At 70.6% G+C, this 57671-nt stretch carries 47 protein-coding genes and 1 pseudogene (2 of these 48 cut by a window edge); 28 read left to right on the forward strand and 20 right to left on the reverse strand.

The window, feature by feature from the left end; all coding sequences use genetic code 11:
- The 10 genes from ACWCQ6_RS08805 to ACWCQ6_RS08850 all read left to right on the forward strand — a co-directional run.
- Positions 1-483, forward strand: the 3' portion of a protein-coding gene (locus ACWCQ6_RS08805) for a histidine phosphatase family protein (RefSeq protein ID WP_451087064.1). It extends 162 nt beyond the left edge of the window; only the last 483 of its 645 coding nucleotides appear in the window; the start codon falls outside the window, past its left edge; the stop codon is at positions 481-483.
- 647 nt (positions 484-1130) lie between these two features.
- A complete protein-coding gene (gene ngcE, locus ACWCQ6_RS08810) occupies positions 1131-2579 on the forward strand; it encodes an N-acetylglucosamine/diacetylchitobiose ABC transporter substrate-binding protein (RefSeq protein ID WP_451086903.1) in 1449 nt (482 codons plus the stop codon).
- Positions 2580-2629: 50 nt separating this feature from the next.
- Entirely contained in the window at positions 2630-3553 is a 924-nt protein-coding gene (locus ACWCQ6_RS08815) for a carbohydrate ABC transporter permease (protein WP_451086905.1), read from the forward strand.
- 91 nt (positions 3554-3644) lie between these two features.
- Entirely contained in the window at positions 3645-4562 is a 918-nt protein-coding gene (locus ACWCQ6_RS08820) for a carbohydrate ABC transporter permease (protein ID WP_451086907.1), read from the forward strand.
- A 203-nt stretch (positions 4563-4765) separates the two neighbouring features.
- Positions 4766-5965, forward strand: coding sequence for an ROK family transcriptional regulator (locus ACWCQ6_RS08825; RefSeq protein WP_451086909.1), 1200 nt, complete (start codon positions 4766-4768; stop codon positions 5963-5965).
- Between the two features lie 122 nt (positions 5966-6087).
- Positions 6088-7185, forward strand: coding sequence for a sugar ABC transporter substrate-binding protein (locus ACWCQ6_RS08830; RefSeq protein ID WP_451086911.1), 1098 nt, complete (start codon positions 6088-6090; stop codon positions 7183-7185).
- Positions 7186-7450: 265 nt separating this feature from the next.
- Positions 7451-8245, forward strand: a complete 795-nt coding sequence (locus tag ACWCQ6_RS08835; RefSeq protein WP_451086913.1) for an ATP-binding cassette domain-containing protein — start codon at positions 7451-7453, stop codon at positions 8243-8245.
- Positions 8242-9552, forward strand: coding sequence for a sugar ABC transporter permease (locus ACWCQ6_RS08840; protein ID WP_451086915.1), 1311 nt, complete (start codon positions 8242-8244; stop codon positions 9550-9552). The genes ACWCQ6_RS08835 and ACWCQ6_RS08840 overlap by 4 nt, the downstream gene beginning before the upstream one ends.
- 192 nt (positions 9553-9744) lie before the next feature.
- Complete coding sequence (dxs, locus tag ACWCQ6_RS08845) at positions 9745-11673, forward strand: 1-deoxy-D-xylulose-5-phosphate synthase (RefSeq protein WP_451086917.1); 1929 nt, start codon at positions 9745-9747, stop codon at positions 11671-11673.
- A 212-nt stretch (positions 11674-11885) separates the two neighbouring features.
- Complete coding sequence (locus ACWCQ6_RS08850; RefSeq protein ID WP_451086919.1) at positions 11886-13397, forward strand: amino acid permease; 1512 nt, start codon at positions 11886-11888, stop codon at positions 13395-13397.
- A 71-nt stretch (positions 13398-13468) separates the two neighbouring features.
- Here the strand turns inward: ACWCQ6_RS08850 and ACWCQ6_RS08855 are convergent, their stop codons facing one another.
- Positions 13469-14548, reverse strand: a complete 1080-nt coding sequence (locus ACWCQ6_RS08855) for an LCP family protein (RefSeq protein WP_451087067.1) — start codon at positions 14546-14548, stop codon at positions 13469-13471.
- A gap of 210 nt (positions 14549-14758) precedes the next feature.
- Between ACWCQ6_RS08855 and galE the strand changes: the two genes are divergently transcribed.
- The 6 genes from galE (at position 14759) to ACWCQ6_RS08885 (ending at position 24641) form a co-directional block, all read left to right on the forward strand.
- Positions 14759-15769 (forward strand): UDP-glucose 4-epimerase GalE, encoded by a 1011-nt coding sequence (gene galE, locus ACWCQ6_RS08860; RefSeq protein ID WP_451086921.1) that lies wholly within the window; start codon positions 14759-14761, stop codon positions 15767-15769.
- 83 nt (positions 15770-15852) lie between these two features.
- Positions 15853-16959, forward strand: coding sequence for a hypothetical protein (locus ACWCQ6_RS08865; RefSeq protein WP_451086923.1), 1107 nt, complete (start codon positions 15853-15855; stop codon positions 16957-16959).
- The gene (locus ACWCQ6_RS08870) at positions 16956-18482 is read left to right on the forward strand and encodes a hypothetical protein (protein ID WP_451086925.1); all 1527 of its coding nucleotides are present in this window, start codon (positions 16956-16958) and stop codon (positions 18480-18482) included. Before ACWCQ6_RS08865 ends, ACWCQ6_RS08870 begins: the two co-directional genes overlap by 4 nt.
- Before the next feature lie 182 nt (positions 18483-18664).
- A complete protein-coding gene (locus ACWCQ6_RS08875; RefSeq protein WP_451086928.1) occupies positions 18665-19903 on the forward strand; it encodes a CDP-alcohol phosphatidyltransferase family protein in 1239 nt (412 codons plus the stop codon).
- Positions 19900-24489 (forward strand): bifunctional glycosyltransferase/CDP-glycerol:glycerophosphate glycerophosphotransferase, encoded by a 4590-nt coding sequence (locus tag ACWCQ6_RS08880; protein ID WP_451086930.1) that lies wholly within the window; start codon positions 19900-19902, stop codon positions 24487-24489. The genes ACWCQ6_RS08875 and ACWCQ6_RS08880 overlap by 4 nt, the downstream gene beginning before the upstream one ends.
- Entirely contained in the window at positions 24486-24641 is a 156-nt protein-coding gene (locus ACWCQ6_RS08885) for a phosphodiester glycosidase family protein (RefSeq protein ID WP_451086932.1), read from the forward strand. Before ACWCQ6_RS08880 ends, ACWCQ6_RS08885 begins: the two co-directional genes overlap by 4 nt.
- Before the next feature lie 128 nt (positions 24642-24769).
- Here the strand turns inward: ACWCQ6_RS08885 and ACWCQ6_RS08890 are convergent, their stop codons facing one another.
- The 5 genes from ACWCQ6_RS08890 to ACWCQ6_RS08910 form a co-directional block, all read right to left on the reverse strand.
- Entirely contained in the window at positions 24770-26899 is a 2130-nt protein-coding gene (locus ACWCQ6_RS08890) for a 3-hydroxyacyl-CoA dehydrogenase NAD-binding domain-containing protein (RefSeq protein WP_451086934.1), read from the reverse strand.
- A gap of 73 nt (positions 26900-26972) precedes the next feature.
- Entirely contained in the window at positions 26973-28202 is a 1230-nt protein-coding gene (locus ACWCQ6_RS08895) for a thiolase family protein (RefSeq protein ID WP_451086936.1), read from the reverse strand.
- A 304-nt stretch (positions 28203-28506) separates the two neighbouring features.
- Positions 28507-29781, reverse strand: a complete 1275-nt coding sequence (locus tag ACWCQ6_RS08900; protein WP_451086938.1) for an HRDC domain-containing protein — start codon at positions 29779-29781, stop codon at positions 28507-28509.
- 115 nt (positions 29782-29896) lie between these two features.
- The gene (locus ACWCQ6_RS08905) at positions 29897-30559 is read right to left on the reverse strand and encodes a helix-turn-helix transcriptional regulator (RefSeq protein ID WP_024488613.1); all 663 of its coding nucleotides are present in this window, start codon (positions 30557-30559) and stop codon (positions 29897-29899) included.
- Between the two features lie 268 nt (positions 30560-30827).
- Positions 30828-31487: a DUF3000 domain-containing protein gene (locus tag ACWCQ6_RS08910; RefSeq protein ID WP_451086940.1), complete on the reverse strand. Its 660-nt coding sequence runs from the start codon at positions 31485-31487 to the stop codon at positions 30828-30830.
- A gap of 91 nt (positions 31488-31578) precedes the next feature.
- Between ACWCQ6_RS08910 and hemE the strand changes: the two genes are divergently transcribed.
- Complete coding sequence (hemE, locus tag ACWCQ6_RS08915; protein WP_451086942.1) at positions 31579-32652, forward strand: uroporphyrinogen decarboxylase; 1074 nt, start codon at positions 31579-31581, stop codon at positions 32650-32652.
- A 190-nt stretch (positions 32653-32842) separates the two neighbouring features.
- Here the strand turns inward: hemE and ACWCQ6_RS08920 are convergent.
- Together ACWCQ6_RS08920 and ACWCQ6_RS08925 are read right to left on the reverse strand one after the other, a co-directional pair.
- A pseudogene (locus ACWCQ6_RS08920) lies at positions 32843-33189 on the reverse strand (NAD(P)/FAD-dependent oxidoreductase); the annotation flags it as partial.
- A gap of 82 nt (positions 33190-33271) precedes the next feature.
- Positions 33272-34237, reverse strand: coding sequence for a DUF4349 domain-containing protein (locus ACWCQ6_RS08925; protein ID WP_451086944.1), 966 nt, complete (start codon positions 34235-34237; stop codon positions 33272-33274).
- Between the two features lie 125 nt (positions 34238-34362).
- On the opposite strand from ACWCQ6_RS08925, the gene hemG reads away from it, so the two are divergent.
- Together hemG and hemQ are read left to right on the forward strand one after the other, a co-directional pair.
- Complete coding sequence (hemG, locus tag ACWCQ6_RS08930; protein ID WP_451086946.1) at positions 34363-35850, forward strand: protoporphyrinogen oxidase; 1488 nt, start codon at positions 34363-34365, stop codon at positions 35848-35850.
- A gap of 4 nt (positions 35851-35854) precedes the next feature.
- A complete protein-coding gene (hemQ, locus tag ACWCQ6_RS08935; RefSeq protein ID WP_093542266.1) occupies positions 35855-36583 on the forward strand; it encodes a hydrogen peroxide-dependent heme synthase in 729 nt (242 codons plus the stop codon).
- A gap of 162 nt (positions 36584-36745) precedes the next feature.
- On the opposite strand, the gene ACWCQ6_RS08940 is transcribed toward hemQ, so the two are convergent.
- The 4 genes from ACWCQ6_RS08940 to ACWCQ6_RS08955 all read right to left on the reverse strand — a co-directional run bounded on the left by ACWCQ6_RS08940 (position 36746) and on the right by ACWCQ6_RS08955 (position 40871).
- Positions 36746-37546 (reverse strand): TIGR04222 domain-containing membrane protein, encoded by an 801-nt coding sequence (locus ACWCQ6_RS08940; protein WP_451086949.1) that lies wholly within the window; start codon positions 37544-37546, stop codon positions 36746-36748.
- 115 nt (positions 37547-37661) lie between these two features.
- Entirely contained in the window at positions 37662-38702 is a 1041-nt protein-coding gene (locus tag ACWCQ6_RS08945) for a TIGR04222 domain-containing membrane protein (protein WP_451086951.1), read from the reverse strand.
- A gap of 5 nt (positions 38703-38707) precedes the next feature.
- A complete protein-coding gene (locus tag ACWCQ6_RS08950; RefSeq protein ID WP_451086953.1) occupies positions 38708-40006 on the reverse strand; it encodes a DUF692 domain-containing protein in 1299 nt (432 codons plus the stop codon).
- A 163-nt stretch (positions 40007-40169) separates the two neighbouring features.
- On the reverse strand, positions 40170-40871 hold the full coding sequence (locus ACWCQ6_RS08955) for an aminoacyl-tRNA hydrolase (RefSeq protein ID WP_451086955.1): 702 nt from the start codon (positions 40869-40871) through the stop codon (positions 40170-40172).
- Between the two features lie 179 nt (positions 40872-41050).
- On the opposite strand from ACWCQ6_RS08955, the gene ACWCQ6_RS08960 reads away from it, so the two are divergent.
- Positions 41051-41728 carry an AIM24 family protein gene (locus ACWCQ6_RS08960; protein WP_451086957.1) on the forward strand — a complete coding sequence of 226 codons (678 nt, stop codon included), beginning with the start codon at positions 41051-41053 and terminating at the stop codon, positions 41726-41728.
- Positions 41729-41983: 255 nt separating this feature from the next.
- Here the strand turns inward: ACWCQ6_RS08960 and ACWCQ6_RS08965 are convergent, their stop codons facing one another.
- The 3 genes from ACWCQ6_RS08965 to zapE form a co-directional block, all read right to left on the reverse strand.
- Positions 41984-43384 (reverse strand): alkaline phosphatase PhoX, encoded by a 1401-nt coding sequence (locus ACWCQ6_RS08965; RefSeq protein ID WP_451086959.1) that lies wholly within the window; start codon positions 43382-43384, stop codon positions 41984-41986.
- A gap of 125 nt (positions 43385-43509) precedes the next feature.
- Positions 43510-43935, reverse strand: a complete 426-nt coding sequence (locus ACWCQ6_RS08970) for an OsmC family protein (RefSeq protein ID WP_451086961.1) — start codon at positions 43933-43935, stop codon at positions 43510-43512.
- A gap of 83 nt (positions 43936-44018) precedes the next feature.
- Positions 44019-45158: a cell division protein ZapE gene (gene zapE, locus ACWCQ6_RS08975; RefSeq protein WP_451086963.1), complete on the reverse strand. Its 1140-nt coding sequence runs from the start codon at positions 45156-45158 to the stop codon at positions 44019-44021.
- Positions 45159-45195: 37 nt separating this feature from the next.
- Here zapE and ACWCQ6_RS08980 point away from each other — a divergent pair, with 37 nt between their 5' ends.
- From ACWCQ6_RS08980 to msrB, 4 genes are all read left to right on the forward strand, one after another.
- Positions 45196-45960, forward strand: a complete 765-nt coding sequence (locus ACWCQ6_RS08980; RefSeq protein WP_451086965.1) for a pyrimidine reductase family protein — start codon at positions 45196-45198, stop codon at positions 45958-45960.
- Positions 45961-46109: 149 nt separating this feature from the next.
- A complete protein-coding gene (locus ACWCQ6_RS08985) occupies positions 46110-46562 on the forward strand; it encodes an indole-3-glycerol phosphate synthase (RefSeq protein WP_451087070.1) in 453 nt (150 codons plus the stop codon).
- 59 nt (positions 46563-46621) lie between these two features.
- Positions 46622-48016, forward strand: coding sequence for a UDP-N-acetylmuramate--L-alanine ligase (gene murC, locus ACWCQ6_RS08990; RefSeq protein ID WP_451086967.1), 1395 nt, complete (start codon positions 46622-46624; stop codon positions 48014-48016).
- A gap of 9 nt (positions 48017-48025) precedes the next feature.
- Entirely contained in the window at positions 48026-48433 is a 408-nt protein-coding gene (gene msrB / locus ACWCQ6_RS08995; protein ID WP_189544003.1) for a peptide-methionine (R)-S-oxide reductase MsrB, read from the forward strand.
- Positions 48434-48496: 63 nt separating this feature from the next.
- On the opposite strand, the gene ACWCQ6_RS09000 is transcribed toward msrB, so the two are convergent.
- The 3 genes from ACWCQ6_RS09000 to ACWCQ6_RS09010 are packed head-to-tail and all read right to left on the reverse strand — an operon-like array spanning position 48497 to position 50636.
- Entirely contained in the window at positions 48497-49294 is a 798-nt protein-coding gene (locus tag ACWCQ6_RS09000; RefSeq protein ID WP_451086970.1) for an ABC transporter permease, read from the reverse strand.
- Positions 49291-50268: an ABC transporter ATP-binding protein gene (locus ACWCQ6_RS09005; RefSeq protein ID WP_451086972.1), complete on the reverse strand. Its 978-nt coding sequence runs from the start codon at positions 50266-50268 to the stop codon at positions 49291-49293. Before ACWCQ6_RS09005 ends, ACWCQ6_RS09000 begins: the two co-directional genes overlap by 4 nt.
- A complete protein-coding gene (locus tag ACWCQ6_RS09010; RefSeq protein ID WP_451086974.1) occupies positions 50265-50636 on the reverse strand; it encodes a hypothetical protein in 372 nt (123 codons plus the stop codon). The genes ACWCQ6_RS09005 and ACWCQ6_RS09010 overlap by 4 nt, the downstream gene beginning before the upstream one ends.
- 67 nt (positions 50637-50703) lie before the next feature.
- Here ACWCQ6_RS09010 and ACWCQ6_RS09015 point away from each other — a divergent pair, with 67 nt between their 5' ends.
- Positions 50704-51102 (forward strand): GntR family transcriptional regulator, encoded by a 399-nt coding sequence (locus tag ACWCQ6_RS09015; protein WP_451086976.1) that lies wholly within the window; start codon positions 50704-50706, stop codon positions 51100-51102.
- 147 nt (positions 51103-51249) lie between these two features.
- Positions 51250-52371, forward strand: a complete 1122-nt coding sequence (locus ACWCQ6_RS09020; RefSeq protein ID WP_451086978.1) for a DUF5808 domain-containing protein — start codon at positions 51250-51252, stop codon at positions 52369-52371.
- A gap of 196 nt (positions 52372-52567) precedes the next feature.
- Here ACWCQ6_RS09020 and ACWCQ6_RS09025 read toward each other — a convergent pair whose 3' ends face one another.
- Together ACWCQ6_RS09025 and ACWCQ6_RS09030 are read right to left on the reverse strand one after the other, a co-directional pair.
- The gene (locus ACWCQ6_RS09025) at positions 52568-53038 is read right to left on the reverse strand and encodes a hypothetical protein (protein WP_451086980.1); all 471 of its coding nucleotides are present in this window, start codon (positions 53036-53038) and stop codon (positions 52568-52570) included.
- Positions 53039-53229: 191 nt separating this feature from the next.
- A complete protein-coding gene (locus ACWCQ6_RS09030; protein ID WP_451086982.1) occupies positions 53230-55671 on the reverse strand; it encodes a GTPase-associated protein 1-related protein in 2442 nt (813 codons plus the stop codon).
- A 375-nt stretch (positions 55672-56046) separates the two neighbouring features.
- On the opposite strand from ACWCQ6_RS09030, the gene ACWCQ6_RS09035 reads away from it, so the two are divergent.
- Positions 56047-56931 (forward strand): peptidase S1, encoded by an 885-nt coding sequence (locus ACWCQ6_RS09035; RefSeq protein WP_451086984.1) that lies wholly within the window; start codon positions 56047-56049, stop codon positions 56929-56931.
- A gap of 206 nt (positions 56932-57137) precedes the next feature.
- Positions 57138-57671: the 5' portion of a GNAT family N-acetyltransferase gene (locus tag ACWCQ6_RS09040; protein ID WP_451086986.1), read on the forward strand. Its footprint extends 105 nt past the window's final position; only the first 534 of its 639 coding nucleotides appear in the window; the start codon lies at positions 57138-57140; its stop codon lies off the right edge, out of view.

A 57671-nucleotide genomic window follows, 5' to 3' on the forward strand; every position in this document is an offset into this window, starting at 1 on the left:
CCCGCCGTACGCGCCCGGCGCACCGCCGAGCTCGCCGGACTCGCCGCACCACGCATCACGCCCGAGCTGCGTGAATGGGACTACGGCGGCTACGAAGGGGTGACCACCGTCGAGATCCGCCGCACCCGCCCCGAGTGGAACCTCTGGACCGACGGAGTCGCCCCCGGGCCCGAGGCGCACCCCGGTGAAACCCCCGCCGAGGTCGGCGCCCGTGCCGACCGGGTGCTGGCCGAGGTCGCGGCGGCGGCGAGCCGTGACGCGGACGAGGACATCGCGCTCGTCGCACACTCCCACTTCCTGCGCGTGCTCACCGCCCGCTACCTCGGTCTGACCCCGGCCGAGGGCACACTGTTCCAGCTCGCCACGGGCGCCGTCTCCCGGCTCGGCACCGAGCACGGGAAGCCGGTCATCACTGCATGGAATGTGACCTTGCCCGAGAGCCTGTTCCCCCGGGCCGATCCCGAGACCCCCGAACACGACTGAGCGGGAGCCCCGCCGCCCCGTGAACGGACCGACGGCCGGTACCCCGCCCCGGGGCACCGGCCGTCGGCCACGACGCGGGTGGAAGACAGGGTCAGGAGAGCAACTCCAGCTCCGCCAGCGAGAACCATGTCGGGGCTGCACGTCGAGCCGTTCCTCCCAGGGGGAAGTGCATCTGAATAACGTTGTCAGAGCGGGGCGCGAGGTCCAGTCGGGAGTCAAGTGCGGCATGTGTCAAGGGTGTTTGGCGTGAATGGCAAGCCGAATCGACCGTATCGCGGAAATCGCTACGCTTACGCCCGGTCCAGGAGCGTGTGGGGGCCATGTATCCCTTGAGGTCTCAACTCGGGAAAGACTGCTGTTCAACTCGCCTTCGATCTTGCTCAGTTGACCGGGAGTGGACTATACCTGTCGGCGTCTGCACAGCTTTTCGGCGATGCGGGCAAGGGGGACAAGGGGGAATGGCCGAGGACGGCACGACGGGTGTGTCCGATGCCTGATCCCCCTGAGCCCCCAGTGCACATGGCTAGCCTGAAATCAGCACCACCCAAGCGCAACTGACCGCGGTGGCGGGGCCCTTCGCCTGAGGCGAATATCGACGGGCGACCGGTACACACCGCCTGAGTCCTGGAGAAGGCGAGGACTTGAGCATGGGATCCACCTCCGCCCACAAGAACGAGGGCCTTGGCCGTCGCGATGTGATCAAGCGATCGGCCGCACTCGGTCTGATCAGCGTTCCGACGATGGGCTTCCTGTCGGCGTGCGCGAGCGGCGACAGCGGCAGCGACGAGAAGGTCGAGAAGGGCAAGGCCACCAAGGCCAACCCGCTCGGCGTCAATGAGACGGCCCCGCTCGAGGTGGTCATCTTCGACGGCGGCTTCGGCCAGCAGTACGCCATCGACGCGGAGAAGAAGTACAACGCGGCGTTCCCGAAGGCCCCGAAGGTCAAGCACGTCGCGACCCAGAAGATCCAGTCGCAGCTGCAGCCCCGCTTCAACGGCGGCACCCCGCCGGACCTGATCGACAACTCCGGCGCCGAGCAGATGGACATGGGCGTCCTGGTCGGCAAGAAGCAACTCCTCGACCTGACACCGCTGATGGACGCCCCGTCCATCGACGACCCGAGCAAGAAGGTCCGCGACACGCTGCGTCCCGGTGTCCTGGAGATGGGTCAGTTCGACGGCGACCCGGTCTGGATCATGTACTACGCGTACACCGTGTACGGCGTCTGGTACTCGCAGACCGCGCTGGAGAAGCTCGACGCGCAGTACCCCGAGACCTGGGACGACATGCTCGCCCTCTGCGCGAAGGCGAAGAAGCAGGGCGTCGCGGGCTGGACGTACGCCGGTAAGTACCCGTACTACCTGCCGTTCTCGCTCTACCCGTTCATCGCCAAGATCGGTGGCCGGGAGGTTCTCGACAAGATCGACAACCTGGAGCCGAACGCCTGGAAGGACCCCGCGGTCAAGGCGGCGTTCGAGGCGTACTACGAGCTGTACAAGAAGGGGTACATCCTCAAGGGCACCCCCGGTCTGACCCACATCCAGTCGCAGACCGAGTGGACCAAGGGCAAGGCCCTCTTCCTCCCGAACGGTTCGTGGGTGGAGAACGAGGCCGCGCCGACCACGCCCAAGGACTTCAAGATGATGGTCGCGCCGCCGTCCGGCCTGGACGCGTCCGACAAGATGCCGTTCGGCACCATCTGGGCCTCCGGCGGCGAGCCCTTCATCGTCCCGGCCAACGCGAAGAACCCCGAGGGCGGCATGGAGCAGCTGCGCATCATGCTCTCCGAGGAGTCCTCGAAGAACTTCACCAAGCAGGTCAAGTCGCTCAGCGCCTTCAACGGCGGCACCGACGGTCTGACCCTGTCGACCGCCATGCAGTCCGGTGTCGATGTGCTGAAGAAGGCCGGCGACAACGTGGTGAACCCGCGCCTGCAGGACTGGTACGTGAAGCTCCAGAAGGAGCAGATCGGTGTCGCCGGTATCGGCGAGATGATGGCCGGCCGCGCGACCCCGGCGGAAGCCATCAAGAAGATCCAGGCCTTCGCCGACGCGGCGGCCAAGGACCAGTCCATCAAGCACTACAAGCACCAGTGAGCAACCGTCACCAGCGGCGGCACCCGCGAAAAGATCGGGGTCGGTAAACGATGCAGCACGGCAAGTACCGTTTCATCGTGGGATTCCTGACAGTCCCACTCGCGTTGTACGCGGTCTTCGTGATCTGGCCGTTCGTCCAGTCCATCTACTACTCGTTCACGGACTGGACCGGCCTGAGCCCGGACTTCAAGATGGTCGGGATCGACAACTACACGAGGATGCTGAAGGACGACATCTTCTGGAAGTCGTTGCAGCACAGCGTGTTGCTCGTGCTGCTGCTGCCGCTGGTGACGCTGGGCCTGGCGCTCTTCTTCGCCTTCATGCTCAATGTCGGGGGCCGGCGGCGCAAGAACGCCGCGGTCTCCGGCGTGCGGGGTTCGAGTTTCTACAAGATCGCCTATTTCTTCCCGCAGGTGCTCTCGATCGTCATCGTGGCCCTGCTCTTCCAGTTCGCGTTCAACCCCACCAGCGGGATGCTGAATTCGACACTGAAGACGATCGGTCTGGATTCCGTCCAGCCGGACTGGCTGGGCGACCCGAGTCTTGCGCTGATCTGCGTCATGACCGTGCTGGTCTGGTCGACGGTCGGATTCTTCGTCGTGCTGTTCTCGGCCGGGATGGCCTCCATCCCGAAGGACTTCTACGAGGCGGCGCTCCTCGACGGCGCCAACCGCTTCACCACCTTCTTCCGGATCACGCTGCCGCTGCTCTGGGACACGGTGCAGTCGGGCTGGGTCTACATGGGAATCCTGGCCCTCGGCGTGGAGGCGTTCACCGCCGTACAGGTCATGACCGTGGGTCCCGGCGGCCCCGACTACTCGACCACGGTCCTGCCGCTGTACGTGTACCACACGGCCTTCCGCGACGGGCAGGCCGGCTACGCGACGACGATCGGTGTCGGACTGCTCATCGTCACCATGGCCTTCGCCGCCATCGTGATGCGACTGGGCCGGCGCGAGCGGCTGGAGTTCTGATGCTGCGATTCCCGGGAGACGCCCCCCGGACCCCCAGCAGGCACCGCAGGTCGGCCTCCGTGTCCGGCTCGACAGTACGAGGTGAGTACACGTGAAGACGACTGACACTCCCCCCGCGATCCCGGTCGCGGACCCGGCCCCGGTGGCCAAGGCACCCGCACCCGGCGCCGAGGAGAAGAGCAGCGAGGGCCAGGTCCTCAACGTCTTCTCGCACGGTGTGCTGATCATCTGGGCGATCCTGGTCGTCCTGCCGCTGCTCTGGGCGGTGATGTCGTCGTTCAAGACGGACGACTCGATCCTGTCGACGCCGTGGGCGCTGCCCGACAAGCTGCACTTCGAGAACTGGTCGCGCGCCTGGAGCCAGGCGCACATGAGCGACTACTTCTTCAACACCGTCGTGGTGGTGGGCTGTTCGCTCGTCGGCACCCTGCTGCTCGGCTCGATGGCGGCGTACGTACTGGCGCGGTTCGACTTTCCCGGCAACCGCTTCGTCTACTACCTGTTCATCGGCGGGATGAGCTTCCCGATCATCCTGGCGCTGGTCCCGCTGTTCTTCGTCATGAACAACATGGCCCTGCTGAACACGCGGCACGGACTGATCATGGTCTACATCGCGTACTCGCTGCCCTTCACCGTCTTCTTCCTCACCGCGTTCTTCCGTACGCTGCCGACTTCGGTGGCGGAGGCGGCGATGCTCGACGGCGCCTCGCACACCCGGACGTTCTTCCAGGTGATGCTGCCGATGGCGAAGCCCGGCCTGATCAGCGTCGGCATCTTCAACTTCCTGGGGCAGTGGAACCAGTACATGCTGCCGACGGTGCTCAATACCGATCCGAACCAACGGGTGCTCTCCCAGGGCCTGGTCGAACTGGCCACCAGCCAGGGATACAAGGGCGACTGGTCCGGCCTCTTCGCCGGTCTGGTGATGGCGATGCTGCCGGTCCTCGCCGCCTACATCATCTTCCAGCGCCAGGTCGTCGCCGGGCTCACCGCGGGCGCGGTGAAGTAACCGCCCGGCACCGCCACCCCCGTACACACGAACCGCCCGTCGGCCACGCGCCGGCGGGCGGTTCGTGCGTGCAACGAGGCCGTTGTGGTGCGTGCGCCGCGCTCATCCGAGGCTTCGCTTGCTCAAGGTCTTGACGGGGAGTACCGCAAAACGCTCAGCTTAGAGTTCACATGTTGGAGAAAACGGTAGGAGTGAGAGAGTCGATGGAGACTCCGGGGTCGCAGACATCTCTGCATCGCGCCAACCTTGAGCGGGTCGTGCGCGCGGTGCGCATGGCCGGCTCGCTCACCCAGGCGGAGATCGCGCGGAGCACCGGCCTGTCAGCGGCCACCGTCTCCAATATCGTTCGTGAACTGAAGGACGGCGGCACGGTCGAGGTCACCCCCACCTCGGCGGGCGGCCGCCGGGCCCGCAGCGTCTCGCTCAGTGGTGACGCGGGCATTGTGATCGGGGTCGACTTCGGCCATACGCATCTGCGCGTCGCCATCGGCAACCTCGCCCACCAGGTGCTCGCCGAGGAGGCCGAGCCGCTGGACGTCGACGCCTCCTCCGCGCAGGGGTTCGGGCGTGCCGAGCAGCTGGTCAGGCGGCTGATCGAGACGACCGGGATCAGCCCGGACAAGGTGATCGGGGTGGGGCTCGGTGTTCCCGGCCCGATCGACGTGGAGTCCGGCACGCTGGGCTCCACGTCGATACTGCCGGGCTGGACGGGCATCAGCCCCGGCAAGGAGCTCTCGGGCCGGCTCGATGTGCCGGTGTACGTCGACAACGACGCCAACCTCGGCGCGCTCGGCGAGCTGGTGTGGGGGAGCGGCCGGGGGGTCAAGGACCTCGCCTACATCAAGGTCGCCGGCGGTGTCGGCGCCGGTCTGGTGATCGACGGGCGCATCTACCGGGGGCCGGGGGGCACGGCCGGCGAGATCGGGCACATCACGCTCGACGAATCGGGGCCGGTGTGCCGCTGCGGCAACCGCGGGTGCCTGGAGACCTTCACGGCCGCCCGGTACGTACTGCCGCTGCTCCGGCCCAGCCACGGGCCCGACCTCACCATGGAACGGGTGGTCCAGCTGGCCCGCGAGGGCGATCCGGGCTGCCGCCGGGTGATCGGGGACGTGGGGCGGCACATCGGCAGCGGTGTGGCCAGCCTCTGCAATCTGCTCAACCCCAGCCGGGTGGTCCTCGGCGGATCGCTTGCCGAGGCGGGCGAGTTGGTGCTGGCCCCGATCCGCGAATCGGTCTCCCGCTACGCCATTCCGAGCGCGGCCCGGCAGCTGTCGGTGCTGCCCGGGGCGCTGGGCGGCCGCGCCGAGGTCCTGGGCGCCCTGGCCCTCGTGCTCAGCGAGATGGGGGATTCGACCCTTTTGGAAAGTGCCCTGCCGAAGACCAGTCGTGCCTTCACTTAGATAATGAATGGCACCGTTGTCATCTCGTTAAGGATTTACTCCTTGACGCTGACGTCGCAGCCGAGTTGACTGCCAGCCACCTCGGCCGCAGCGTTGCGGCCTCGTCAGGGAGGCAACCCGTAATGAACGCAACGACGCGACGCATCGTCATGGCCACGGCCGCACTCTCCATGGCCTTATCCCTCGCGGCCTGTGGCAAGGCCGGTGACGACAAGGACTCCGGCAGCGGCGGTGACGGCAAGACCATCGGCCTGCTCCTGCCGGAGAACAAGACCACGCGCTACGAGACGTTCGACCGCCCCATCATGGAGGCGAAGATCAAGGCGCTGTGCTCCGACTGCGAGGTCAAGTACAACAACGCCGCCCAGGACATCGAGACCCAGAAGAAGCAGTTCGACGCGCTCGTCACGCAGGGCGTGAAGGTCATCATCCTGGACACCGTCGACTACAAGGCCGCGAAGTCCTGGGTCCAGCAGGCCGCGAAGAAGGACGTCAAGGTCGTCGCGTACGACCGTCTCGCCGAGGGTCCGATCTCCGCCTATGTGTCGTACGACAACGAGAAGATCGGTCAGCTCCAGGGCCAGGCGCTGGTCAAGGCGCTCGGTGCCAAGGCCGAGGAGAGCAACGTTGTCATGATCAACGGCTCGCCGACCGATCCGAACGCCCCCTTCTTCAAGAAGGGCGCGCACAGTGTCCTCGACCAGCAGGTCAAGAAGGTCGTCTACGAGCAGGACATCCCGGACTGGTCGGCGGACGAGGCCAACAAGAAGATGGGCGCGGCCATCGACTCCCTGGGCAAGGACGGCTTCCAGGGCGTCTACTCCGCCAACGACGGCATGGCCGGCGGCATCATCACGGCCCTGAAGAAGCAGGGCGTGAAGGTTCCGGTCGGCGGTCAGGACTCCGAGCTCGCCGGTCTGCAGCGCATCATCACGGGCGAGCAGACCTTCTCGATCTACAAGCAGATCAAGCCGGAGGCCGAGACCACCGCCGAGATCGCTGTCCGGCTGCTCAAGGGCGAGAAGTTCGACGAGCTCGCCCCCGTCAAGGTCGACAGCCTCTCGGGCGAGTTCAAGGGCATCCCGTCGAAGCTGTACGACGCCTCGGTCGTGACCAAGGAGAACATCGCCTCCACGATCGTCGCGGACAAGGTCTACAAGGTCGAGGACATCTGCACCGCCCAGTACAGGGCGGCCTGCGACGCCGCCGGCATCAAGTAGTCACCCGTCGGCAGGCATCACCCAGGTCCGGTCCGGCACCCGCCCCGTCACATGCCCCGCAGCAGGGGCGGGCGCCGGACTCCTCACCGGTTCCGGACTTCTCGCGGACCCCGGACTCCCACGGGTTCCGGTCCGCGGTGTGCGCTCGCCCCCGGGCGACGGCCTCCGAGGGCATCCCCCGAGCCCCGGTCGCCCCGGCGGCCCGGCGACCGGCTCCGCCCCTGTGCTCAGCAGTACCGTCCCCGCCGGTCAGGCGGCGAAGGAGATGATTCACGTGTCCGCTACGCCCGTGCTGGCGTTGCGCGGAATCTCCAAGCGGTTCGGCGCCGTTCAGGCGCTCACCGATGTGGACCTGGAGATTCGCTCCGGCGAAGTGCTCGCCCTGGTCGGCGACAACGGCGCCGGCAAGTCGACCCTGGTCAAGACCATTTCGGGTGTCCACCCGATCGACGAAGGCGTCATCGAGTGGGAGGGCGAAGCGGTACGCATCAACCGGCCGAACGACGCCCAGGAGCTCGGAGTCGCCACCGTCTACCAGGACCTGGCGCTCTGCGACAACCTCGATGTGGTCGCCAACCTCTTCCTCGGCAGCGAACTGCGCAAGGCCTCCGTCCTCGACGAGATCGCCATGGAGAAGCGCGCCAAGGAACTGCTCGACACGCTGTCCATCCGGATACCCAGCGTCCGCATCCCGGTCGCCTCGCTCTCCGGCGGCCAGCGCCAGGTCGTGGCCATCGCCCGCGCCCTGATCGGTGACCCCGAGGTCGTCATCCTCGACGAGCCGACCGCCGCCCTCGGCGTCGAGCAGACCGCCCAGGTCCTCGACCTCGTCGAGCGGCTGCGCGAGCGCGGCCACGGCGTCATCCTCATCAGCCACAACATGGCCGATGTGCGCGCCGTCGCCGACCGGGTGGCGGTGCTGCGGCTGGGCCGCAACAACGGAGTCTTCGACGTGGCGACCACGTCGAACGAGGAGGTCATCTCCGCGATCACCGGTGCCACGGACAACGCCGTCACGCGCCGCCAGGCACGCACAGCCTCGAAGGAGGACGCGCAGTGAGCGACCTCGCCAAGACCCCTGGAACCGCCGATGACAAGCCCGCGGCGACACCTGCGGCCGAGCCGCCGGCGGCCCCGGCCCCCGCGGTCGACCCGCGCCTGCTCGTCCGCGAGGAGGGCTTCAAGGGCTACTGGTCCGAGTTCATCCGCAAGGTGCGCGGCGGCGAGCTCGGCTCACTGCCGGTCCTCGTCGGCCTGATCGTCATCGCGGTCGTCTTCCAGTTCCAGAACAGCAGCTTCCTCTCCGCCGGCTCCCTCGCCAATATCGCCGTCTACAGCTCCGGCCTCGGCATCATGGCGGTCGGCATCGTCTTCGTGCTGCTGCTCGGGGAGATCGACCTGTCCGTCGGCTCGGTCGCGGGTGTCGGCGCGGCCGTCTGGGCCGTGCTCAGCGTCAACCACGGCTGGAACGACTGGTCGGCGGTGATCGTCGCGGTGCTCTGCGGCATGGCGCTCGGCGTGCTGCACGGATTCTTCTTCGCCAGGATCGGGGTGCCGGCCTTCGTCGTCACCCTGGCGGGCTTCCTCGGCTGGAGCGGCCTGCAGGAGTGGATGATGGGCGGTGAGGGCTCGATCAACACACCGTCCGGCAGCATCGTCGAGAACCTCACCAACTACTTCTTCGAGGACAAGGCCGCCGCATACGGTCTCGCCCTGGTCGCCGTCCTCGCCCACGCCGCGTCGCTCCTGATGGACAGCCGACGCCGCGGGGCCGCGGGGCTGCCGGCCCGTCCCACCACCGAGGTCCTGCTCCGCACGGGCATTGTCGCGATCCTGTGCTTCGCCGTCGCGTACGTGCTGAACGAGCCCTCCGGCGCCCGCGGCCTGCCGCTGGCCCTGGTGCTCTTCCTCGCCGTGCTGGTCGTCGCGGACTTCGTGGCCCGCCGCACCACCTTCGGCCGCCAGGTCTTCGCGGTGGGCGGCAACCCGGAGGCCGCGCGCCGTGCCGGTATCGACGTCGACCGGATCCGGATCACCGTCTTCGCGCTCTCCGGAATGCTGGGCGCCTTCGGCGGACTCTTCATCGCCAGCCTCTCCGGCGGCGCCACCAAGGGCGTCGGCGGCGGAAACACGCTGATGCTGGTCATCGCGGCCGCCGTCATCGGCGGCACCAGCCTCTTCGGCGGCCGGGGCAAGGTCTGGTCCGCGCTGCTCGGCATGATCGTGATCCAGTCGATCCAGCAGGGCCTGAACATGATCGGCATGGCCAACGCCATCCAGTACATGATCACCGGCGCGGTGCTGCTGGCCGCCGTGGTCATCGACTCGGTCTCCCGCCGCACCCAGAAGACCGCGGGCCGCGCGTAGGCCGCGGCCCGCGCGCGATCACCACGCCGCACGGGTCCGGCGCCCGGCGCCCCGAACCGGGCGCCGGGCATCTCCGGGCGCCGGGCACGGGGTGGGACAGCACACTCCATGCCCGATGCCCGAGCGGACGAGCGGAACATTAGACTCATCGGATCGGCATGCTCGACCAGCCCAAGACGCAAGGAGGCACGGGTGGCTCTGCTGACCCGCATCGGTGGACCGCGTGACCTGGACCGGCTCACTCCCGAGCAGCTGGACCAGCTCGCCGACGAGATCCGGACCTTCCTCGTCGACGCCGTATCGAAGACCGGCGGCCACCTCGGCCCCAACCTGGGCGTGGTGGAGCTCACCATCGCCCTGCACCGGGTCTTCGAATCGCCGAAGGACAAGGTGCTGTTCGACACCGGTCACCAGAGCTATGTGCACAAGCTCCTCACCGGCCGGCAGGACTTCTCGAAGCTCAAGAGCAAGGGCGGCCTCTCCGGCTACCCCTCCCGTGCCGAGTCCGAGCACGACATCATCGAGAACTCGCACGCTTCCACGGTGCTCGGCTGGGCCGACGGCCTCGCCAAGGCCAACGAGGTGCTGGGCAAGGACGACCACGTCGTCGCGGTCATCGGTGACGGCGCGCTCACCGGCGGCATGGCCTGGGAGGCGCTGAACAACATCGCCGCCGCCAAGGACCGCCCGCTCGTCATCGTCGTCAACGACAACGAGCGCTCCTACGGGCCGACCATCGGCGGCCTCGCCAACCACCTCGCGACGCTGCGCACCACCGACGGCTACGAGCGATTCCTGGCCCGCGGCAAGGACATCCTGGAGCGCACCCCCGTCGTCGGGAAGCCGCTGTACGAGACGCTGCACGGGGCCAAGAAGGGGCTGAAGGACTTCATCGCCCCGCAGGGCATGTTCGAGGACCTCGGCCTGAAGTACGTCGGCCCGATCGACGGTCACGACATCGAGGCCCTGGAGTCCGCTCTCCAGCGCGCCAAGCGCTTCGGCGGCCCCGTCATCGTGCACTGCCTCACCGAGAAGGGCCGCGGCTACACCCCCGCCCTGCTCGACGAGGCCGACCGCTTCCACGCCGTCGGCAAGATCCACCCCGACACCGGCCTCCCGGTCGCCACCTCGGGCCTCGACTGGACCTCCGTCTTCGGCGAGGAGATGGTCAAGCTCGGCAAGGAGCGCGAGGACATCGTCGCAATCACCGCGGCCATGCTCCAGCCGGTCGGCCTGACCAAGTTCGAGAAGGCGTTCCCGGACCGGATCTACGACGTCGGCATCGCCGAGCAGCACGGCGCGGTCTCCGCGGCCGGCCTCGCCACCGGCGGACTGCACCCCGTCTTCGCGGTGTACGCCACCTTCCTCAACCGCGCCTTCGACCAGGTCCTGATGGACGTCGCGCTGCACAAGTGCGGTGTGACGTTCGTCCTGGACCGGGCCGGGATCACCGGCACCGACGGCGCCTCGCACAACGGCATGTGGGACATGTCGATCCTCCAGTGCGTGCCCACGCTCCGGATCGCCGCCCCGCGCGACGCCGACCAGGTCCGCGCCCAGCTCCGCGAGGCCGTCGAGGTCGACGACGCACCGACCGTGGTCCGCTTCTCCAAGGGAGCGGTCGGCCCGGCGGTCCAGGCCGTCGGCCGGGTCGGCGGCATGGACGTGCTGCGCGAGCCCGGCACCACCCGGCCCGACGTCCTCCTGGTCTCCGTCGGTGCGCTCGCCCCGATGTGCCTGGAGATCGCCGAACTGCTGGAGGCCCAGGGCATCTCGACGACCGTCGTGGACCCGCGCTGGGTCAAGCCGGTCGACGAGGCCATGGCCCCGCTCGCCGAGCAGCACCGGGTCGTCGTCACCGTCGAGGACAACAGCCGGGCCGGCGGTGTCGGCTCCGCCGTCTCCCAGGCCCTGCGCGACGCCGGGGTCGACGTACCCCTGCGCGACTTCGGCATCCCGCCGCGCTTCCTCGACCACGCCTCCCGCAAGGAGGTCCTGGCCGAGATCGGGCTGACCGCGCCGGACATCGCCCGCCAGGTCACCGGCCTCGTGGCCAAGCTGGACGGCCGTTTCGGAAGCGCCGCCGACACCCGCTCCGTGATCGAGCCCGCCCGCGACTGACGCGGCCAGGCGGCGGTCCGGCGGATCGGGGCCGGACAGCCCCGGGTGGGAGCCCGCGGGAGCACGCACCGATACGGCCGAGGGGCCGGTCGGGTCACCCTGTACGGGTGGTCCGACCGGCCCATTTGCGTGAAATCGCCCGGTGCGGAGCCCTGCGCCGCCGACGCGGTCCCAAATCATGGCGTACACGACGAGTGCGTGGAGGTACGCCGGTGACTGCCCAGCAGGACACACCACCCAGCAGCGACGGACTGTTCCGGACCAAGACGGTCGAGCAGTCCATCCGCGACACCGAGGAGCCGGAGCACGCGCTCAAGAAGTCCCTCTCCGCACTGGACCTCACGGTTTTCGGGGTGGGCGTCATCATCGGCACCGGTATCTTCGTCCTCACCGGCAAGGTGGCCAAGGAGACTGCGGGACCCGCCACCGCCCTCGCCTTCGTGGTCGCCGGCGCCGTCTGCGCGCTGGCCGCGCTCTGCTACGCCGAGTTCGCCTCCACCGTCCCCGTCGCCGGCTCCGCCTACACGTTCTCGTACGCCTCTCTCGGTGAACTGGTCGCCTGGATCATCGGCTGGGACCTGGTGCTGGAATTCGCCCTGGGCACGGCGGTGGTGGCGGTCGGCTGGTCCGGTTACGTCCGCTCATTGATGGACAACTTCGGCTGGCACATGCCCGAGGTGCTCTCCGGACCGGATGCGGCAAAAGGTTTCGGCTTCGACATCCTGGCCTTCGCCCTGGTGCTCGTGCTGACCGTGGTGCTGGTGCTCGGCATGAAGCTGTCCGCCCGGGTCACGACCGTCGTGGTCGCCATCAAGGTCGCGGTGGTGCTGATCGTGATCATCGCGGGACTGTTCTTCGTGAACGTCGCCAACTACTCGCCGTTCATCCCCGAGGCGCAGCCGCAGCCCTCCGGTTCCGGACTGACCGCGCCGCTGGTCCAGCTGATGTTCGGTTACGCGCCCACCAACTTCGGCGTCATGGGCATCTTCACCGCCGCCTCCATCGTCTTCTTCGCCTTCATCGGCTTCGACGTGGTGGCCACCGCGGCCGAGGAGACGAAGCATCCGCAACGTGACATGCCACGTGGCATCCTCGCCTCGCTCTTCATCTGCACCGTGCTCTATGTCGCCGTGTCTCTGGTGGTCACCGGCATGCAGCACTACTCGGAGCTGTCGGTGGAGGCCCCCCTGGCCGATGCCTTCAAGGCCGTCGGCCATCCCGTCTACGCCGGACTCATCAGCTTCGGTGCCGCGATCGGCCTCACCACCGTCTGCCTGATCCTGCTGCTGGGACAGACCCGGGTCTTCTTCGCGATGAGCCGGGACGGACTGTTGCCGCGGTTCTTCTCCAAGACGCACCCGAAGTTCGGCACCCCGTACCGCCCGACCGTCCTGCTCGGCGTGATCATCGCGATCGTCGCCGGTTTCACCAGCATCAACGAACTGGCGACGCTGGTGAACATCGGCACGCTCTTCGCGTTCGTCGTGGTCGCCCTGGGCGTGTTGGTGCTGCGCCGCACCCGCCCCGAACTCCACCGCGCCTTCCGCACCCCGTGGGTACCGCTGATCCCGATCCTCTCGGTGGCCGCGTCGGTGTGGCTGATGCTCAACCTTCCCGCGGAGACCTGGCTGCGTTTCGGCGTCTGGATGGCCATCGGCGTGGTCGTCTACTTCGCCTACGGACGCGCGCACAGCCGGATCAACGAGGACCTCGGCCGGCCGTAGCTCCGTCCGCGCGCCGCAGCTCCGTCGAAGGACGGCGGAGCTGCGGCGTCCCGGTCGTGCCCTTTGCGCCGTCAGTCCCCGGTGGCGGGGGACTTCTTCGCGGATTCCGGGATCGTGCCGTCCTTGCGGATGGCCTTCCAGAGGTCGTCGGCCTGGGGCTGGGCCGCCACCACACGGTTGGGGTCCTGCTTGTCGTACGCCACCGGCAGCATGACGGTTTCCATGGTGCTCGGGTCCACGCCGTTCATCGACCGGGCGAAGTCCGCGAGCGACGTGAGTGAGGCGAGCCCCGCGTCGGTGGTCAGCGACTTGGTGGCCGAGCTGGCGATCTTGTAGGACTTGGCCGGACTGCCCAGCAGGTCCTGCGACTTGACCTCGCTCAGCAGGGCGAGGAGGAACTGCTGCTGAAGCCCGATCCGGCCGAGGTCGCTGCCGTCCCCGATGCCGTGGCGGGTACGGACGTACGCGAGCGACTCGGTGCCGTCGAGCTTGTGCGGGCCCTTGGTGAGATCGAGGCCGGACGACTTGTCGTGGATGTCCTGTGGCACATCGACCGTGACGCCCCCGATGGCGTCCACCAGATCCTTGAACCCGGCGAAGTTGATCTCCAGATAGTGGTCGATCCGGACCTCGGACATCTTCTCGACGGTCTTGACCACACAGGCCGGACCGACCTGAGAGTAGACGGAGTTGAACATCACACGGTTCGCCGACGGCACCGTGGAGCCGTCGGCCTTGGTGCACTCGGGCCGGGACACCAGGGTGTCCCGGGGTATGGACACGGCGACCGCCCTGGACCGGCCCTCGGGAATGTGCACCACCATCGCGGTGTCGGACCGGGCGCCGCTGACATCGCCGCCGCCGCCCAGCTCCTTGTTCTCGGCACCGGCCCGCGAGTCGGAGCCGAGCACCAGCAGGTTCTGACCACTGGTCGGCAGTTTCTCGGGGCGGTCGTCGCCGAGCGTCTTGTCGATGTCCACGCCCGTGATGTTCCCGTCGAGGCGGCTGTAGAGCCAGTAGACGGTGCCGCCGGCGGCGAGCAGCAGGATGAGCAGGACGCCGAGAGTGATCCTGAGGCCGCGGCGGCGCTTGCGAGGGGCTCCCCGCCGCGTCCGTCCGCCACCACCGGAGGTCGGACGACCGTCGTGCATGCCCTGTGTCATGGCGTCGTGGCTCATCCTGGTCGAGTCCTCAAATCTCATGGCCCGAGGTGGGCTGTGAAGTGCGTGGGGGACTCGGGTGGGGGGTGTGGCCGGTCCGTGTATGCATGACTGAGCGTGCACTATAGAACAGAGGATCGTGCGAATGGGTGTTTTGGCCCCTGGAATCATGATCTGTACTGCTCGAACTACTATTCGTTCATGACTTGGTTGATCACGGGTGGGGCGGGCTTCATCGGGGCGCATGTCGTCCGCGCTATGCGCGAGGCCGGTGAGTCGGTCGTCGTGTACGACGATCTCTCGACGGGCGACCGCTCGCGAGTGCCCGCGGATGTCCCGTTCATCCAGGGATCGACGCTCGACGCGGCCCTGTTGCGGAGCACTCTGACGGAACTGCCGGTGCGGGGCGTGGTCCATCTCGCCGCGAAGAAGCAGGTGGCGGAGTCCGTCGAGCGCCCGCTGTTCTACCACCGGGAGAACGTGCAGGGCCTGCAGACCCTGCTGGAGGCCGTGGCCGACAGCGAGGTGCGGGCGTTCCTCTTCTCCTCCTCGGCGGCCGTCTACGGAATGCCCGACGTACGGGTGGTGACGGAGACGACTCCGTGCGCCCCGATCAACCCCTACGGCGAGACCAAGCTGACGGGCGAGTGGATGGTGCGAGCCGCGGGGAAGGCGCACGGCATCGCCACCGCCTCGATGCGGTACTTCAACGTCGCCGGGGCGGCCACACCGGCCCTCGCCGACACGGGTGTCTTCAACCTGGTGCCCATGGTCTTCGAGAAGCTGACGCAGGGGGCGGCCCCGGTGGTCTTCGGCGACGACTACGACACCGCGGACGGCACCTGCGTACGCGACTTCATCCATGTCGACGACATCGCCTCGGCGCACCTCGCGGCGGCGCGGGCGCTCCTCGACCGGGAGCCCGGCACCGATCTGACCGTCAACATCGGCCGGGGTGAGGGCGTCTCGGTGCGCGAGATGATCGAACTGATCGGTGAGGTGACGGGGTACGGGGCCGATTCGGCTCCGGTCTCGGCGCCGCGCAGAGCGGGCGACCCGGCGAGGGTCGTCGCCTCGGCCGACCGGATCCGTACCGAGCTGGGCTGGTCCGCACGGCACGACGCGCGCGAGATGGTCGCCTCGGCGTGGGAGGGCTGGTGCCTCAGGCACCCCGCGGCACGACGCCCTCCCGCCGCTGCCACCTCGGCCTGAGCATGCCATGGCTTGTTTATGATGGCTTGATTCAGAGCTCGTGACCTGCGCGGGCCTGCTCACAGGGAGGGTGACCGACGGCGATGCGCAGCGCCTCCCCACGTGAAGCGAATCGGCGGAGCGGGCCCGCGGCGGAGGCGTCCGGGCGGCTTTCCCACGTCCTGGGCGGTCCCTGGCTGCTGACCGGGCACGACGGCAGGCTGACCGCGTACGTCCATGTCGCCGGTGCCGTGCTGCGATGGACCGAGTCCGTCCCCGGTGGCCGGCGGTGGGCGGGACCGGACGTCCTGCCCGCGAAGGACATCGACCGGCTCACCGTGGTGCAGGGGCGGAATCGTTACGCCCATCTGCTGGGGCGCAGGGTCCGGCAGCAGGCCGACGGCTGGACGAACGTGGACATCATGTACGCCACGCAGTACCAGACGGGCCGCCCGATGACGCAGTGGCGCTCGCTGGGCAATCCGTTCAAGGAGATCGACAGGGCGGTCGAGATCGGCGCCCCGGCCGCCGCGGTCACGAGCGACGGTGCGCTGTACGTCTGTGTCCCGACCGGACCGGGCGGAGTCGCCCTGCGCCACGAGGACAAAGGGGGCCGGTGGGAGGCGTGGGCGCAGCTCCAGGTCTCCGGCGGCACCGACGGACCGGCGCCCGCGGCTGCCTCGTCCGGCCTGGTGGAGGTCCTGGTCCCCACCCGTACCGCCGCGCTCCAGCTCCGGCAGTCGGAGCCGGGCGGCGCCCTGGTACGCGGATACGACGCGGCCGTGGTTCCCCTGCCCGGATCGGTCACCGCGCTGGAGACGGCCCCGGGCCGGCTGACCTACTACCTGACCGACGCACGGGGCTCCGGTGCCGTCGCGATCCGGGCGGGCAGCCGGCCGCTGCCGCTGGGGGGCAACCCCGGGGACGGCGGCATCGCCGCGGTCCGGACGACGGTGGACGGCTTCGACTGCACGGTGCTCGCGGTCCGCGGGGCCGACGGGACGGTCCACCTGGGGGTCTGTGCGACCGAGGGCGAGCAGTCCGGGTTCTGGTGGACCGGTACCGGGATGAGCTGCACCGGAGATCCCGTTCTGGCGGCCGACGGTTACGGAAGAGCGGTCGTCGCGGCCGTCGGCGCCGACGGCGGGCTGGCCGTCGCACGCCAGGAGGAAGGCCAGGGGCTCACCCTCGGCGACTGGAGCCGGGTATGAGCGCAGCGGGTTCCGCGGAGCGCGTGACGATCGTCGCCGCACGCCATCGCGAGGCGGTGGCACTGGTCGCGGCGGAGGGCGCCGGTGTCGAGCTCACCGTCCTGTGCGTCGAGGAGGACGGCAAGGACGGACGGGCGGCGCTGGACCGCGCCCTCGCGGACGCCGGACGGCGCGGCTGCAAGGTCGCGGGCTCCCCGCGCACCATCGGTACCCAGGACGGTGGCGACGCGCTGCTCCGGGAGCTGCGCGCACTGCGCCCGCAGCGGGTGCGCCTGGCGGACCCCGATCCGGTGCATGTCTCGTACGACGAGGAACGCGATGTCCCCGTGCACGACGAGCCGGCCGAGAACGCCGACGCCGCGCTCGCTGCGCTGACCGCGGCCCGCGAACTCCAGCTGGAGTCGGGGACCCCGGTCCTCGTCGACTGTCACCGCGCCGGTGCGGACGGACGGCCCGGCGCCGCTCCGCAGCTGCGCTACCCGCACCCGGCGCACTGGCTGACCGAGGGATTCGACGGCAGGCTCACCGCCTTCCTGCCCTCCGCGGCGGGCGTCGTGCGGTGGACGCAACGCGAACCGGGGGGTACGGCCTGGCAGGGGCCGGAACTCCTGCCCGGCCCGCGGCTGATGCCCGCCCTCCGGGTGGTCCGGGACGCGCACGGCTTCCCGCATCTCTTCGCGCTCCGCCGGACCCCGCTCAAGGACGGCGGCGACGACGTCGCGGTGGTGCGGGCCGCCCAGTACCGAACCGGCCACCCGCTCACCCCGTGGCACTCGTTGGGCAGCCCGAACTCCGGCAACAGGCACCGCGGCCGGGAGGTCGGCTTCCCGGCGGCCGCGTTCGACGGCGCCGGCGGCCTCTTCGTCTTCGTACGCAACTTCGGGCACAGCGTGAGCCTCCGGCACCAGGGGGCCGACGGCGCCTGGACTCCGTGGCAGCACCTGCGAGGCGTCCGCGTCGCCGACGAACTCGTCGCCGTGACCACGGCCGGCGGGGAGGTCGAACTCTTCGCCCGGGCACGGGACTCCGCCGCGGTACTGCGCTGGCACCGCTCGGGGCCCGACGGAGCATGGGCCGAGGACCGTTCGGTTCCGCTCTCGCCCTGCCCCGGATCGATGGCGGCCGGGCCGGAGCCCGGAACGATTCTCTTCCGGGACCTGAGGACCAACGAACCCTGCGTCTGGTGGCCGGGCGCGACCGGCCCGGTGCCGCTCGGCGGCGCCGAAGGAGAGGGTCCCGTCACCGGCACCCGGGGCGTCGAGGTGGACGGCTGGGCGTACTCCCTGCTGATCCGGTCCGGCCCCGAAGGCGCCTGCGCGGTGGGGATGCATGCCGAGGGCCGGGCGGACGCGGGTGTGTGGTGGAACGAGGTCACCGCGGATTCGACGGTGATGCCCGCAGTTGTCCGGGATCGTGCGGGCGTTGTTACTTTGGCGACGCTCACAGCTGGGTCACAGCTGGCGCTCTCTCACCGAGAGTCACCGTCCGAGGGATTCGGATTCGGTCACTGGTACACAGCGTGACCGATCGCTGGTCTTAGGGATCTTTTTGGCCACGAGGGTGGCCGAAACCTGTTCAGATTTTGATAAAGTCTGTGAATCTTCAATGTGAAGGGTTGGGGGGAGTTTCGTGAACATTCGGATGCCCCTCGACTGTGTATGGATGGACGGGGGCCTGCCGCTGTCGTTCTCGTGACTGAGGGGTTATGGCCAAGCTGTCCTTGCGTGCCGTTCAGAAGCTCACCTGCAAGAAGCGTGACGCGTGGTGGACGGTGATCCTGGTCGACCCCGTGGCCACGCGGATGCTCATCGTGATGGCGCGGTTCAACTTCATCACGCCCAACCGTGTGACCTGGGCGGCCCTGTTCGTCGGGCTCGGTTCCGCCGGGTTCTTCCTCAAGGGCGACACGCAGTCCCTGATCATCGGGGCGGCGCTCTACCACCTGAGCTTCATCCTCGACTGCATCGACGGGAAGCTCGCGAGGCTCAAGGGCAACGGCACCGTCTTCGGTGGCTGGCTCGACTACGTCTTCGACCGCATCCGGGTGCTCTTCTGTGCCCTCGCCCTGATGGGCGGGCAGTACCTGCGCCACGGTGATGAAAGGTTTCTGCTCGCCGCGCTGATGGTCGTGTTCCTCGACATGCTCCGATACGTCGACGCGCTGCAGATCTACAAGATGCGCATGTCGATGCGGACGAAGATCGAGAAGGTCACCCAGGAAAGCCGTGAGGCGGAACGCGCTGCCGCCGGCGAGAACCAGGCGGAGCCCGAGGGACAGCAGATCCGGTTCATGGAGGACCTGCTGCGGGAGAACCCCGAGGCCGAGGCGGAGCTGCTCAAGGAACAGGCGGGCGCGGGCCAGGTGGTCGACCTGCACGCCCAGTTCCGCCACCGCTTCCCCTGGTACCTGAGGGTGCGGCAGGCGCTGCTGCGCAGCCGGATCAGGCCGCACCTCATCAGCGGCATCGAGTTCCAGATGTTCGTCTTCATCGTGGGGCCGCTGATCGGCCAGATCCTCCTGACCACGGTGATCTCCGCGATCCTGCTGGGGATCTTCGAGCTGATCATCATGTACAAGTTCTGGCTCTCCACCCGCGACTTCACCCATGTGATGGCCGAGCTGTCGCAGACCCCGTCCGGCGCGGGCTCCATCGCCCCCCACCTCCGCCGGGGCCGGCACCGCCGCGGTGTGCAGGGCGACCTGCTCGCCGACCCGGCACTCCAGGCACCGCCGCCCTACGAGGTCCCCGGATTCCAGCCGTACCCCGAGCCCTGTCTCTCGTACGAGACGCAGGTTCTGCCGGTTCCGGAGCAGCCGACGCAGATGTACCGGCCGGCGACGCAGGGGCACGACCACCCGGCACAGGGGCAGCATCAGGTCTACGCCCCCTATGCCGTGCCGCCCACCCATGGATACCCGGGCGACAGAGAGAGCTTCGGATGAACCACGAACAGGACACACCCGACGTCTGGGTCACGGTGGTCATCCCCGCTTACAACGCGGCCACGACGATCGGCAAGGCACTCCAGTCCGCCGTCAACCAGACGTACGAGCTGGTCGAGGTCGTCGTCGTCGACGACGCCTCCACGGACGACACCCTCGACGTCGTGAAGAACTTCGCCGGGAACAACCACCGCGTGCGGGTGCTCCGCCGGCCCGCCAACAGCGGCGGCGTCGGCGCGCCCCGCAACCTCGGCATCGCCCAGGCCGCCGGCCGGTACGTGATGTTCCTCGACGCCGACGACGAACTTCCGCCCCGAGCCTGCGAGCTGCTGCTGGCCGGCGCGCTGGAGAGCGGCAGCGACATCACCGCGGGCAAGGCCGTCCGGGTCAACCGGGCCACCGGCGAGAGCGAGGGCTGGGCCCCCGAGGTGTACGCGCTGGCGCGCACCGTGCCCGGTCTGGTGGAGTTCCCGCTGATGCTCGCCGACCCGATCGCGGCGGCCAAGCTGTATCGGGTGGACTTCCTCCGCGCGGGCGGGGTCTGGTTCCCCGAGGGGGTCTTCTACGAGGACACCTACTTCTCCACCGTGGCGGGCTGCCTTGCCGACGGGATCACCATCATCACCGACCCCGTCTACCGGTGGATGTGGGAGCCCGAGGGCGGATCGATCACCGGCCGCACGGGCGAACTGCGCTCCATCAACGACCGGGTCACGGTGCACCGGGCCACGGACGCGTTCCTGCTCGACCGCGGCCTGTGGCAGCTCAAGGTCCGCAAGGACTCGAAATTCCTCGCACACGACCTGCGCCTGTACATGCGGGCGCTGGCGGAGGGCGACCCGGAGTTCCAGCAGGGATTCGCCGAGATCGCGGGCAACTACCTCTTCTCCATCAGCGACGAGGCCTTCGAGCTGTGCGACCCGGTCGACCGGGTCAGGGCCTATCTCGTCATGTACCAGGAGATCGAGGCCGCGCTCACCACGCTCGACTACGTGCAGCGCAAGAGTGTGCTGTCCTCCTTCCTCGTGGAGGAGGACGGACGGGTGTACTGGTCGGGTGATCATCTGCACCTGCCGGACGCCCGGCGCATGCTCGATGTGACGGAGCTCGGCCTCTCGGCGGCCAAGCTCGCCCAGGAACCGCTCTTCGCCCAGCTCGACACGTGGTCCGTGGACGACGGGAAGCTCCGCTTCGAGGGCAGGCTGGTCAACCGCTTCGGGCGGATCGAGCCCGGACACGACCTCAAGCTGACCCTGGCCGTACGCAACCGCCACACGAAGAAGGACGTCACGGTCCCGGTCGACGGCACCGAGGTCGACGAACGGTTCGTCGGCTTCGGGGGAACCGTCGACCTGCCCTCCGTCCTCGGCGGCGAATTCTCCGGAAGCACGGTCTGGAACGTATCGGTCGTCGTCGAGTGGAACCGCGCCAGGTCCCGCTCCCCGCTCAATGTGCGGGACGTGGAACTCTCCGGGCTGACCTTCTTCGCACACGGGGAAGAGCTGGAGGGCTACCGCACGATCAGCGGCAACCTCGCCCTGCGGGCGGCGACGGCGGGCCGCAGGACCTTCGAGTCCGCGCAGAACGACCCCGACGCGCCGTGGATGTGGTGGCGCGACCGGCTCCACCCGCCGATATCCCGCCTCGACCATCCCTTCGAGATGGCCGTCGTCGTGCCCTGTTACAACGTGGCCAAGTATCTGGACGACTGCCTCGGCTCGATCGCGGCCCAGGAGGGCTTCGCCGCCACCCAGGTCATCCTGGTGGACGACGGCGCCACCGACGAGACACCCCGGATCCTCGACGACTTCGCGCAGTACTACGCCAACGTCACGGTCGTCCACCAGACGAACGGCGGACTCGGGAACGCCCGGAACAACGGCCTGGACCGGGTCACCGCACCGTATGTGACCTTCCTCGACTCCGATGACATCCTCGGCGAACGGGCCCTGTCGCACATGCTCCAGGCGGCCTGGCGGGACGGCTCCGAGCTGGTCGTGGGCGACCTGGTGAACTTCCCCGACCGGCCCTACGGTCCCTGGAAGCAGTACTTCGGCCAGGGCGACCGCCTCATCGACGACTTCGCCTCCGTACCCGATCTGATCTTCAGCGGATCCGCGTGCAACAAGCTGTTCAGCACGCAACTGCTGCGAAGGCTCGGGGTGCGCTTCGGCGAAGGAGTCCACTTCGAGGACTCCTGGGTCACGCTGCCGAGCATGCTGCGGGCCGGCGCCATCAGCCTGGTCGACCGTCCGGTGTACTACTACCGCGGGCGCCCCGACGGGTCGTCCATCATGGACTCCCTGTGGAGCAAGCCGGCGAACTACCGGGACCACCTGCGGCTCAACCACTTCCTGCTGGACTACACAGCGACCGAGCGGGCCGACGTCCGGCACATGTTCCAGCGCTATGTGACCCGTACCTACAAGGGCTTCCTGTGCAACGCCCGCAACGTCATGGGCCGCACGCAGCTGGAGGAGATGTTCCCGGACATCTGCCGCCACTACGCGCAGATACCCGACGAGGTCATCCTCGAATACGCCACCAACCCCGCCCAGCAGCTCGACCACTACGCGGCGAAGAGCGGGAACTTCGGGCTCTTCTGCAACCCGGAACCGGCGCTGGAGAACGCCCCGCTGGAGCTGGAGATCGACGACGACGGCTTCCACCGGACCTTCGTGGGAGGCACCCGGAACACCCGGACCGCCCGCGTCAACGACCCCAACGTCGTCGTCGAATCGGTCCGTACCCGAGGCGATGTGCTGGTCGTGGAGGGCTGCCTGGCCTTCCCCGGCATGAACATCAGCGGCCCCATGGAGAACCCGCTGGAGTTCGTCTACCAGACCGCGCACGCCAAGATCGTCGTACCGTTGCGCCAGGTCGCCCGCCGCGACCTGTGGAACACCCGCAACGGCCGGGACCTGTACGCCGGCTGGTACGCGGAGATCCCGGTCGAGGACCTGGCGCGCAGCGGATTCGGGGTCGGCGACTTCCGCCTCCGGGTGCACCGTGTGGATCATTCGCGGCAGCGCAACATCGTCATGAAGGCGCGTCTTCCGCTGCACCGGCTGAAGGGCCCCGGCCGGATCGCCGGCCACCCCTACATGCTGACCATCGGGGGGCAGGACGCGCTGCACCTGCGCCTCGTCGACCGGAGAGCCGGCGCGCGGACGAAGCACCTGCTGTGGCGGATGACCCGTGAGATCCGTATTCTCAAGACCCGTAACCCGGGCTGGCGGATGCGTCTGGCCTACTGGCTCGTCCATCCGTTCCTCAACCGCCGTGAGATCTGGCTCATCGGTGAACGGTCGGACACGGCCCAGGACAACTCGTACCACTTCTTCCAGTGGATGCGGACGCACCGCAAGCGGCGCAAGGCGTACTACGTCATCGACGGGAACTCGCCCGACTACAAGAAGGTCGCCCCCTACGGCAGGGTGATCAAGCTCGGTTCCTTCAAGCACCGGATGTATCTGCTGCATGCGACGAAGCTGATCGGCTCGTACGACTCCGAGTCGTATCTGCTGCCCGCGGGCTACCGGAAGGTGCTCTTCCTGCACCGGTTCGGCGAGCTGCTGAAGTATCAGCGGGTCTTTCTGCAGCACGGAATCATCTACAACGACGTGACATCGGGTGTGGACCAGCGGGTCACCGGTTACGACATGATCGTGACCACGGGCCGCCAGGAGCACGCCTACCTGGCGCGCGAGGCCGGCTTCGGCGACCGCGCGGTGCTGGCCGGCCTGCCCAGGTTCGACGCGCTGCGGCGCGAGCCGAGGAAGCGTCCGCGCATCCTGCTCATGCCGACCTGGCGGCAGTGGATCGTCACGGCCTCCTACAAGAAGTCCGCGGGTCCGGCCAAGACCGCCTTCACCCAGTCCGAGTACTTCCGGTTCTACCGGTCGCTGCTCTCCGACCGGCGGCTCACCGCGGCCCTGGAACACTTCGGCGTCGACCTGGAGTTCTTCCCGCACTACGAGATCCGGCCCTACCTGCACAACTTCCGGATCGATTCCCCCGCGATCGAGGTCGCCGACCCCGGGACGCGCAATGTCCAGGAAGCCATGAAGGAGTGCTCCCTCATGGTCACGGACTACTCGTCCGTCTTCTTCGACGTGGCCTACATGGGGATCCCGCTCGTCCATGTGCCCTTCGACGAGGAGGACTTCTACGGACGCCACTACAAGCGGGGCTATTTCGATCTGACGGAGCACGGCTTCGGCCCGGTCTGCCGTACGGTCGACCAGGCCGTCGACGAGATCATCGCCTCGATGGCCCGGAACTTCACCGTCGAGAGCCCCTACCGCGAGCGCGCGGAACAGTTCTTCGCGCACCGCGGCGCGGGCAACTGCGAGCGTGTCCACGAGGCGATCGACGCCCTCGGGACGGCGAGCGCCGCCGATCTCGGCCCCTCGGGCCCCGTCGCCGCGCTGCCCGCCGCCCGCGTGCACCCGGCTCCCCGCGTCACCGCGCCGGAGGAGTGGCTCCGCACCGAGGCGTACGGCGACTTCGGCCGGGTGACGGTCCATGTCGGAGACCTCGGCGCGACACCCGGAGCGCTCGGAGGCCGGGCGCAGGGAACGTGAGGCCTTACCGGGGACGCGTCATCAACCTCGACGGCACAGGCTCCACCACGATGGTGGTGAACGGACGGCTCCGCAACCGGCCCAGGAACGCGCAGGGAGCGCCGGTACGGGAACGCGCGGTGGCCGATGCGCTGGTCGTCGTGGCGCGCTGACGCGCACATGTGGCATGACACATCACGGCCGTACGCGGACCCGTCCGCGCACCGGCCTCGCCCCATGCGGAACGGGCCGTACGGAGAGGTCTCCGTACGGCCCGTTCGGTGCTGCCCGGCCGCGGGTGTTACGCCGGAACGCTCGCCACGCCCCGGGCGAGGAACTTCTTGCCGTTCACCCGCTCCGAGACGCCCTCACGGTCCAGGTACGGCGTGATGCCGCCCAGGTGGAAGGGCCAGCCCGCGCCGGTGATCAGGCACAGGTCGATGTCCTGAGCCTCGGCGACGACGCCCTCGTCCAGCATCAGACCGATCTCCTGCGCCACCGCGTCCAGGACCCGGTCGCGGACCTGCTCCTCGGACAGGACGACATCGCCCTGCTTGAGGAGGGCGGCGACCTCCGGGTCCAGCTCCGGCTTGCCGGAATCGTAGACGTAGAAGCCGCGCTTGCCGGCCTTGACGACCGCCGCGAGGTTCTCGGAGACGGTGAACCGGTCCGGGAAGGCGCGGTTCAGGGTCTCGGAGACATGCAGACCGATGGCCGGGCCGACCAGCTCCAGCAGCACCAGCGGGGACATCGGCAGGCCGAGCGGCTCGATGGCCTTCTCGGCGACCTCGACCGGGGTGCCCTCGTCGATGACGTTCTGGATCTCGCCCATGAAGCGGGTCAGGATGCGGTTGACGACGAACGCCGGGGCGTCCTTCACCAGCACCGCGGTCTTCTTCAGCTTCCGCGCCACACCGAACGCCGTGGCCAGCGAGGCGTCGTCGGTCTGCTCGCCGCGGACGATCTCCAGCAGCGGCAGGATCGCGACCGGGTTGAAGAAGTGGAAGCCGACGACCCGCTCGGGGTGCTTCAGCTTCGACGCCATCTCGGTGATCGAGAGGGACGAGGTGTTGGTGGCGAGGATCGCGTGCGCCGGGACGACCGCCTCGACCTCGGCGAACACCTGCTGCTTGACGCCGATCTCCTCGAAGACGGCCTCGATGACGAAGTCGGCGTCACAGAAGCCCTCCGCCTTGTCCAGCACACCGGAGACCAGGGCCTTCAGGCGGTTGGCCTTGTCCTGGTTGATCCGGCCCTTGCCGAGCAGCTTCTCGATCTCGGCGTGGACGTAGCCCACACCCTTGTCGACGCGCTCCTGGTCGATGTCGGTCAGCACGACCGGCACCTCGAGGCGGCGCAGGAACAGCAGCGCCAGCTGGGAGGCCATCAGGCCGGCACCGACGACGCCGACCTTGGTGACCGGACGGGCCAGGCCCTTGTCCGGGGCGCCGGCCGGGCGCTTGGCGCGCTTCTGGACCAGGTTGAAGGAGTAGATCCCGGAGCGCAGCTCGCCGCCCATGATCAGGTCCGCGAGGGCCTCGTCCTCGGCGTCGAAACCGGCGCCCAGGTCGCCGTTCTTCACCGCGGCGATGATCTCCAGCGCGCGGTACGCGGCCGGGGCGGCGCCGTGCACCTTGGAGTCGGCGATGGCCTTGCCCCGCGCGACGGCCTGGTCCCAGGCCTCACCGCGGTCGACCTCCGGACGCTCCACCACGACCGTGCCGTTCAGCACGTTCGCGGTCCAGATCAGCGACTGCTCCAGGAAGTCCGCGCCGTCGAAGAGCGCGTCGGCGATCCCGAGCTCGAAGACCTGCTTGCCCTTGAGCTGGCGGTTCTGGTTCAGCGAGTTCTCGATGATGACCGAGACCGCGCGGTCGGCGCCGATCAGGTTGGGAAGCAGCGCGCAGCCGCCCCAGCCCGGGACCAGACCGAGGAAGACCTCGGGCAGCGAGAAGGCGGGCAGCGCCTTGGAGACGGTGCGGTACGAGCAGTGCAGGCCGACCTCGACACCGCCGCCCATCGCCGCGCCGTTGTAGTACGCGAACGTCGGGACCGCGAGGCCGGAGAGGCGACGGAAGACGTCGTGGCCGCCCTTGCCGATGGCCAGCGCGTCGTCGTGGCTCTTCAGCAGCTCGACGCCCTTGAGGTCGGCGCCGACCGCGAAGATGAACGGCTTGCCGGTGATGCCGACACCGGTGATCGCACCCTCGGCGGCCTCCTTCTCGACCTGGTCGACGGCGGTGTTGAGGTTCGCCAGCGACTGCGGTCCGAAGGTGGTCGGCTTGGTGTGGTCCAGGCCGTTGTCCAGCGTGATGAGGGCGAAGCGGCCCGCGCCTGCCGGAAGGTCCAGGTGGCGTACGTGCGCCCGGGTGACGACCTCGTCGGGGAACAGCTCGGCCGCACCCTTCAGAAGCTCAGTGGTGGAGCTCATGCCTGACCCTCGCTTCGCTCGGCCCAGCATTCGCTCAGGCTGCACCTCTTGTCTGTTCGCTCGCTGCGCTCGCTCACTTGCTGCCTCCGTCTGCCTTGTCGAAGTGCGGGTTCTCCCAGACGACCGTCGCGCCCATGCCGAAGCCGACGCACATCGTCGTCAGGCCGTAACGGACCTCCGGCTGCTCCTCGAACTGGCGGGCCAGCTGCGTCATCAGACGCACACCGGAGGAGGCCAGCGGGTGACCGTAGGCGATGGCGCCACCGTACTGGTTGACGCGCGCGTCGTCGTCGGCGATGCCGTAGTGGTCGAGGAAGGCGAGCACCTGGACGGCGAACGCCTCGTTGATCTCGAACAGACCGATGTCGTCGATGGTCAGCCCGGCCTTGGCCAGGGCCTTCTCGGTCGACGGGATCGGGCCGTAGCCCATGACCTCCGGCTCGACGCCCGCGAAGGCGTACGAGACCAGGCGCATCCTGACCGGGAGGCCCAGCTCGCGGGCGACGTCCTCGGCGGCGAGCAGCGAGGCGGTGGCGCCGTCGTTGAGACCGGCGGCGTTACCGGCGGTGACCCGGCCGTGGGCACGGAACGGGGTCTTCAGACCGGCGAGCGACTCCAGGGTCGTACCCGGGCGCATCGGCTCGTCGGCGGTGACCAGGCCCCAGCCGGTCTCGCCGGCCTCGGCGTTGGTGCGGCGCACCGAGATCGGCACCAGGTCCTGCTGGATCTTGCCGTTGGCGTACGCCTTGGCGGCCTTCTCCTGCGAGCGGACCGCGTACTCGTCGGCGCGGAGCTTGGTGATCTGCGGGTACCGGTCGTGCAGGTTCTCCGCGGTCATGCCCATGAACAGGGCGGACTCGTCGACCAGCTTCTCCGACACGAAGCGCGGGTTCGGGTCCACGCCCTCGCCCATCGGGTGGCGGCCCATGTGCTCGACACCACCGGCGACGACGACGTCGTACGCGCCGAAGGCGATGGAGCCGGCCGTCGAGGTGACGGCGGTCAGGGCGCCCGCGCACATGCGGTCGATGGAGTAACCGGGGACGGACTGCGGCAGCCCGGCCAGGATCCCGGCGGTACGGCCCAGCGTCAGGCCCTGGTCGCCGATTTGCGTGGTCGCGGCGATGGCGACCTCGTCGATCCGCGCGGGGTCGAGGTCCGGGTTGCGGCGCAGCAGCTCCCGGATGGCCTTCACGACGAGATCGTCGGCGCGGGTCTCGTGGTAGATGCCCTTCGGGCCCGCTTTGCCGAACGGGGTGCGGACGCCGTCGACGAAGACGACGTCCCGGATGGTACGAGGCACGGTGGCTCTCCTCCAGGGGGCGGGATGGCACTGCTGCGCGGCACGCCCGGAAGCGCGGCCGCCACCATCATGCTACTTGCGGGTAACCAGACTGCCCACCCCCCACGACGGGAGCGGCGAAGGTCACACCCGGGCGGGGCCGGGTGCGCGGACCCTCTCCGTCCCGGACCGCGGCGGCGGTGAGCTCGGACCGGTCCGAGAACACCGATCGCCGGACGGGCTGGAATCAGCCTGTCCGGCGATCAGTGACACCACACGGCCGGCGGCCGCGCAACCTGGCGCGATCGTGCCCCGTCGAAGTCCCTCAGGCCGCCGGCGTCAGCGCGCGGAGCAGCAGCGGGGCCACCTGCTCGATCTGCCAGCGGCGCGCCCCGTATCCGGCGAGCGCGGTTTCCACCGTGTCCGGGGTCGGGTTCTTGGGCGGCTCCCAGCAGACCCGGCGCACGGTGTCCGGGGTGATCAGGTTCTCCTGCGGCATGTGCAGCCGCTCGGCGAGCTCCGACACTGCGGCGCGGGCGGCCGAGAGCCGGGCCGCCGCGGCGGGGTCCTTGTCCGCCCAGGCGCGGGGCGGCGGCGGACCGGCGAGGGTCTGGCCGGGCTGGGGGAGCTCGACGTCCGGCAGCGCCTTGGCCCGGTCGACTGCCGCCTGCCACTGCTCCAGCTGGCGTCGCCCCATGCGGTGGCCGAACCCGGGCAGCGTGGTCAGCGCCTGGACGCTGGCCGGGAGCGCGAGCGCCGCCTCGACGATCGCGGCGTCGCCCAGCACCTTGCCCGGCGAGATGTCACGACGCCGCGCGACCTGGTCGCGCGCCGTCCACAGCTCCCGTACCACCGCCATCTGGCGGCGACGGCGGACCTTGTGCATGCCGGATGTGCGGCGCCAGGGGTCCTTGCGCGGGGGAGCGGGCGGCGCCGAGGCGATCGCGTCGAACTCCTCGTGGGCCCACCCCAGCTTGCCCTGCCGGTCGAGCTCGTCCTCCAGGGCGTTGCGCAGGTCGATCAGCAGCTCGACGTCGAGCGCCGCATAGCGCAGCCAGGGATCGGGCAGCGGGCGGGTGGACCAGTCGACGGCGGAGTGGCCCTTCTCCAGTGAGTAGCCGAGCACGTTCTCGACCATGGCGCCGAGGCCGACGCGCGGGAAACCGGCGAGCCGCCCGGCCAGCTCCGTGTCGAAGAGCCCGGTGGGAGTCATCCCTATTTCGCGTAGACAGGGCAGGTCCTGCGTGGCGGCGTGCAGGATCCACTCACTGCCGGTCAGGGCCTCGCCGAGGCCCGACAGGTCGGGGCAGCCGACGGGGTCGATCAGCGCGCTGCCCGCGCCGTCACGGCGCAGCTGCACGAGATAGGCGCGCTGGCCGTAGCGGTAGCCGGAGGCCCGCTCGGCGTCGACGGCCACCGGGCCGGAGCCCGCGGCGAAGGCGGCGATCACCCGGGCGAGGGCGTCGTCGGACGCCACCACCGGGGGAATGCCCTCGCGAGGTTCGAGCAAGGGGATCGGCGCCGGGGCGACGTCGTCCGGGGGGGCGCCCCCGGTGGTTCGCAGTGAAGTGTCTGCTGCGGTCTCTTGGGCGTCGGTCACGTGTAAAGGGTATCTGTGTATGTACGGCGCCCGTCGACGGAACGTTCCGCCGACGGGCGCCGATGCATGCAAACCAGCCGGTCCGTGCCTGCGCGGACCCGCCGGAGCACGGGCGTCAGTGGATGATTCCCGTGCGCAGGGCGACAGCTACCATTCCCGCGCGGTCCCCGGTGCCGAGCTTGCGGGCGATACGGGCGAGGTGGCTCTTGACGGTCAGGGCGGACAGGCCCATGGAGACACCGATGGCCTTGTTGGACTGGCCCTCGGCGACCAGCCGGAGGACCTCGACCTCACGGCCGGACAGTTCGCGGTAGCCGCCCGGGTGGCTCGGGGTGCCGGGCGGCCGGCGGTGCATACGGGCGGCATTGGCGCCGATGGGGGCGACGCCGGGACGGGTGGGGTGGCCGATATTGGTACGTGTGCCGGTGACGACGTAACCCTTCACACCGCCCGCGAGGGCGTTGCGTACGGCGCCGATGTCATCGGCGGCGGACAGGGCGAGGCCGTTCGGCCAGCCGGCTGCTCGGGTTTCGGACAACAGGGTCAGCCCGGAACCGTCGGGCAGGTGGACGTCGGCTACGCAGATGTCGCGCGGATTGCCGACGCGGGGACGAGCCTCCGCGATGGACGATGCCTCGATGACGTCACGTACTCCGAGGGCCCACAGATGGCGGGTGACGGTGGAACGGACGCGCGGGTCGGCCACGACGACCATGGCCGTCGGCTTGTTCGGGCGGTAGGCGACCAGGCTTGCGGGCTGCTCTAGGAGAACGGACACCAGGCCTCCTGGGGAGTGGCGGGACGGGCCGGCTCGGGGATGAAGCCGGGGCGAACCGTGCTTGAAGGGTCATTGACCTCTTCGGCAGCAGACCCGTGCTCCTTTAGGGGAAGATCACGATTTCATGCGTAACAATTCGGGCAAATCGGACATGCGATCGATTGTACGAAAAGAACGCCGGTAACTGGGTGACGTATGTGACGCACGGTTACGGGTGGGGGGTGATTTCGGCCAGAGATGAAGTCCGGCGAAGAACGCGGCGAGAAGGTCAGGAAACCTGCGGGCCGCGCCGTTGCGGGAGGGTCACCACCGCCGCGTCGGCGGGGCCCGACGGCGGCAGGCCGGCGATCTGGCACAGCAGGTCGCCCCACGCCATCAGATGCGCGGCTGCGTCCGGCACCCCGCCGCGGCCCTCGCGCGGCGTCCACGACGCCCGGATCTCGATCTGGGTCGCCGGGCGCCTGGTGCCCAGCACGCCGAAGTAGTGCGAGCCCGCCCGCGTCACCGTGCCGCCCGCCTCCCCGTACGACAGGCCGCGCGCCTCCAGCGCGCCGGTCAGCCAGGACCAGCACACCTCCGGCAGCAGCGGATCGGAGGCCATCTCCGGCTCCAGCTCGGCCCGCACCAGCGTCACCAGGCGGAAGGTGCCCTGCCAGGCGTCGTGCCCGGCCGGGTCGTGGAGCAGTACGAGGCGGCCGTCGGCGAGATCGTCCTCGCCGTCGACGACCGCGGCCTCCAGGGCGTACGCGTACGGAGCCAGCCGCTTGGGCGGCCTCGTCGGCTCCACCTCCAGCTCGGGCCGGAGCCGCGCCGAATGCAACGCGTCCACCGCCGACCGGAACGCGGGCGGGACGGAACCGCCTTCCTCGCCGTCCTTGCTGTCAGCGCCATCGGTTTGATCGGAGAACTGTCCCTGAGCCGGAGCCATGCGGGGAAGAGTAGGCGGAACCGGCGCTTCGCGCAGGGAGGGACACCCGGGCGGGACCGGCTGCATACGGCTTCGTGCGAAGATTCCTGGTGTGAGTGCCAACGATCGCCCCATGGGCCAGCAGACGAAGACCTCCGCCACCCATGAGTCGGCGTTCCTGAAGGCGTGCCGCCGCGAGCCCGTGCCGCACACGCCGGTCTGGTTCATGCGCCAGGCCGGGCGTTCGCTGCCGGAGTACCTGAAGGTCCGCGAAGGCATCCCGATGCTCGACTCCTGCATGATGCCGGAGCTGGTCGCGGAGATCACGATGCAGCCGGTGCGCCGGCACAAGGTCGACGCCGCGATCTACTTCAGCGACATCGTCGTACCGCTCAAGGCCATCGGGATCGAGCTCGACATCAAGCCCGGCGTCGGCCCGGTCATCGCCGACCCGATCCGTACCCGCGCCGACCTGGCCCGGCTGCGCGACCTCACGCCCGAGGACGTCGGCTACGTCACCGAGGCCATCGGCCTGCTCACCGCAGAGCTGGGCGCCACGCCCCTGATCGGCTTCGCCGGGGCGCCCTTCACCCTCGCCAGCTACCTCGTGGAGGGCGGCCCGTCCCGCAACCACGAGCACACCAAGGCCCTGATGTACGGCGACCCGCAGCTCTGGGCGGATCTGCTGGACCGGCTCGCCGAGATCACCGGCACCTTCCTCAAGGTACAGATCGAGGCGGGCGCCTCGGCCGTCCAGCTCTTCGACTCCTGGGTGGGCGCGCTGGCCCCCGCCGACTACCGGCGCTCGGTGCTGCCCGCTTCGGCGAAGGTCTTCGAGGCCGTCGCCCCCTACGGCGTCCCGCGCATCCACTTCGGTGTCGGCACCGGTGAGCTCCTCGGTCCGATGGGGGAGGCGGGCGCGGACGTCGTCGGCGTCGACTGGCGCGTCCCGCTGGACGAGGCCGCGCGCCGGGTCGGGCCCGGCAAGGCGCTCCAGGGCAACCTCGACCCCGCGGTGCTGTTCGCGCCGACGGCGACGGTGGAGGAGAAGACCCAGGAGGTGCTGGACGCGGCCGCCGGCCTCGAAGGCCATGTCTTCAACCTGGGCCACGGCGTGATGCCGACGATGGACCCGGACGCGCTGACCCGGCTCGTCGAGTACGTGCACACCAGCACCGAGCGCTGATCCGTCGGAGCCGGGCACCGCGCACCGAGTGCCCGTCCGGCGGATCGGGCCGGACGGGCCCTGTGCCGGACGGACCCTGTGCGGTGTCCGCCCGGCGCACCGCGGTCACCGCCTTGCGGGCCGCCACCAGGACGGGGTCCCGGACGGGGGAGAACGGCGGGGCGCAGCCCAGGTCCAGGGCGGTCGTCTGCGGCGCGTCCATGCCGGGCGGCGCCGGGCGCACCGGGCGGGCGCCAGTGGCGATCACCAGCTTGTCGAAGCCCGTCCGGTGCGCCTCACCGGTGCCCAGGTCCACGGCCCGCACCCGCTGCACGGCGACATCGATCTCCGTGACCTCGGTGCGCATCCTGAGGTCGATGTCGCGGGCCCGGTGCTCCTTCGGCGTGCGTGCGATGAGCTCTTCCGGTCCGTGATGTCGCCGCCGACCCAGTACGGGATGCCGCAGGCGGAGTACGAGGTGAAAGGGGACCGCGCGAAGGCGACGATCTCCAGCTCGTCGGGGCCCTTGAGTCTGCGGGCCTGGGACGCGGCGGACATGCCCGCCGCGTAACCGCCGATGATCACCAGTCACTCCGTCGTCATCCCCGGTCCCTTCGACACCGAGTCCGAAAGGACCGCGCTACGACGCCGGGGGAGCGGGCGAGGACCCGGCGGCCCCGGGCGTCCGCTGCCTCCGGCGTCCGGGCAGCCGCCGGCGCAGCAGCCGCCACAGCAGCACGAGCACCGCGAGCGCGGCCAGGAAGGGGGCCGCGGCGCCCACCGCCATCGCGAGCCACAACAGCATCGTCACGAAGGCGTGCCAGCCGCCGGCGAGCGCGTCCAGGAAACCGGGGTCGTCGCCGTCCTTCGCCGCCGTCTCCGGCTCCGAGAGGTCGAGGGTGATCGTGGCGAGCGAGGTGCGGTCCTTCAGCGACGCCTGCTGGGCCAGCAGTGACTCCAAGGACGCCTGGCGGCTGCTCAGTTCGCCCTCCAGCGTGACCACGTCGCTGAGCCTTTCGGCCTGCTCCATCAGCTTCCGTACGCGCGCCACACTCGCCCGCTGGGTGGCGATCCGGCTCTCCACGTCGACCACCTGATCGGTGACGTCCTTCGCCGACGAGGTGCGCGACAGCAGCTTTCCGGTGCCCGCGAGTTGTTTCAGCACCGCGTCGTACTCGCCCTGCGGAACGCGCAGCACGAGGTGTGACATGTCATGGGTGTCGTCGACCCGCTCGGTCTCCTCGTTGGCCACCAGACCGCCCGAACCCTCCGCGACCGAACGGGCGACGGCGGCTGCCTCAGGAACGTTCTTCACCTCCACCGAGAGTGTGGCGGTACGGATGACATGGCTGGCCGAGGGCAGGGCGTCGGACTTCTTCTGCTGCGAGGGCGCACCGCCCGCCCCCTGCTCCGCCTTTCCGGACGCGGCGTCGGCGGCGCCCCGCTCGGCCGCGCCGAACGCTCTCTTGCTGTCGCCGGAACTCGCGTCGCTCGCACTGTCCGACGCACCGCAGCCGCTCAGCGCGACCAGGCCGGCGACCAGGCCGGCCACCAGAAGTGTGCGCGGACGACGGGACGAACGGCCGGGATGCCGGTAGGTCTGCATGACTGCCCCCCAAGGCGGGTCGTTGACGATGCCGGTTCGACGTGCGGGCCCGGACGCAGGTTGCCGAATGACGGTTTCGAAGCAGTCACGTTCAGGACTCGGAAGGGGTTTGAGAGAGTGGGGGCATGCAGCGTTCACACAACCGCGCGGTCCCGGGCACCGGACATGTCGTCGTCATCGGCGGAGGCATCGCCGGCCTCGCCGCCGCCCACCGGCTCCTGGGGGCCGGCCTGCGCGTCACCCTGCTCGAAGCCACCGAGCGGCTCGGGGGCAAGCTCATGACCGGTGAGATCGCCGGGACCCGGGTCGACCTGGGCGCCGAGTCGATGCTCGCCCGGCGCCCGGAGGCGGTCGGCCTGGCGCGCGATGTCGGGCTCGGCGACCGACTGCAGCCACCCGCCACGACCACCGCCTCGGTCTGGACGCGCGACGCCCTGCGGCCCATGCCCAAGGGCCACGTGATGGGTGTGCCCGGCGACCCGGCGGCGCTCGGCGATCTGCTCTCCCCGGAGGGCCTCGCCCGCATCGCGCAGGAGCGCGACCTCACCCCGACCACCGTCGGCGACGATGTCGCCGTCGGCGCTTACGTCGCCGACCGCCTGGGCCGCGAGGTCGTCGACCGGCTCGTGGAGCCGCTGCTCGGCGGTGTGTACGCAGGCGACGCCTACCGGATCTCGATGCGCGCCGCCGTACCTCAGCTCTTCGAGGCGGCGCGGGAGGGCGGCTCGCTGCTCGACGGGGTCCGGCGCATCCAGGAGCGGGCCGCGGCCCGGCAGCAGACCGGACCGGTCTTCCAGGGCATCGACGGCGGCATCGGTACCCTGCCCGGCGCGGTCGCCGACGCCGTACGCGCGGCGGGCGGGGAGATCCTGACCGCCACCCCCGTCCTCGGTCTGAGCCGTACCGCCGAAGGCTGGGACGTCCGCACGGACACCCGGGTGATCACCGCCGACGGCATCGTGCTCGCTGCCCCGGCCTGGTCCGCCTCCACCCTGCTCGCCGCCGAGTCCCCCGCGGCCTCCGCCGAGCTCGCCGGTGTCGAGTACGCGTCGATGGCGCTTGTCACCATGGCGTTCCGCCGCTTGGACGTCGCCGCCACGAGCGCACTCGACGGCCGCTCCGGCTTCCTCGTCCCCCCGGTCGACGGCCGCACCATCAAGGCGTCCACCTTCTCCACCCACAAGTGGAACTGGGTCGCCGAATCCGCCCCGGACCTCTTCGTGCTGCGTACCTCCGTCGGCCGCTACGGCGAGGAGGACCACATCCACCGCGAGGACCACGAGCTCGTCGACGTGTCGCTGCGCGACCTCGCCGAGGCGACCGGCCTGGCCGCGAAGCCCGTGGACACCGAAGTCACCCGGTGGACGGGCGGACTGCCCCAGTACCCCGTGGGCCATCTCTCCCGGGTCGCCCGGATCCGCGACGAGGTCGCCAAGCTGCCCGCGCTGCGGGTCTGCGGAGCGGTCTACGACGGCGTCGGCATCCCGGCGTGCATCGCGAGCGCCCACCGCGCCGCGGACGAAATCGCGGCCGAGCTCGGCGGCGGTTCCGGGGAAGAGATCATCGCCACGTCGACCCTGGTTACGGGCACACGGAGCGAGGCGGGACAATAGCCGTATGAGTGCGCCTGAGACTGTGAAATCAAGCAAGGGCCCCAACGCGGGTAAGAAGGCCAAGGACCTCAACGAGGTCATCCGCTACACACTGTGGTCCGTCTTCAAGCTGCGCGACGTCCTGCCCGCGGACCGTGCCGGTTACGCCGACGAGGTCCAGGAGCTGTTCGACCAGCTCGCGGCCAAGGACATCACCGTCCGCGGCACCTACGACGTCTCCGGCCTGCGCGCCGACGCCGACGTCATGATCTGGTGGCACGCCGAGACGGCGGACGAGCTGCAGGAGGCGTACAACCTCTTCCGGCGTACCCGGCTCGGCCTGGCACTGGAGCCGGTCTGGTCGAACATGGCGCTGCACCGCCCCGCCGAGTTCAACAAGTCGCACATCCCGGCGTTCCTGGCCGACGAGACGCCGCGCAACTACATCAGCGTCTACCCGTTCGTGCGCTCCTACGACTGGTACCTGCTGCCCGACGAGGACCGTCGCCGCATGCTCGCGGACCACGGCAAGATGGCCCGCGGCTACCCCGACGTCCGGGCCAACACCGTCGCCTCCTTCTCGCTCGGCGACTACGAGTGGATCCTCGCCTTCGAGGCCGACGAGCTCTACCGCATCGTCGACCTGATGCGTCACCTGCGGGCCTCCGAGGCACGGATGCACGTCCGCGAGGAAGTCCCGTTCTACACGGGGCGCAGGAAGTCGGTTGCAGACCTGGTGGCCGGGCTCGCGTAGCGAGCGGGCTCCGACCACCCCAACCCGGAAGATCAGACGGCGGGGCACCGGCGCTTTCTCGCTGCCCGTCGTTCCAGCGACACCGGGTTCGGCTCCGGGTGCGGCGCGCGTTCCGCGCGCCGCACCGGCGTCATCCACATCACCCGTGACGGACCGGCGGTGCTACCGCAGCGGTCCGCCCGCCCCGTCGCCGAGCGCGGCCCGCAGCACCGGATCGGCCACGGCGCGCACCCCCCGTACGGCGAGCGCCGCCAGGACGTCGCGGCCCGCCCCCGCGGCCGGGACCTCGTTCGTGGCCAGCAGCCGCTGACCGGCCGGTGAGGCCCACGAGCTGTACGGATGGATCTCCATCCGGGCGATGGCCAGACAGCCGACGGACAGCGCGAACGGCAGCCCGAACCAGACGAGCAGCGACATCACCGGGCCGCCGGGTCCGTGTTCCTGACCGGGCATCAGCAGCACGGCCGCGCCCATCGCGACCACCAGCAGAGCCGCGCCCCGCACCGCGCGCACCGCGCCGACGACATCGGTCCCGGCACCGCCCGGCAGCGCCAGGCCGGCGGCGACGAGCCGGTCGGCCAGAGCACGCACGGCGTCGGCGGTGGCCGCGGCCGCCCGTACCAGTGGTATCGGGGACTGGCCCTGCGGGCCTATCGCCCGTATCACCGTGCGCTCCATCTCGTCCCGGCCCTCCGGGTCGACGACCGTCACCCAGCCGGTGTGGGCGAGCAGCAGACGCCGGCGCAGATGCATGGTGGCCAGCGCCAGATCGACCACCCGGTGGGGGCCGCCGGCCAGGAACGCGATCTCGTACAGGGTCAGTTCATGACCGGTGCCGATGCCCGGCACGGCCTGCGCGGACGTGTCGGACAGCAGCCCCGTACGGGCGGATACGAGGCAGAGCCGGGCGCAGGAGATGACTGCCGCACCCCATGCGACCAGCAGGAAAGGAACCCAGAGCATGACGGATTTCTATGCCAGGCGGGCCGGAAAAGCCATGGGCTGATCATCCTACGGATGATCCGGCGGCACCACGACCGACCCAGGGCCTGTGCGGCGGATCCGGGTCGGACAGGCACTAACCGCCACAACTGGACCCGCCGCCGCAACTGCTTCCGGAGGAGCAGCTGGAGCCGCTGCTGCCACCGCAACCGGAGCCGCTCGACCCGCCGCAGCCGGATCCGGACCCCGCTCCACAGCCCGAACCGGAGCTGCCCCCGTCCGCGCCGCTGCCCCCGTCGCCGGAGCTTCCGCAACTGCCGTGCCCGGGGCTCGTACCGGCGCACCACACGACCGGCGTGAGGAGCAGGGCGGAGGCACCCGTGGACGCCGTCGCCGCGGTGTGCGTGTGCCGGCCCGCCGCCCGTCCGCCCGGCTGCATCCGGGCCGCGGCGGTCAGCTGGGCCCGGAGCACGGGATCGGGAAGGGCCCGCAGCCCGTGTGCGGCGACCAGATGGGCCGGCTGCGCGTTGCCCGCCTGGACGGAGCGGTACGCCTCGGCGGCCCGCCGCCCCGACCTGGTGACGCGTCCCCGGGCGATGCCGGCGCAGACGAATCCGGTGAGGAAACCGGGGATCAGGACCGGGAGCACCTTGAAGACAAAGGGCACGGGGGAGTGTGCGGACAGTTCGTCGGACAGCGACTGCGCGGCGGTCGCCACGACGGTGAGCGGCACGGCCAGTACACAGACCAGCCCCTGGGCGAGGCCCCAGCGGCGCCAGGTCCGGCTCGCGGCGGGCGCGGCCAGCAGGCCGCGGGCCGCGAGCCCGTCGCCGATCTCCTGCACCGCCGGGTGCCGCATCACCGCCTCGCGCAGGGTGTGCAGCGCGCCGTTGGGGGCCACGGCGTGTTCCTGGAGTACTGCCCGCTCCACCGGGTCCCGGGCGTCGGCCCGCTGGACGGCGACGATTCCGGGACCGCCGACGGTGATCCGCCCGTCCGCCTGCATCGCGGTGAGCGCGGTGTCCACGACCCTGCCCGGACCGCCACCCAGGAAGGCGGCCTCGAAGAGGTCGTGGACCGGGCCGCCGGCGCTGCCACGGGCTCGCGACAGCCCCACGATCAGGAGGACGGAGGAGACCACGACGCCGAGATCCACCAGCAGTGCCACGGTGTTCATGCCGGTCACCTTCCGGTCAGGGCCGCGCGGGCCGCTCGTACGAGCCGGGTGGCGCGGCGCGGCGGGCGTGCGCCGGCCCGGTCCTGCCACCAGTGGGTCAGCCGACGCCGCGCGGCGTCGTCGGCAGGCCGGCCGGCGATCAACAGGTCCTCGGCGAAGTCCAGTGCGTCGCGCCGGTATCCGGCGGACATGGGACGGGCCGCGGCGTACGAGAGGAAGGCGTCCCGGTAGCCGGCGCCCAGGATCTCCGGCAGTTCGGGTGCCACCTTGGCGACGACCCCGGCCCGCTTGGCGGCCAGGGCGCGGCTCTGGATCCCGAGGCGGCTCCGGTCGAAGCCCTGCGGGGCGGGGCCGCCGGCGACCAGGGCGCGCAGCAGCGCGGACTGGGCAGCCGCGAGCCGGTCCCGGGTGGTGTCCGGGGGCGCGGACGCCTCGGTCCGCGCGGCCGTACGGAGACCCGGCGCGGGCCGCTTCGTCCTGGCCGCCGCCCGGTCCAAGGTGGCGCGGATCGTGTCCAGTTCGCCCGCCAGCTCCCCTGGGGGCGGGAAGTCTTCGTCGCGTTCCAGGAGGACGCCGGGCGGGTCGACCCGGGAGCGGAGTCCGGCGAGGACATCGAGGACGGGCGCGGTGACCGGGTGGGCGTGGGTGTCGTGCCAGACGCCGTCCTTCTCGACGCCGCCCGCCACATGTACGTACGCGATGGCCTCCACCGGCAGTTCGTCGAGCGCGGTGGCCGGGTCCTCGCCCCGGTTGACGTGGTTGGTGTGCAGATTGGCGACATCGATCAGCAGCCGGACCCCGGTGCGCTCGACCAGCTCCGCCAGGAACTGTCCCTCGGTCAGTTCCTCGCCGGGCCAGGAGATCAGCGCCGCGATGTTCTCCAGGGCCAGCGGCACCGGCAGTGCGTCCTGTGCGATGCGTACGTTCTCGCAGAGCACGTCCAGCGCGTCCCGGGTCCGCGGCACGGGCAGCAGATGGCCCGCTTCCAGCCCCGGCGAGGAGGTGCGCGGCCCCCCGCCCCGTACGAACGCGATGTGCTCGGTCACCAGTGGCGCGGAGAGCAGCTCGGCGCGGGCGGCAAGATCCGCGAGCCGTCCCGCGTCGGGGCGGTCGGCCCCGCCGAGGCCCAGCGAGACGCCGTGCGGCACGACCGTGACCCCCCGCTCCCTCAGCCGGGCCAGCGAATCGGGCAGATGGCCGGTGCAGATGTTCTCCGCCACCGCCTCCACCCAGTCGATCCCCGGCAGCGCCTCGACGGCCTGAGCGATCTCCGGCCGCCAGCCGATACCGATTCCCAGCTTCATGCCGTCCCCCTCCTCCATTTCCGTGCAGGGCTCATGGCCCCGGAGGGCGGTGCCGAATCCGAACAGGAGGACGTTCAGAGCTTGATTTGAGGTTCCCGGTCCGGGGACGGTCCTCGGGGGCCGGCCCCCGGACCGGGCGAGGACGGAGCCGCCCCGCCCGTGCTCAGCCGCGTCGCAGTGCCGGGTGGTCGGCGACCACCGTGCACGAGCCGGGCGCGATCTCGGTGAACCCGGCGTCGCGCACCACCGGGAGCCCGCTCACCGTGAGTTCCTGCCAGCGGTCCGCCTCCGCAGTGGCCACCGAGAGAGGAAATCCCGTCTCGCGCCACGCCTTGCGCTCCGTCTCCGACAGCTCCCACCAGGCGAGCTGCGCACCGTGCCCGGCCTGCGCCATGGCCTTGCCGGCCGACATGTCCAGCTCCGGGTTGAACCACAGCACCGGACCCGAGGGGCCGGGCGCGGCCGGCGGCTCGGGGTCGTCCAGATCCGTCCCCGACACCTGAAGCTTCGCCAGCTCCTTCGGCCAGCCGTCCAGCGGCACCGGAGGGAAGACCCGCACCTCGGCACTTTCGCCCGTGACCGTGATGCCCGGCAGCGCGGACGCCTTGCGCCACTCCGCGCCACGCGCCCGCCGCACCACCTTGCGGATGCGTGCGTCCTGCCAGTCGCGCAGCGCCCGCGCCCACTCGCCCTCGCCGTCCGAGCGCTCGTCGGAGAGCATCACGAGCACCGCGCGGGCAGCGGTTTGCAACGCGTCCGTACGGGCCGGGGGAGCCGTCTTCTCGATGTGCACGACCAGCGGCAGTACGTACTGAGGCGCCTCGTCGCGGCTCGTCGGCTCCGGCCTGAACGGGCTGTCAGCCACGGGCGAGTAGGGCGTTTCCGGGGATCCGGACGGGGATCCGGACGAGGATCCGGACGGGGATCCGGACGAGGATCCGGACGCGGTTACGGGGGTGTCATCGCTGCTCACGCGTCCAGTCTGCCAGCCGCCCGGAAACCGATTCTTGGCGGAATAGGTCGCTCCGGGCGAAGATGCCCCGCATGAAGAGCGATCTCTTTTCCAGCGAGAACATGGCGCAGCAGGCGACGGCCCCCGGAATGACCCTGCAGAACGCAAAATCCATCAAGTACGCCGTCAACGGCGAGATGCACGCCCGTCAGGGTTCGATGATCGCCTTCCGCGGCAATCTGGAGTTCGACCGCAAGGGCCAGGGCATAGGCGGCATGCTCAAGCGCGCCGTCACCGGCGAGGGGCTGCCGCTGATGGCGGTCCGCGGCCAGGGCGAGGCATGGTTCGCGCACGAGGCCGCCAACTGCTTCATCGTGGACATGGAGCACGGCGACGTCCTCACCATCAACGGCCGCAACGTGCTCTGTTTCGACGCCACGCTCTCGTACGAGATCAAGACCGTGAAGGGCGCCGGGATGACCGGTGGCGGGCTCTTCAACAGCGTCTTCACCGGGTACGGCAAGCTCGGCCTGATGTGTGAGGGCAGCCCCATCGTGATCCCCGTCACGCCGCACCAGCCGGTCTGTGTCGACACGGACGCGGTGGTCGGCTGGAGCGCCGGCCTGACCACCTCGCTCCACCGCTCGCAGAGTTTCGGCTCCATGATCCGCGGCGGGTCCGGGGAGGCCGTCCAACTGCGCCTGGACGGCGAGGGCTTCGTGATCGTACGACCCAGTGAGGCCAAGCCCGAGAAGGCGACGGCCAACTGAGACTGAGAGGCGTGGGCCGGCGGTACGGCCTCGGCGGACCCGGGGTGCTGCGCGGGGGGTGGCACTGCTGCCGCCGGGATCGCCGGACTGCTCGCCGCCGTCCGCTGTGTGCTGCTGGGGGCGGCGATCGGCGCGCTCTGCACCGCACCGCAGCTTCCGCGGCCGAATCCCCGCCGGAACATGGGCCGTTCGGGCAGCGCAAGGGGGGGCGGACAATGAATGCCCGCCCCCCCGGTACCGCAGTGGGTCAGCGCGTCAGCGCCACGGCCCCGTCACCGCGAACGTCGTCCCCGGTGTGTAGCAGTTCACGTACATCGTCGCCCCGTCCGGAGCGAACGTGACCCCGGCGAACTCTCCCCACTCCGGCTCCTGCGGCGTCCCGATGTTCTGCCGGCCCCGCGCCATCGCGTAGACCTCGCCGCCCCGCGTCAGGCCGAAGACATGCTGCGCGCCGTCGCCGTCCTCGCACACCATCAGCCCGCCGTCGGCGGCCAGGCAGATGTTGTCCGGGGACTCGCCCGGCAGTTGCACGTCCGTGCCCGGACCGAAGACGATCACGAGCGTGAGACGCCGCCGCTTCGGCTCGTACCGCCACACCTGGCCGTAGTGGTCGGCGGCCGACCCCTGCGAGCTGCGCGCGAAACTGGAGACGAAGTAGACCGAGGAGCCGCCCCAGTAGCAGCCCTCCAGCTTCTGCGCGTGCGTGATGCCCTTGGGGCCGAAGTCCTGGAACCGGATCGGCGTCTCGGCCGCCAGCGGATCGGGTACGGGGACCCACTCGATGCCCTCGAAGCTCGCCCCGGTCTCCTGGACCACGGAGAGGTCGGGCACGCCCGGCACGCGCATGGCCTCCAGATGGCCGCCGGCCCGCAGTGAGCCGGTGCCGCCGAGCGGCTTGTTCGGCAGGAAACGGTAGAAGAGCCCGAACGGCTTGTCGAACGCGTCCTCCGTCTCGTAGACGATCCCGCTCTTCGGATCGATCGCGACGGCCTCGTGCTGGAAGCGGCCCATCGCGGTGAGCGGCACAGCTCCGGTGCGGTGCGGATCGGCGCCGTCCACCTCGAAGATGAAGCCGTGGTCCTTGGTGTAGCCGTTGGTACCCGCTCTGTCCTCGGTCTCCTCGCAGGTCAGCCAGGTGTTCCAAGGAGTGCGGCCGCCCGCGCAGTTCACCGCCGTACCGGCGATGGCGACGCGTTCGCCCAGGACGTTGTTGCGGCCGTCCAGCTCCAGGGCCGTACAGCCGCCCTTGCCCATCGGGTCGTAGGTGAGGCCCTCGACGACCGGGACCGGGAGCTTCGCGGTGGCCCGGTTCTCGTGGTTGCGGACCAGACGGACGTGACCGTGGCGGCCCGCGAAGGCGGCCATCCCGTCGTGGTTGCTGGGGACCTGGCCCTCGCCGGAGCGGAGCGGGTCGCCCTCCCGGGACAGGACCCGGTAGCGGAAGCCCTTCGGGAGGTCGAGCAGACCGTCGGGGTCGGGCACCAGCGGACCGTACCCGCCGTGTCCCCGGGCGGCCGCGGTACCCGCGAAGAGTTCGGAGAACGCCCCGGTGAAGGCGATGGAGGCGACGGCCGCGCCGCTGCCGGCCAGGACCTGGCGACGGGTGGCGGTCGGGCGTGATGCTTCTTCGGTCGGGCGTGACGATTCTGATGACATGGGGCAACTCCCTGCTGGCGGACAGGAGAAGTGACCCGCATGTGTGTAGCACGCGTAGCGCCGCACGGGAACCATGCGGGTCACCGAGCCCCAGGTGTGTCCCGGGCCGGGAGTGGCCCCTGTGGTCAGATCAGCGAGGCGGAGAGCGTGATCGTCGTGCCGGTCAGCGCCTGGCTGACCGGGCAGTTCGCCTTGGCGTCCTCGGCGGCCCTGATGAAGTCCGCCTCGTCGATACCGGGCACCGCGCCCTGGACGGTGAGGTGGATGCCGGTGATGCCGGTGCCGGGCTGGAGGGTGACGTCGGCGGTGGTGGTCAGCTGGGTCGACGGGGTGCCGGCCGTGGCCAGACCGTGGGCCAGCGCCATCGAGAAGCAGCTGGAGTGGGCCGCCGCGATGAGCTCCTCGGGAGAGGTCTTGCCGTTCGCCTTCTCCGCGCGGGACGGCCAGGAGACGTCGAACCGGCCGATGCCGGAGGAGTCGAAGGTGACGACCCCCTTGCCCTCGATCAGGTTGCCGTCCCAGACCGTGTGAGCCTGACGCATGGTTGCCATGCCGATTCCCTTCAAACGGTGTGCGCGATCGATACGGGAGCCCCGGGGCGCCCGAAGGCGCCTCGGGCGGTACGCCCCCGAACCTACTGGGCCACCAGCCCCTTCGCATCGCGCGCCAGCGCCGTCAGCCGGGAGATCGCCCGGAAGTACTTCTTCCGGTATCCGCCGTTCAGCATCTCTTCACTGAACAGCCGGTCGAACGGCAGCCCGGAGGCGAGTACCGGGACCTCCCGGTCGTACAGCCGGTCCGCGAGGACGACGAGCCGCAGCGCGGTCGACTGGTCGGGCACCGGCTGGACCTCGGTGAGGCAGACCGCCCTCAGGCCGTCCGTCAGCGCTCCGTAGCGGCTCGGATGGACCCGGGCGAGATGGTCGAGCAGCGAGGGGAAGTCGTCCAGGCTGGCGCCCTCGGTGGCGTACGCGGCTCTGGTGACCTGCGCGTCGGAGTACGGCGGCGGGGCCTCGGGCAGTCCGCGGTGGCGGTAGTCCTCGCCGTCGATCCGCAGCGGGCGGAAGTGCGCGGAGAGCCCCTGGATCTCCCGCAGGAAGTCGGCCGCGGCGAACCGGCCCTCACCGAGCTTGCCGGGCAGCGTGTTGGAGGTGGCGGCGAGCGCGACGCCCGCCTCGACCAGCCTGCTCAGCAGCGACGACACCAGCACGGTGTCGCCCGGATCGTCGAGCTCGAATTCGTCGATGCACAGCAGCCGGTGCCCGCTCAGGGTCTGCACGGTCTGCTGGAAGCCCAGCGCGCCGACCAGGTTGGTCAGCTCGACGAAGGTGCCGAACGCCTTCAGCGAGGGGGCGGCGGGGGTGGCATGCCAGAGCGAGGCCAGCAGGTGGGTCTTGCCCACGCCGTAGCCGCCGTCCAGGTAGACCCCGAGCGGCGCCGACGGAGCGGCGGGCTTCCTGCTGAACCGCCCGCCCGTCGCCCGCCACCACCCCTCAAGGGATGCGCTTCGCGCTCTTCCGGCTTTGCCCGAGCCGCTGGCGTGCGCTCCGCCGAGCCCGGCCGCGAAGCCGCTCAGGACTCCGACCGCCTCCGTCTGGCTCGGCTGCTTGGGGTCCGGCACATAGGTGTCGAAGCGTACGGAGTCGAAGCGCGGCGGCGGCACCATCTCGGCGACCAGCCGGTCGGCGGGAACGTGGGGCTCTAGGGCGCACAGGGACAGGGGGGCCGTTTCGGCTATGGGGCTCTGCCCCGGCAGGGCTGTGGAGGACGACACAACTCTCAACCTTAAGCGCCGTGCCAGACTGCAGAGCATGCGACGCCTCTTCCCTGTGACCGACCTGACACCGGCTGACCACGAGGAGGAGTGGAGTCTGGACGCCCTGGCCGACGCCTACGCCTACCCCGAACAGGACGGCCCCTGGCTGCGCGCCAACATGGTTTCGACGCTCGACGGGGCCGCCCAGCACGACGGCCGCTCGCAGCCGATCTCCTGCGCGAGCGACATGCGGATCTTCGGCACCCTGCGAGCTCTGGCCGATGTGGTGCTGGCCGGAGCGGAGACGGTCCGCCTGGAGGGCTACCGGCCCGCCAGGGCCCGTGAGGCCTTCGCCGCCCGCCGGGCCGCGGCCGGGCAGGGGCCCGCACCCGCCATCGCCGTGGTGAGCGGCAGTCTGGACCTCGACTTCTCCCTGCCGCTCTTCACCGAGCCGCTCGTCCCGACCCTGGTGCTGACCGGCTCCGGAGCGCCGGCGGGCCGGATCGAGGAGGCGCGCCGGGCGGGCGCCGAGGTGGTGATCGCGGGGGAGGGCTCCCGGGTGGACCCCGCCAGGGCCGTACGGGAACTGGCCGACCGCGGGCTCAAGCGGCTGCTGACCGAGGGCGGCCCGCGGATGCTGGGGCAGTTCGTGGCCGCCGGGGTGCTGGACGAGCTCTGTCTGACCCTCTCGCCGATGCTGACCGCCGGGGACGCGCAGCGGATCGCGGGCGGCCCCTCGGTGGCCGTGCCGGAACGATTCGCCCTGGCGTCGGTGCTGGAGGAGGCCGGGTTCCTCTTCACTCGGTACCGTCGGATCTGACAATCGGCGGAATTTGCCGTTCCGGTTAGCCCCCGGTGGGCACAATTACTCTCGCAGACCCCGTGCGAGCACGGGGAAGGATGGTTTCAGCAGTGACCGGCGACGGCCACTGAAGCAGAAGGGCGCCCGTGGTGTTCACCAGCGTTTTGATGATCGAGAAGCCCCTCACCTCCGAGGACGTCGAGTTCGTCACCACCCTGCACGGGGAGGAGCAGACCTCCTTCGTCGTGCTCATGCAGCCGCGCGGTGACCAGGCCGATGTGCTGCTGCGAGCCATTGACGACCTGGCGATGGGCGACCTGAAGGAGGCCGCCCGGGAGGGGGAGGAACCGGAGGGCAAGAACGCCAGAGAGCCTGCCGAACTCGCGCTCGAAGTGTCACTGGAGGCGCTGCGGCAGGCAGGCTCCGACGCGGTCGGACAGGTGGTCGAGGACCACCCCCTGGACAAGCTGAAGACCGTGGTCGACGACGCGGAGGCGGACGAGGTCATCGTGCTGACCGCACCGCACTACGTCGAGGAGTTCTTCCACCGGGACTGGGCGTCCCGGGCCCGTCACAAGGTCGGCGTACCGGTGCTCAAACTCTTCGCGCACAGCGAATAGGCTGGGCGGGCACCCCGTACCGACTCGGGTACTCGTATCGACTTCTGGGAGACACACGCATGGCACCCGGTATTCCTGCCGCCATGGAACGGCCGCACTTCATCGGCATCGGCGGCGCCGGAATGTCGGGCATCGCGAAGATCCTCGCCCAGCGCGGCGCGAAGGTCGCGGGCAGCGACGCCAAGGAGTCGGGTACCGCCGAGGCACTGCGGGCGCTGGGAGCGACCGTCCACATCGGGCACGCCGCCGGACACCTGGCGGACGACGCCTCGTGCGTGGTCGTCTCCAGCGCCATCCGCGCCGACAACCCGGAGCTGCTGCGCGCCGCCGAGCTGTCGGTCCCCGTCGTGCACCGCTCCGACGCCCTCGCCTCGCTCATGGGCGGGCTGCGCGCCATCGCGGTGGCCGGTACGCACGGCAAGACGACCACCACATCGATGCTGGCCGTCGCTCTGAGCGAGCTGAACCTCGACCCCTCGTACGCCATCGGCGGCGACCTGGCCGGCCCCGGCACCAACGCGGCGCACGGCGAGGGCGCGATCTTCGTCGCCGAGGCGGACGAGAGCGACCGCAGCTTCCAGAAGTACGACCCCGAGGTCGCGATCGTCCTCAACGTCGAGCTGGACCACCACGCGAACTACGCCTCGATGGACGAGATCTACGAGTCGTTCGAGGCCTTCGCCGGCAAGATCGTCCCCGGCGGCACGATGGTGATCGCCGCCGACCAGGAAGGCGCCGTCGAGCTGACGGAGCGGGTCCGCGCCCTCCCCTCGCTGAACGTCGTCACCTACGGCGAGTCCGAGACCGCCGACGTACGCGTCCACCGGATCACCCCGCGCGGTCTGACCAGTGAGGTCACGGTCATCCTGAACGGGAAGTACCTCACGTTCACGGTCTCCGTGCCCGGCCGCCACTACGCCCTCAACGCCGTCGCGGCCCTCGCCGCCGGTGTCGCCCTCGGCGTCCCGGCCCACAACCTGGCCTCGGCCCTCGGCAAGTACACCGGGGTCAAGCGCCGCCTCCAGCTCAAGGGCGAGGCGGCGGGCGTGCAGGTCATCGACTCGTACGCGCACCACCCCACCGAGATGACCGCCGACCTCGAAGCGATGCGCGGCGCCGCCTCCGAGGCCCGCCTCCTGGTCGTCTTCCAGCCCCACCTCTTCTCCCGCACCCAGGAGCTCGGCACCGAGATGGGCCAGGCCCTCGCGCTGGCCGACGCCTCCGTGGTGCTGGACATCTATCCGGCCCGCGAGGACCCGATCCCCGGCATCACCAGCGAGCTGATCATCGACGCAGCGCGGGCCGCGGGCGCCGATGTCACCGCCGTCCACGACAAGGCCGCGGTCCCCGGGACCATCGCGGGAATGGCGAAGCCCGGCGACCTCGTTCTCACCATGGGAGCGGGCGATGTCACGGAGCTCGGCCCGCAGATCCTGGACCATTTGCCGAGCTGAGGGAGCGACGTGTCGTACGACATCGAGAAGCCGGACGAGCAGTGGCGTGCGGAGCTGACGCCGGCCGAGTACGCGGTCCTGCGCCAGGCCGGCACCGAACCCGCCTTCGTCGGTGAGTACACCGACACCAAGACCACGGGTGTCTACTCCTGCCGCGCCTGCGGCGCCGACCTGTTCCGCTCGGACACCAAATTCGAGTCGCACTGCGGCTGGCCGTCCTTCTACGACCCGAAGGACACGGACGCGGTCGAGCTGGTCCAGGACCGCAGCCACGGCATGGTCCGCACCGAGGTCCGCTGCGCACGCTGCGGATCGCACCTCGGCCATGTCTTCGAGGGCGAGGGTTACCCCACCCCGACGGATCAGCGGTACTGCATCAACTCGATCTCGCTGCGCCTGGTCCCCGACGAGAGCTGAGAGCCGAGAGCCGAGACGGGTGCCCCGGAACGCGTTCCGGGGCACCCGTCGCGTCGTGCGGGCTCAGTACACGTCCCTGCGCATCGGCACCAGCACCGCGACGACGGCCGCGGCCAGGGCGTAGCCGGTGAGCAGCAGTCCGCCGCCGACGGGCGGGAGCAACTGCACCGGGCCGGTCGCCAGCTCCGCGGCCATCGTGTCCGCGGCGTAGTCGAAGCCGGTCAGGGACGCCGTGGCGCCACCGGGCAGCAGCGGGTAGAGGAGCTTCACGCCCGGGATCGTCATCAGCAGGAACTCGCCCGCGTACAGGTAGCCGACGACGACGGCCAGTGCCGCGACCTGATGACGGATCAGCGCTCCGGCGGCCACGCCCAGCAGGGTGTACACCGCCATTGCCAGGGCAGGCCGGAGCAGCAGCTCCAGCACTTCGCCGGTGGCCATGCCGGGTGTCACCCCGCGCGCCGCGGCGCCCCCGAAGAACGCGGCCCCCGCGGTGCCGGTGAGCACCAGCCCGTACGCCAGGCCGGCGACGCCGTACGTGACGAGCTTGGCGGTGAGCACCTGGTGGCGCCGCGGGGCGTGGAGGAAGGTGTACGTGACGGTGCGGTGCCGGTATTCCCCCGTCATCGCCAGGGTGCCGAGCGCGGCCGGCAGGAACACCGTGAAGCTCAGCATCCCTATGACGGAGCGGACGCCGTCCTCGGTGTCCAGGCCGGGCGCCGGCGGATCGAAGTTCTCCGGGCCGGCCAGCGTCATCGCCCCCACCATGCCGCCGCCCAGGACGACGGCCGCGAGGAGTGCCCACAGCCACAGGCGGGTGGCGGCCAGCCGCCGGAACTCCGCCTTGACCAGTGCGTTCATCGCTGGTTCCACCTTTCGTCCGTCAGTGCCGGCGGCCGGTCCCGGCCCGCCGGTTCGCCGTCCCCCGCCAGCCGGAGGAAGAGCTGCTCCAGGCTCGTCCCGGCGGACAGCCCGTACACGCGCAGCCGCTCGGCGGCGGCCAGATCGGCGACGGCCGAGTCCGCCATCCCGTGCACGCACAGCGTCCCGTCCGGCATCAGGTCCACCCGGTCGGCCGCCCCGCCCTCTGCGGTGCCGCGCAGCAGTACGGCGCGCAGGGCCGCCGCGTCCGGGGAGCGGACCAGCACCGTGCCGGGTGAGAGCCGCTCGATCTCCGCCGGCTCTCCCGCCGCCACCAGCCGGCCCTCGCGGATCACCACGACGTCGTCGACGATCTGCTGCACCTCGCTCAGTACGTGGCTGGACACCAGCACCGTGCGGCCCTCGGCCGCCAGCCCGCGCAGCAGCCCGCGCAGCCAGGCGATGCCCTCCGGGTCGAGCCCGTTGCCCGGCTCGTCCAGCAGCAGCACCTGCGGGTCGCCCAGCAGGGCGGTGGCGAGCCCGAGCCGCTGCCGCATGCCCGTGGAGAAGGTGCGGGTCCGGCGGTCGGCCACCCGGTCGAGCCCCAGCCGGGTCAGCAGTCGGTCGACCCGCTCGGCCGGGTGGCCGCCCATGGTGCGGTAGATGTGCAGATGGTCGCGGGCCGAGTGGCCGGGGTGGACCGCTGAGGCGTCCAGGACGGCGCCCACGGTGGTGGAGGGCCTGGGCAGGTCGGTATACCGCTTCCTGCCGATGGTGGCTGTGCCCGCGGTGGGAGCCACCAGGCCGAGGATCATGCGCATGGTCGTGGTCTTGCCCGCGCCGTTGGGGCCGAGGAAGCCCGTGACGACGCCGGGCCGCACGGTGAAGCTCAGATCCTCGACGGCGCTGACGCGGCCGAACCGCTTCGTCAGCCCGTTGACTTCTATCGGCAGGCCCGGCGGGCGTCCGCTCATCGGTGGCTCCCGGCCCGCTGATCGACGAGCTGTGCCAGCCGCTGGGCGTCGTCGAGCGAGAGGACCAGCTCGTCGATGTCGCCGCCGGTGGCGGCGCGGTCCAGCTCCACGCGCAGTCCCGGCCTGCCCCGGTAGGCGGCCACGAGCTGACGAGGACCGGTGATCAAGCCCCAGATGCCGATCTTGGCGACTCCGGAGGCGTGCAGGCCCCTGCGGGTGCCGTGGGCCGCGCGCAGCGGGTCGTCGACGACGGTCACCCGGCGGACCGCGGTGAGCGGGACGGTCAGGGAGCCGCGCCAGGTCCATATGCGCTCACGGTCGCTGAACTCGATGGTGAGACCGGTGTCGGTGATGTTCATCAGTGCCATGGGGATTCACCCTCCAACGAGGCCTGAGCGTCTGTTCTATTAGATGTATAGCAGATAGAGTTGGGGTGTGTATCTAGTGCTCGACCTCGACAGCGAGGTGCCGATCTATCAGCAGATCCGGGACCGGGTGGTGGAGGCCATCGCGGAAGGGGCGTTGGCGCCCGGTGCCGGACTTCCTTCCACCAGGCAGCTGGCCGTCGACCTGGCGATCAACTTCCACACCGTCAACAAGGCCTATGACCTGCTACGACGTGAAGGGTTCATCCGCATCAACCGCAAGAGCGGCGCGGCGGTCCGGCCGGACGTCAAACAGCCCTCGGACGAACTGCGGGCCGGCGACTGGGAGGCGCGCATGCGCACCCTCCTCGCCGAGCTGGATGTGCGGGGGATCGCGAAGGCGGAGGTGATGAGTCATGTCGCGGCGGTTCTGGACCGCTTCCCCGCGAGAGGGGACGAACACCCCTGACCCCCGGGGCCGGGCCGGGGACCGCGGCGGCCCCTGCCGCCGCGCTGCATCCCCCGGACAACGGCTCCCGGAACGAGACCCCGGAACATCGCGCCGTGGCCCGGTGCGGCTCCCTGCCCCGTCGGGGCGGGCGACAAGAACGGACAGGTGAACCCCTTGCTGGTCGACGCAGCTCTCGACTTCGGCATACTCGCGGTGCTGAGCGCCGTGTTGTACGCCGCCCCCAGCCCGCTCCTCAACCCCTCCGCCGTACCCTTCGGCGTCCGCGTACCGCCGGACAAGGCGCGCGCCGCCGTCGTCGAGGAACAGCGCAGCCGCTACCGCGGTGCGATGCTCGTCGCCGCGGCCGTCGTCACCGTGCCCGCCTCTGCGCTCGGTGCCGCGCTCGGCACTCCGGCCGCCGCAGTCGCCGGTTCGCTGCTGCTCTGTGCCCTCGCCGCCGCTCTGTGGGTACGCGCCCACCGGGGCATCGCCCGCGCGAAGGCGGAGGGCAGGTGGTACGAACAGGTCCGGCAGGGCGCCGTCGTGGACACGTCCCTGCGCACCGACCCGGTCCGTTTCCCCTGGGGGCGGACCGTCCCCGCACTCGTCGTGATCGCCGTCAGCGTCGTCGCGGGCGTCGTCGTCTACCCCGGCCTGCCCGACCGCATCGCACTGCCCGAACGCTCGCTCGGCGGCACCGTCTACCGCACGTACCCGACCGGTGTGTGGACCGCCTTCGGTCTCGTCCTCGGCCAGGTCCTGCTCACCGCGACCATGGCCGCCACCGTCGCCGGGCTGCTCCGCACCCGCGCCGACCTCGACGTGGCGCGCCCGGTGGCCGCAGCCGCACGGTACCGCCGCTATCTCACCGTCACGGCCCGCTCCATGATGGGCATCACCGCCCTGGTGAACCTGATGCTGCTCGGGCTGTCCGCGCTGATGTGGAGCGACACCCGCTCCACGGCCATGACCCTGGCCGTCACCGGGGCGCCGCTGGTAGGGGTCCTCGCCGTGACCGTCTGGATCGTCCTGCGCGTCGGGCCCTTGGGGAGCAGGCTGCGGGAGGACGCGGGCGAGGAGAGCAGCGGACTGGTCCCGCGCGACGACGACCGCTTCTGGCGCGGCGCCGGCACGGTCTACGTCAATGCCGACGACCCCGCGGTCCTGGTGCCCAAGCGGGTCGGCATCGGATGGACGGTCAATTTCGGCAACCCGCGGGCCCTCGTCGTCGTGGCCCTGGTCCTCGCGGTCGCGGTGGGAGCGAGCGTCGTCCAGGCCGTCCGGTGACACCGGGGCGGCCGGGGCCGGGGCCGGTGGGCAGTGGCGGGGCTTTTGACCAAGCTCCTACGAGGTCACGAGCGCCCGTCCGGTCGCATGCGGTGGCTCCTCCGCGCGGGCCGGCACATCCACTGAAGGACGGCCGGTCGGCGTCGGTCGGTCCGTGAGCCGGACCCGCCGGAGAAGTCACCACACATCCTCACGGTCAGTCCTGGGTCTCGTCCCCGCCGCTCTCCGGCCGCAGCAGCGGATGGGCGACACCCGGGAACACCCGGGCCCGCACGGCCGGCTCCGCGGAGCCGGCCCGGACCACGGTCTCGGCGACACCCCAGGGCCGTCCGGGCAGCACCACGGTCAGGATGTACGAGGACGCGCAGCCCGTGCAGTCGTAACGGTCGGCCCAGGTCTCCACGTCCGTGACGCTGCCGGGGTAACGCGCCACATGGCGGTGGAGCGCGTGGCAGCGCTCGCACCGCTCGCCCGGCTCGCACGTGCCGCCGCAGGGGCACGGGACGTCGAGCGTCTCGGCAGGACGCCAGCGCTGGGTGAGGACGGCCTCACGCGTGGCGCCCATGTCCTTCATGGCCTTCAGATTGCGGGCAGCGACGTTGTACGACTCACCGGTCGCGGCCATCCGGTCCCGGATGACGTCCTTGCGTCCGCGGTTCGTCGTCATCTGTTCCTCCTGGGGGTGTCACGCAGCCCGCCGGGAGCGCACGAGATCGATACGGCACACGGTACCGGTCACCCATGACGGGCCACGACCTCCGTGGCCCGTCCACGGCCGCACGGGCGCGGCTCACCGCCGCCGGGGTGCCGCCGATGATCGGCGGGGGTGCGGCTCACGACCGCCGCCGGGGCCGCCGCTCACGACCGCCGCACCCGGGCCGCCAGCCTGGTGCCGAGTCGCTTGCGCAAGCCGCCCGGCCGGTGCCAGGTCCGGAACGCCTCCGCCGTGCGGCTGCTGCCCGCCCGCTCGGCGGCCTCCTCCACCGCCGCCACCTCACCGGCGGTCAGACCGCGCACCACCGGACGCAGCACCTCCTCCAGCAGCGCAGTCCGGGTCTCGCTCCAGGCGCGGCCCGCGTGCGGGTGGGAGCTCCAGACGGTGAAGCAGTCGGCGACATAGGCCGGGTCGGAGCGCAGCCGGGCGAGCACCGCGTCCTGCCGGGCGGCGCCGCCGTAGGCCGCGATGAGGTCCGGGTCGTCGCTGTGGACGAACGCGTACAGCTCCGCCTCCGGCCGGTCCGGGGCGAGCAGCCGCACGGCCAGGGCGCCGAACGCCTGCTCGCGCACGCCCGGCTCCACCGGCTCGGCCCCGGCACACAGCCTCCGGGCCCGTTCCGCCCAGCCGGGCTCCGCGGCCCCCGAGCGCACGGCCCGCGCGAACTCCAGCAGGAGCAGCGCGCCGCGTGCCCGCGCGTCGATCTCCTGAGGGAACCCGCGCAACAGGTCATGGGCGAGCTCGGCAGCCTCCGCGTCGTCGGCTGGGGCACCGAGCGCCGCCGCCACGAGATGGGCCCACGTACCGGCCGTGCGGTGCGCGTCGGAAGTGCTCCCGGCCAGCAGCAGCCGCGCCTCGCCCGCCGTGGGGGTGGTCTCGCCCCAGGCGAGCCCCACTGCCGTGCGCAGCACCAACGGCTCGGTGAAAGGTGACATTCCACCGGCTCGCAGCACCGCGTTCAGCACCTTCACCCGGTCCTCGCCACCGCCCGCCCTGGCGTCCGGCGCCGCCGCGCACATCCGCAGGTGCGGCAGTGCCTGCGCCCCGGTGAACGGCAGCGCGACCTCCGCCAGCAGCCGCTCCGCCGCCGACGGGTCCTGCGGCGCGATCCGGTCCAGCTCACCGAGCAGCGCCGTACGGACATCGAACTGCTCGTCCAGCAGATCGAGCAGCACCGCGCCGCAGCCGGCGGCCCCCTCGTCCAGCAGGGACCGGGCCATCCGGCCCACGACATCGGGGAGCAGTTCCCGGCAGTCCACATCGAGCAGCCGCGCGATCCGCAGCAACTGCACGGCGCGCCCCACACTGCGCCCGGGAGCGGCGGACGCATGGGGTGTACCGATGGCGAGTTCGGTACGGAGGTCGTCTCCCAGAGCCGTGACGAGTGCGGCGGCGGTACGCTCCCCGGCCGGTCCGGCGAAGACCGAGCGGGCGGGCGGTTCGAGTGCGACATCGCCGCCACGCACCGCCTCCGTCACCAGCAGGGCGCCGAGCGAGGCGGTCGCGGCAGCGGCGGACCGTCCTTCGAGAGCGGTCAAAAGCCTTGTGACACCGAGCAGTTCGGCGCTCGTGCGGTCGAGGCCGGGCGCGGTCAGCGCGTCGGTCAGCCGCAGCGTCCGCTCCTCGTCCAGCGCGTACGGCCGCTCGGCCGCCCAGTTCGCGGCCGCGGCACGTGCGTCGGGGCCGAGCGGGACGCCCGCGCAGAGTGCCGTCACGGCGAGCGGTCCGGCGGCGAAGGGCTCGCCGGGCAGCTCCGCCGCCGTCCGGAACAGCTCCGGGGACCGGTTGCGCCAGATCCGGGCGCAGGTCTCGGCCCAGGCGTCGCCCACCGGCTCCCCGGGACGCGCCCCGGTGCAGTCGCGCACCAGGAGGCCGCCGTCCGGGCCGGTGGGGCCGGGAGCGTCCTCCGGCAGCACTCCGACGATCCGGTGCGGGGACTCGGAAGGGCGGCGGGTGTAGGTGGTGAAGGTCAGCCGCTGAGCGGTCTCCGGCGGCAGCACGGTCCCGGCCAGGGCGATCCACCGGGCGACATCGGCACACTGCCGCTCCACGAGAACGAGCCGCGCCGAGGCCGGCTCCTCGCACACCCGGCGCAGATCGGCGAAGACCGCCGCCAGCCAGGGGCTCCGGGAGACCGCGAAGTCGTTGAGCGCCTCGGGGCCGAAGGCGGCGGAGGCGGGCAGGCCGGCCAGGGGGCCGGGGGCGGAGCCGCCCGGCGCGGCGGAGGCCCAGTTCGGCGACCGCCAGGCCGTGATCGGCAGCGCGTCGCCCGGCAGCCGGGTGCCGGCCGGAAGATGCACCGCGTGCGCGTGGAAACCACCGGCACCGGGACCACCGAGCGCCACGGTGCGGCTGAGCAGATGACTGCCGTCGGACAGGGCGCTGAAGCTGAACGCCTCGGGAAACGACCGGAGTTCGCCGGTGGTCGGGTGGTACGGGGCTCCGGCGGGCGGTTCGTACCCCAGGAGTTGCCCGGCCTCCGCCAGTACCGGCGTGGGTATGCCGGCGCCGACCGCCGTGAATCGCGCGCCACCTCCGTCGTCCCCCGCGGTGGCAGAGGTGTAGTGCAACTGCGCGAGGCTCATGCGTCGGCCCTCTTCGTCCTTGCGGCGAACGTCCCCGTACCCTCAGCACGCTCGCTCCGCGGACCGCCCGTCGAGGGCAGGCCGTCCGGGGCGCAGCGACGACCCCGGCGGGGAGTGGTCCGCAATCGCGGGAGCGACGCTATCAAGGCACACCGCCCCGCACGCACCCCGCCGGAAGGCCGCCCGGCCTCCGTCCGGACCAAGTCGGACTCGCGCGGACCGGCGCGCGGCAGGCCCCGTTCAATGCGCCTGCCCCACCCCAATGGCGCACGCACCCTCCGGCCCTTCGGTCGTTGATCGTCATCGGATTGCTCAATCCCCCGAGGGCACTGCTCATTGGGCCCACGGATCCCTCTGTGTACAGGAGTTGCTCCGTTGAATCTCAAAACTCTCTCCACGGCGGTGGCCGTTCTGGCGCTGGCCGGACTCGCCGGTTCGACCACGGCCGACGCGGTGCCCGGCACGGTCTCCGGCGACGGTGGCAACCGCATCGGCACCCTGCGTGTCAACGGCGACGCCCATGTGAAGGAGGGCGGGCTCAGCGCCGCCTGGGTCAAGGAGTCCGGGGACGTCAAGCAGATCGCCCTGTCCGGCAACCGCATCGGCGTCCTCACCGGGGACGGTGTCGCGTGGGTGAAGGAGGGCGGCCTCAGCGCCACCTGGGTCAAGGAAGCCACGGACGTCAAGCAGATCGCCCTCTCCGGCAACCGCATCGGCGTCCTGAAGGACAACGGCGAGGCCTATGTGAAGGAGGGGGGCCTCAGTGCCACGTGGGTCAAGGAGACCGACAAGGTCAAGGAGCTCGAACTCTCGGGCAACCGCATCGGTGTCGTCACCGGTGACGGTGTCGCGTGGGTGAAGGAGGGCGGCCTCAGCGCCTCCTGGGTACGGGAGTCCGACAACGCCATCGGCATCGACCTGGCCGGCAACCGCATCGGCGTCCTCGCAGGCAACGGTGTCGCGTGGGTGAAGGAGGGCGGCCTCAGCGCCTCCTGGGTACGGGAGGCCGACGACGTCATCCAGCTCGAACTGTCCGGCGACCGCATCGGCGTCCTGAAGGACGACGGCACGGCGCACGTCAAGGAGGGCGGGCTCAGCGCGAGCTGGGTGCACGAGTACGACCAGGCCATCCAGATCGCCCTGTCCGGCAACCGGATCGGCGTCCTCAAGGGCGACGGCGACGCGCGGGTGAAGGAGGGCGGCCTCAGCGCGACCTGGGTCCTGCAGGCCAACAACGTCACGGAGCTGGCCCTCTCCTGAACCGCCGTACGGCGTACGCCCCGTGAGGCCCGCCGCGCCGCACACCGTGCCGACTTCGGTGCGCGGCGCGGTGCGCACGGGCCCCGACCTCGACACTCCGGGAAATCGCTGGTCAGGGGCTCGGCGCTGCGGGAAAACGCTGGTCAGGGCCTCGACGCTGCGGGAAATCGCTGGTCAGAGGATCGGCGCTTCGGTAGAAAGGCGCCATGAGTACTTCCTCCTCCCCGCAGGCCGCCCAGAGCCCCGGTCCCGTCGACCGCAAGTCCTTCATCCGCACCACACTCGATCTGGGAGATGTGGTGCTGCGCCCCTGGAGCCGGGAGGTCGCTGGATCTCAGGCCGTGCTGGACGGCCTGGTGGCCGCCGGGGCGGATCCGGCGATCGCCCTCTGGAACCCCATAGCGACAGCGGACCGTGACGCGGCCCGCGCATGGGCGGAGGCGCGCGACGGAGGGTGGGAACGCGGCGCGGCCGCCGCCTTCGCCGCCCTGGACGCCGCCGACGGCACCCTGCTGGGCAATGTCACCCTGCGCTGGGTCGACCGCGCGGACGGACTGGCGATGATCGGCTACTGGCTGCTGCCGGCCGCCCGGGGGCGGGGCATCGCGACCCGCGCGACCGGGGCGGTGACGAGCTGGGGCTTCGCGACGGCCGACGCCCGCCGTATCGAGATCGCCCACGCCGTCGGCAACGAGGCGTCCTGCCGGGTGGCCGACCGCTGCGGCTACCTCCCCGAGGGC

The sequence above is a fragment of the Streptomyces sp. NPDC001880 genome (assembly GCF_053594575.1).

What these genes read in the sequence shown, in the direction of transcription:
- ACWCQ6_RS08870 (WP_451086925.1), top strand. Translation starts at nt 16,956, where the DNA reads ATGAGCGCAGCGGGTTCCGCGGAGCGCGTGACGATCGTCGCCGCACGC.
- ACWCQ6_RS09030 (WP_451086982.1), bottom strand. Translation starts at nt 55,671, where the DNA reads ATGAGCCTCGCGCAGTTGCACTACACCTCTGCCACCGCGGGGGACGAC.
- ngcE (WP_451086903.1), top strand. Translation starts at nt 1,131, where the DNA reads ATGGGATCCACCTCCGCCCACAAGAACGAGGGCCTTGGCCGTCGCGAT.
- ACWCQ6_RS09010 (WP_451086974.1), bottom strand. Translation starts at nt 50,636, where the DNA reads ATGGCACTGATGAACATCACCGACACCGGTCTCACCATCGAGTTCAGC.
- ACWCQ6_RS09000 (WP_451086970.1), bottom strand. Translation starts at nt 49,294, where the DNA reads ATGAACGCACTGGTCAAGGCGGAGTTCCGGCGGCTGGCCGCCACCCGC.
- ACWCQ6_RS08945 (WP_451086951.1), bottom strand. Translation starts at nt 38,702, where the DNA reads ATGAACACCGTGGCACTGCTGGTGGATCTCGGCGTCGTGGTCTCCTCC.
- ACWCQ6_RS08815 (WP_451086905.1), top strand. Translation starts at nt 2,630, where the DNA reads ATGCAGCACGGCAAGTACCGTTTCATCGTGGGATTCCTGACAGTCCCA.
- ACWCQ6_RS08875 (WP_451086928.1), top strand. Translation starts at nt 18,665, where the DNA reads ATGGCCAAGCTGTCCTTGCGTGCCGTTCAGAAGCTCACCTGCAAGAAG.
- ACWCQ6_RS08865 (WP_451086923.1), top strand. Translation starts at nt 15,853, where the DNA reads ATGCGCAGCGCCTCCCCACGTGAAGCGAATCGGCGGAGCGGGCCCGCG.
- ACWCQ6_RS08985 (WP_451087070.1), top strand. Translation starts at nt 46,110, where the DNA reads ATGATCGAGAAGCCCCTCACCTCCGAGGACGTCGAGTTCGTCACCACC.
- ACWCQ6_RS08835 (WP_451086913.1), top strand. Translation starts at nt 7,451, where the DNA reads ATGATTCACGTGTCCGCTACGCCCGTGCTGGCGTTGCGCGGAATCTCC.
- ACWCQ6_RS08980 (WP_451086965.1), top strand. Translation starts at nt 45,196, where the DNA reads ATGCGACGCCTCTTCCCTGTGACCGACCTGACACCGGCTGACCACGAG.
- ACWCQ6_RS08830 (WP_451086911.1), top strand. Translation starts at nt 6,088, where the DNA reads ATGAACGCAACGACGCGACGCATCGTCATGGCCACGGCCGCACTCTCC.
- ACWCQ6_RS08970 (WP_451086961.1), bottom strand. Translation starts at nt 43,935, where the DNA reads ATGGCAACCATGCGTCAGGCTCACACGGTCTGGGACGGCAACCTGATC.
- ACWCQ6_RS08855 (WP_451087067.1), bottom strand. Translation starts at nt 14,548, where the DNA reads ATGCACGACGGTCGTCCGACCTCCGGTGGTGGCGGACGGACGCGGCGG.
- ACWCQ6_RS09005 (WP_451086972.1), bottom strand. Translation starts at nt 50,268, where the DNA reads ATGAGCGGACGCCCGCCGGGCCTGCCGATAGAAGTCAACGGGCTGACG.
- ACWCQ6_RS08880 (WP_451086930.1), top strand. Translation starts at nt 19,900, where the DNA reads ATGAACCACGAACAGGACACACCCGACGTCTGGGTCACGGTGGTCATC.
- murC (WP_451086967.1), top strand. Translation starts at nt 46,622, where the DNA reads ATGGCACCCGGTATTCCTGCCGCCATGGAACGGCCGCACTTCATCGGC.
- ACWCQ6_RS09025 (WP_451086980.1), bottom strand. Translation starts at nt 53,038, where the DNA reads ATGACGACGAACCGCGGACGCAAGGACGTCATCCGGGACCGGATGGCC.
- galE (WP_451086921.1), top strand. Translation starts at nt 14,759, where the DNA reads ATGACTTGGTTGATCACGGGTGGGGCGGGCTTCATCGGGGCGCATGTC.
- ACWCQ6_RS08825 (WP_451086909.1), top strand. Translation starts at nt 4,766, where the DNA reads ATGGAGACTCCGGGGTCGCAGACATCTCTGCATCGCGCCAACCTTGAG.
- ACWCQ6_RS08910 (WP_451086940.1), bottom strand. Translation starts at nt 31,487, where the DNA reads ATGGCTCCGGCTCAGGGACAGTTCTCCGATCAAACCGATGGCGCTGAC.
- ACWCQ6_RS08925 (WP_451086944.1), bottom strand. Translation starts at nt 34,237, where the DNA reads ATGCAGACCTACCGGCATCCCGGCCGTTCGTCCCGTCGTCCGCGCACA.
- ACWCQ6_RS08890 (WP_451086934.1), bottom strand. Translation starts at nt 26,899, where the DNA reads ATGAGCTCCACCACTGAGCTTCTGAAGGGTGCGGCCGAGCTGTTCCCC.
- hemG (WP_451086946.1), top strand. Translation starts at nt 34,363, where the DNA reads ATGCAGCGTTCACACAACCGCGCGGTCCCGGGCACCGGACATGTCGTC.
- hemQ (WP_093542266.1), top strand. Translation starts at nt 35,855, where the DNA reads ATGAGTGCGCCTGAGACTGTGAAATCAAGCAAGGGCCCCAACGCGGGT.
- ACWCQ6_RS08960 (WP_451086957.1), top strand. Translation starts at nt 41,051, where the DNA reads ATGAAGAGCGATCTCTTTTCCAGCGAGAACATGGCGCAGCAGGCGACG.
- ACWCQ6_RS08940 (WP_451086949.1), bottom strand. Translation starts at nt 37,546, where the DNA reads ATGCTCTGGGTTCCTTTCCTGCTGGTCGCATGGGGTGCGGCAGTCATC.
- ACWCQ6_RS08950 (WP_451086953.1), bottom strand. Translation starts at nt 40,006, where the DNA reads ATGAAGCTGGGAATCGGTATCGGCTGGCGGCCGGAGATCGCTCAGGCC.
- ACWCQ6_RS08965 (WP_451086959.1), bottom strand. Translation starts at nt 43,384, where the DNA reads ATGTCATCAGAATCGTCACGCCCGACCGAAGAAGCATCACGCCCGACC.